This window comes from Arthrobacter sp. EPSL27 (genome assembly GCF_001512305.1).
In the GTDB taxonomy this organism is placed as follows: domain Bacteria; phylum Actinomycetota; class Actinomycetes; order Actinomycetales; family Micrococcaceae; genus Arthrobacter.
Genome location: NZ_LNUT01000004.1, coordinates 729,757 through 785,833, shown reverse-complemented (window position 1 = coordinate 785,833; position 56,077 = coordinate 729,757). Strand labels below are relative to the sequence as shown.

Below are 56,077 nucleotides of genomic sequence, written 5' to 3'. Positions count from 1 at the left end.
GCGCCAGCGGGATGTTACTCACCAGTAACTTACCGCACCCCGGACGGACACCGCAAGTGACGCACACCATAGGGAGTGTCAGAAACGAAAGGAGCCGCGGCCGACGTCGGACGTCAGCCACGGCTCCCGTGGGGGCGGATCCCTGAAAAGGGTCCGCAGGAATGTAGGGCTACTCGGACTTGAACCGAGGACCTTAGGATTATGAGTCCCGCGCTCTAACCAGCTGAGCTATAGCCCCGTGGGCCCGGAAACCGCCCTGCAGGGCCGGGTGTTTCCGGGCGGAAATCACTCTACCAATGGTAGTGGGCTGTTTCAGACCGCGAGGTCGTCGTAGCTGGCCCCGCGGTAAATGTCCTCGAAGGCCTGCAGGGTGCGCTCCAGGCTGTGGCTCTCCACGATCCCGCGACTCGCCTTGCCCATGGCCGCACGCTCATCCGCCGGCAGGGAGAGCACGCGGACCATTTTGGCTGCGAGGTCGTCGCTGTCGTTGGGTGTGAAGAGGTACCCGTTTTCGCCGTCGCGCACCAGGTGGGGCAGCGCCATGGCGTCCGCCAGCAGCACCGGTGTGGAGGCCGACATGGCCTCCAGCGTCACCAGCGACTGCAGTTCAGCCGTGCCGGGCATGCAGAACAGATCGGCGGCGATGTAGGCGCGGCGGAGTTCGGCGTCGCTCGCCAGGCCCAGGAACTTGACCCGGTCCTGCAAGCCCAGTCGCTGGACCTGGGCCTCGAGGGCCGGCCTGACCTCGCCGCCGCCGACAATTTCCAGGTGCACGTCGAGCTCTTTGGGAGTCTTGGCTACGGCGTCGATCAGCACGTCGACGTGCTTTTCCTCGGCGAGGCGGCCGGCGAACAGGACCGTGGGGCTGGCGTGGCGCTCCACTTCCTCCCCCGGCCCAAGTTCGTAGGCGGCGGAGTCGATGCCGTTGGAGAGCGGAAGCACCTGGCGGAGGAACGCGTGCTCGTGCATGGCCTTGGCCGCCAGCGGGGTGGGAGTGGTGACCACATCGGCCTGGCCCATGACCTTGCCCATGTCCTTCCAGGAGATGCGGCCAACGATGTCCTTGAACCACTGCGGGAAGGGCAGGAAGGGGTTGAGGTTCTCCGGCATGAAGTGGTTGGTCGCCACGATCCGGACGCCCCGCTTCACGGCTTCGTACAGGACGTGCTCGCCGATCATGTAGTGGCTCTGGATATGCACCACGTCCGGCTGGACGCGGTCGAACAGCAGGCTGATTTCCTTCTTGATTTCCCAGGGGAACGTGATCCGGAAGTATTCGTGCGTGGGAACTGAGTGCGACCGGATCCGGTGGACCGTGCCTTCTGCATTGAATTCGGTGAAGCTCTTGCCCTTGTCGGCACGGCAGGCCAGGACGTGGACATCGTGGCCGCGGGCCGTCATTCCCTTGGCCAGGCGGTAGCCGAACATGGCCGCACCGTTGACGTGGGGCGGGTAGGTGTCCGCGGCAATCAGGATGGTCAGGGGGCGCTGGTTGTCGGGCATGGTCACGTGGAGAACTCCTGGTGGTCACGGTGCGGGCCGCTGGGACTGGTGCGGCCTGCCGGCCGTCGGCGCAGGCCTGACGGGCCTGCTGCTGACGTCTGTTTGTCCTAGGACACCCGCCCCGCGGCCTTCCGCGCTTCCTTCTTGCGCTTGGTGACTTCTGGGTGGTGCCTGGACAAAGCGATCACTCCCACGATAGCAAGCGAACCGGCTGCGCCCATCGCAATCGCCGTCACGGCGTGGACATCGGGACGCAGTTCGCCAAGGATGGTGATCCCGATTGCGATGCCGACGATCGGGTCGATCACGGTCAGGCCGGCGATCACGAGGTCGGGCGGGCCGCCCGCGTAGGCGTTCTGGACAAACCACGAGCCGAGGGCCCCGGCGGCCGCGATCGCGACCACCGAATACCAGGGCACGTTCAGCACGCCCAGGCCGTTCGGGTCCAGCAGATGCTTGCCGATGATGCGGGTCAGGACGGCAACGAAGCCGAAGAGGATGCCCGCGCCGAGGATGTAGATGAACGCGCTCATCCGGTGCTTGAACACCAGGGCAAGGGTCCCGAAAAGCCCCACGGCCAAGGCCAGCAGCAGCACGACGGTCAGCTCGTCGGAGGAGCTGACCTGGTGGTTTTCCTGGGTGACATTGACCGCCAGGATGACGAACAGGGCAGAACCCGTGACGCACGCGGAAATGGCGACCACTGTGGCCCGGTTGATGCTGAGGCCCTGGTCCTTGGCATTGACGATGGTGGTGATGACGAGGGCGATGGCTCCGATTGGCTGCACCACGGTCAGCGGGGCCATAACCAGGGCGACGGCGTTCATCGCCATGCCCACGGTGAGAAGGAGCAGGCCAAATACCCAGCGGGGGTTGCGGAGCAGGCGCAGCAGGCCATGGGTGCTGAGGGCCAGTCCCCCGGTGTCCGCTTTGACGGCGCTGCCCTGGCGCTGGGCTCCGATCGCGAGGCAGAACGCGCCCAGCACAGCCAGCAGGACGGCGAACCACACCATCAGCGGGTGCCGCCTTCGACGTCGGGCCCGGCGCCTCTAAGGCTCCTGCCCTTGCGGATGATGGCCCAGAAGTAGTTGTAGCCGGCGATCCAGTGCCCCACGAGCCCGAGTCCCAGGCAGATCCAGGCGGCCACGAAGTACACCTCGGTGCCGGGCACCGGAAGCTTCGAGAGGACCAGCAGCGGCGTGCCGAGCAGCAGGAGGGCCGTCCGGATCTTGCCGATCCTGCTCACGGGCAGGTCGGGGTGGCCGTGGAAGTAGTGCAGAGACAGGGCCAGCAGGATGGCGTCCGGAATGAGGAGGGCCGCGAGGTACCACCATTCGAGGACGCCGGCGATCACGAGCGTGACGGCGACGGCGATGAGCGAGAGCCTGTCCGCGATGGGGTCCATGATCCGCCCCAGGTTGGACATCTGGTTGTACCGGCGGGCGACGTAACCGTCCACCCAGTCGGTGCTGCCCATGACCGCGAGGACCAGGGCGGCGTAGCCGTATTCCTGGACCCCCAGGACGAGCCAGATGAAGAGCGGGACACCGAGGAACCGCACCACGGTCAGGATATTGGGGACGGTGAAGATCCGGTCGTGATGGACCTGGGCCTGTCCGGGCCGGGCACCGGCGCCAATGAACTTCATCCTGTCCGCCTTTCCGTGGCCGGCAACGATCGGGGGCTGCAGTCCAGCGGGCTGCCTAGCCCTTGAGGAGTTTGCGCAGCAGGAAGACCAGCACCGCGGCGGAGGCGGTAAGGACGGCCAGGGGCTGCCAGCGCTGGCCCAGCTGTTCGGGCACGCCGCTCTTCGCGGCGGCGTCGCTTGCGGCGGACCGGAAGCCGGCGACCTTGCCGCCGAGCTGTTCCTTGCCGTCCTGCAGCTTCACCTGGGCCGCGGCCAGCAGCGCCTGGGCCTGGGTCTTGACGTCGAGTTCCTCGTTGAGCTCGTCGCGGACGCCCGTGAGGTGCGTCCGGCGCTCGTCCAGCCGGCGCCGCAGTTCCGCTTCGGTGGGCGGCGGGCCGAAGTCCGGCTCGGCGGCCCTCTGGGCTTCCTTCTCTGCCTTGGCCTTCGCAGCGGCCTCGTCCTTGGCGGCCTTGGCTGCCTTGTACGCGTCGGATTCGGGGTCCAGCAGGGCCGGATCGAAGGCGGAGCCCTCCTTGGCAATGCCGAGGTCGTACTTCAGGCCGCGGATGGTGTCCTCCGGAACCAGCGGCATGGCCTTCTTGAACCTGGCGACCCCCACCAGGGCCCCGATCGCGGCGATGACCAGGAAGGCGGCGGAGACCAGCAGGGCTGCGAGCCAGGCCGGCATCACGGTGGCGAGGCCCATGATCGCGGCGACAACCAGGCCAATGACCAGGAACAACACAAAGACCAGCGCCACGCCGAGGAAGGCGGCGGCAACCCCGACTTGAATGCCCTTGCGCTTGAGCTCGACCTTGGCGAGGGCGATCTCGTCGCTGAGCTGCCGCGGAGCAAGTTTGAAGATCAGCTTGAGGGTCTTGGGCAGCGCAGCGACGCGCAACCCCGTGCTTGTCCCGCCGGTGTGACGTCCGCTCATCGGTCCCGCCTAACTGATTCATCCGTGATTCCGCTTCCGCGGGCTTGCCGGTCTGCGCAGCTTCACGCACACCCCGGTGTCAAAACTACCATTCAGGCCGCGGCCCGGGCGCGGCGGCGGGCTGTGGCGCGCCTCCCGTTTCACGGCCGGCGGGCAGGGACGCGGGCCCTAGGATGGACCTCTGTGACTACACCCCCCAATCCGGGCGATTCCCTGAGCCGGCGCCGCAAGCTGCTCTACATCCTGATGCTCGGCGCCCTGACCGCCCTGGGACCCTTCACGGTGGACCTGTACCTTCCCGCTTTCCCGGCCCTGGAGGAAAGCCTGGGGGTGTCCGAGGCGGCCGTGCAGCTGACCCTGGCCGGCACCACACTCGGCTTCGCCCTGGGCCAGCTTGTGGTGGGACCGCTCAGCGACAAGTTCGGCCGGCGGATGCCGCTGATCCTGGCGACGGCGGTGCACATCATGGCGTCCCTGGGTGCGGCGCTGTCCACCGACATCACGACGCTGGGGTTCTTCCGCGTGCTCATGGGCATCGGCGCGGCGGGCGGCGGCGTGGTGGCGATGGCGATGGTGCGGGACCTGTTCAGCGGCTACGCGATGGTGCGGATGTTCTCCCGGATGGCGCTGGTCAACGGCCTGGCTCCGATCCTGGCGCCGGTAATCGGCTCACAGCTGCTGCTCTTTATGCCGTGGCCGGGGATTTTCCTCTTTCTGGCCGCCTACGGGATGACCGTCCTCATCGCCGCGGTGTTCGTGGTGCGCGAGACGCTGCCCAGGGAGCTCCGCGGCAAATCCGGCATGACCTCCCGCCAGCGCTACGGCGTGCTGTTCGCCGACCGCATCTTCGTCGGGCTGCTGCTGGTGGGCGGCATGAACTTCGCCGGCCTCTTCACCTACCTTTCGGCGTCGCCGTTCCTGTTCCAGGACGTGTATGGCTTCACCCCGCAGCAGTACGGCCTGCTCTTCGGCGTGAACTCGCTGGGCATCGTTGCCGGCGTGCAGACCAGCTCACGGCTCATCCGCAAGGTCCCGCCGCAGTGGATCCTGGCCTGCTCGACGGCATGGATGTTCCTGATGGCCGTGCTGATTGTGGTCTTCGACCAGCTGGGCTTCGGGCTGTGGGGGGTCATGGTGCCGCTGTGGTTCTACATCCTCGGTGCAGGCTTTACGTTCCCGTGCGTGCAGGTGCTGGCCCTGGCCAAGCACGGTGCCCAGGCCGGTACCGCGGCCTCCCTGCTTGGCGCCGCCACGTTCCTCATGGCAGGCCTCATCTCGCCCGTGGTGGGCTGGCTGGGCGTCACGTCCGCCACCCCGATGGGCGCCGTCCAGGCCGGGTGTATCTTCCTCGCTGCGGCCGCCCTGTGGCTGGTGGTCCGGCCCCGCACCGTCCCGCCCATCCAGTAGCCGGCACAGCGTTTTCACCCGGCGCCGGCCCTGTTCCCGTCCCACCGCTGGCGATAAAGTTGGAGATGTGCCCCACTGGCAGGAACATCCGCCCCTCCCGGCCACGTGGCAGCGGTGTGACACCGGAATCCTGCCTCTGTGGTGGGACCGCTTGTGCAGTCAGACCAGCCAGCAGTCGGCGGCGCTCTTCGCCGCCGGGCTCTTCACCGAGGACCGCCGGCGCCCGATCGCGCAGTGGTGCAACAAGGCCGACGATTCCGCCCTCCTGGTGGCCCCGGAGACCTCTCCCGAGTGGCCTGTGCAGCGCTTCGGCATCTTCTACGCCCCGCCGGGCGGCGGGTTCACCCAGATCCACTCCGCCCCGCACGAGTGGCATCCCCGCGAGCCCCGCCAGTCCCCCACCGAGTTCGAGGCATTCCAGGGTGCGGTGGCGGAAGCCGAGAGATTCCTCCAAGTGGAAATGTACTTCGTCTAAGGACGTGCCGGGCCGCCGTAAGAGGGCACAAAAAAGGTCCCGCAGCCGGTGGTTTCACCGGCCGCGGGACCTGTCCGCTCCTCCTGCTGGACTTGAACCAGCAACCCTTCGATTAACAGTCGAATGCTCTGCCAATTGAGCTAAGGAGGAATGAAGCAGGTATGACATTAGCAAAGGTTTTGCCGCTTAGGAAATCGGCGCCCGGCCCTCCCCCGCAGCTCCCGGCAATACCCCCTCCGGGTATAAAAAAGTCCCCGTTCCGGAAACCCGGAACGGGGACTGCGCGCTCCTCCTGCTGGACTTGAACCAGCAACCCTTCGATTAACAGTCGAATGCTCTGCCAATTGAGCTAAGGAGGAATGAAGCGGGTATAAGCCTAGCAAACACCCGGCCGGGAAGTGAAATTGGCCCCGCTAGCCCTCCGAGCGGAGCGACCTCCGCTGCATCTCCAGCTGCATCAGTTCGCGGTTCAGCCGCTGGAACGCCTCCGGGTCGGACGTGGCGTCCAGCCGCTGCAGCTGCCCCATTTTCTCGGCCTTGACCCGGGTGATCTGCAGCTCGAACAGCCGCGCCAGGATGTCCCGGCAGTAGCGCTGCACGCCGTCGGCGGTGCTGGCCGGCAGCGGCACCACGGCCAGCTCGGACACCAGCGGGCGCAGGGGCTCGGGAACCTCCTGCAGCAGCTGTTCCACCCACCGCACCGGGTCGCCGGTGAGCGCCAGGCCGTTGGCCCGGATGGCCTCCTGGATGGCGAGGTACGCCGGCGTAGAGAACCTGGCCTCGGAGAACCGCTGCCAGGTCTCCCCTTCGAGCATTCCCGGCTGCTGCAGGGCAACCTCAAGCGCCTGCCGCTCCATGGCGGCCACAGGGTCCCGCGGATCGGGCCGGTTGAAGGACGGCAGCACGGGCGACGGCGGCAGGGGCGCCACTCCCGGCGCGGACCCTTGGCCCGCCGGCTGCTGCGCCGACCGCTTGGCGGCGGCAGCGACGGCGCGGCTGACTTCCTCGACCGGCATACCCAGCCAGCCGGCGAGCTCGCGGGCGTAGGCCGGGCGGATGCCGGCGTCCCGGATCTGCGCCACCACGGGCGCGGATTCGCGCAAGGCGGCGATCCTGCCCTCGACGGTGTCCAGGTTGTGCCGTTTCAGGGCGGCGCGGATGGCGAACTCAAACAGCGGGCGGCGGGTGCCGATCAGGTCCCGGACGGCGGCGTCGCCCTTCGACTGGCGGAGCTCGCAGGGGTCGGCCCCGCCGGGCTCCACGGCCACGTAGGTCTGGGCGACGAAGCGCTGGTCCTCCTCGAAGGCCCGCAGGGCGGCCTTCTGGCCGGCCGCGTCGCCGTCGAAGGTGAAGATGACCTCCCCGCCGCTGCCGTCGTCCGAGAGCAGGCGCCGGGCGATCTTGATGTGCTCGGTGCCGAACGCGGTTCCGCAGGTGGCGACGGCCGTCGGAATCCCGGCGAGGTGGCAGGCCATCACGTCGGTGTAGCCCTCGACGACCACCAGCTGGCGGTCCTTGGCGATGTTCCGTTTGGCCAGGTCGATCCCGTAGAGGACCTGCGACTTCTTGTAGAGCGCAGTCTCGGGAGTGTTGAGGTACTTGGGGCCCTGGTCGTCCTCGTAGAGTTTGCGGGCGCCGAAGCCGATGGTGTCCCCGGCAATGTCGCGGATGGGCCAGATCAGCCGGCCGCGGAACCGGTCATAAATTCCCCGGCCACCCTCTGAAAACATGCCAGTGAGCTTCAGCTCAGCGTCGGTGTAGCCGCGGCCGCGGAGGTGCTTGAGCAGCGAGTCCCAGCCCTGCGGGGCGTAGCCGACGCCGAAGTGGTCCGCCGCGGCACGGTCGAAGCCGCGGGCGTGCAGGAAGTTCCGCCCCTCGGTGGCGCCGGGGGTCAGCAGCTGGGCGCGGAAAAACTCGTCCGCGATCTTGTGCGCATCCAGCAGCCGCTGCCGCCGCCCCACCTCTTCACGGTTCGGGCCGGAGCCGCCGTCCTCGTACCGGAGTTCGTAGCCGATCCGGGCGGCCAGTTTCTCCACGGCTTCATGGAACGTTGTGTGGTCCAGCTTCTGCACGAACGAGATGACGTCGCCGTCCTCGCCGCAGCCGAAGCAGTGGTACCTGCCCACCTGGGGGCGGACGGTGAAGGAGGGCGACCGCTCGTCGTGGAAGGGGCACAGGCCCTTGAAAGAGCCCAGCCCGGCACCCTTGAGGGTGACGTAGCCGTCGACGACTTCCTTGATGTCCGTGCGCTGGCGTACTTCGTCAATGTCTTCGCGTTTGATCAGGCCGGCCACAATGCCATCCTAGTCCCCGGGTACGACGCCGGCGGGCCGCCAATGGCGTCCGTCACCACAGCGACGGCAGGCTGCCGACGAGCCGCTCGTACATGGCCAGCGCGGATCCGTCCGTCAGCGACGCGACCTGGTCGATCACCACACGCAGCCGCGCGCCGTCGTCCGCGGCGTCCTGCCAGTCGGCAGCGAACATCGGCTCGAGGTGCCGGTCACCGGTGGCGTTCAGGGCGGTGACGAGGGCGTGCAGGACCTCCCGCTGGCGTTCGTAGATGGGCTGCCGGTGTTCTGTGGTCATCACGAAAGTGGTGGCCAGGCCCTTCATCACGGCGATTTCCAGCACGGTGTCCTCGGGAACGATCAGCTCCGCGTTGTAGCGGGTCAGGTTCTCGGGGCCGTAGACGGCGCGGGTGGACGCGAGCGCGCTCTGGCAGAACCGGCCGATCAGCTGGCTGGTCATGTCCTTGAGCGCCGCCATGGACTTGCGGCTGCCGTCGGTCTCGCGCACCCACACGCTGGTGGCCTCCAGCCGGGCGAGGGCGGCATCAATCGCGGCGGGGTCGTTGTGCGGCAGGTACCACTGCTTGGCGTAGCCCACCACGCGGGCACGGTGGTCCGGGTTGTCCATCCAGCGCAGCTGGAAGTGCCCGGCGACAATCGCGTCCTCGACGTCGTGCACGGAGTAGGAGATGTCGTCGGCCAGGTCCATGACCTGCGCCTCGAGGCAGGAGCGGTGCGCGGGGGCGTCCTCGCGGATCCAGTCAAAGATGGGCAGGTCGTCCTCGTAGGCGCCGAACTTGCTGGTCCGTTCGCCGTGGATCACGGGGGCGTTCTCGGCGGACCACGGGTACTTCGCGGCGGCGTCCAGGCTGGCACGGGTCAGGTTCAGCCCGGCGGGGCGCCCGTCCGCGGCGAGCACCTTGGGCTCCAGCCGGGTCAGCAGGCGAAGCGTCTGGGCGTTGCCCTCGAAGCCGCCGATCGCGTGGGCGACCTCGTTCAGCGCCGATTCGCCGTTGTGGCCGAAGGGCGGGTGGCCCAGGTCGTGGCTGAGGCAGGCGGTGTCCACCACATCCGGATCGCAGCCCAGGGCACGCCCCAGCTCGCGGCCCACCTGCGCCACCTCAAGGCTGTGGGTGAGGCGGGTGCGGACAAAGTCGTCGGTGTCAGGGGCCACGACCTGGGTCTTGGCCCCCAGCCTGCGCAGCGCCGAGGAGTGCAGCACCCTGGCGCGGTCGCGCTCGAAGTCGGAACGGTACGTGGACTTGGGCGGCTCCTCCACCCAGCGGGCGGCGTCGCGGGCCACGTAGCCGTCCAGCACGGGAGCGGAGGTTCTGGTTTCAGCCACCGGACACGTCCAGTTCCGCGTGGCAGATTTCGCGCGACTGCTCGGCGTCCAGGGTGCGGTCCAGAAGCCAGTCCTTGGGCAGGGCGGGTTTCTTGGGCGAGCCCGCACGGCCCCGGGGACCTTCCGCGTCCACTCCGGGGTAGGGCGATTCGAGGTCCAGCTGGTCCAGCGTTCCGCGGAGCACCTCAAGGCTGGTCACCATCGCCAGCTTGGTCCGCAGCTCGCTGCCGACCACGTATCCCTTGAAGTACCAGGCCATGTGCTTGCGGATTTCCCGCAGCGCCTTGCCTTCGTCGCCGCCGAACGTTTCCACCATCAGCTGGGCGTGGCGGTACACCCCTTCGGCCACCTGACCCAGGCTCGGCTTGTGGCGTTCGTCGCTGCCCTCGAAAGCAGCCATGAGGTCACCGAACAGCCAGGGCCGGCCCTGGCAGCCGCGGCCCACCACCACACCGTCGACGCCGGTCTCGCGGACCATGCGGACGGCGTCTTCGGCGGACCAGATGTCGCCGTTGCCGAGGACCGGGATGTCCGGCAGCGCCTCGCGCAGCCGGGCGATCGCGGACCAGTCGGCCTGGCCGGAGTAGAACTGCGCGGCGGTGCGTCCGTGGAGCGCGACGGCGGCGACTCCGGAGTCGCGGGCGATCCGGCCGGCGTCAAGGTAGGTGAGGTGGTCCTCGTCGATGCCCTTGCGCATCTTGATGGTCAGCGGGATGTCGCCCTTGGAGGCTTCCTTGACGGCGGTCTGCACGATCGCGGTGAAGAGGTCGGTCTTCCAGGGCAGGGCCGAACCCCCGCCCCGCCGGGTGACCTTGGGCACCGGGCAGCCGAAGTTCAGGTCGATGTGGTCGGCCCGGTCTTCCTCGACCAGCATGCGCACGGCCTGTCCCACCGTGATGGGGTCCACTCCGTAGAGCTGGACAGAGCGCACTTTCTCGTCGTCGTCGTGCGAGATGATGCGCAGCGACTCCGGCGTGCGTTCGACGAGGGCACGGGACGTGACCATCTCCGCGACGTACAGGCCGCCGCCGTATTCACGGCACAGCCTGCGGAACGCGGAGTTGGTGATGCCCGCCATGGGAGCCAGGATCACGGGGGTGTCCACCGTGAGGGGACCCAGCTTCAGGGGCGGGAGTTCCAGCTTGGGGGCGGGAGGGGTAGCTACAACAGTCACCCGTTTATTGTCTCAAAGCCGGGCAAATCGGCCGGATCCGCGCCGGATATGTGGAAAATCCGGCGTCAGTCCCGCGCCGCGGCACGGCGCCCGCGGCGCCCTGCCGGCGCGGGTCCGGGCTCAGGTTCGGAGGGATCGAACCCGGCGCCGCCGCCCTCCGGCTGCCGGCCGCCGTCGTCCGCTGCAGAACGGGCCGGGCCTGCAAAGGCGGGCTGGAGCACGGCGCTCCGGTCCCCGCCGGCCGCGCTGCCGCGGGCTTTGATTCCGGTCGCCTTTACCACGAGGACCGCGATCAGGGTGGTGACCGGAATGGCCAGGACCAGGCCCACCGAACCCACCAGGGTACGGATCACTTCCTCGGACAGCTCGGCGCTGGTGAGGGCATCCCCGAGCGGCCGTTCGTAGAGCATCACGAGGATCAGCACGGGCAGCGCCGCGCCGGCGTACGCGAATGCGATGGTGTAAACCGTGGAGGCGATGTGGTCCCGCCCGATCCGCATGGCGGAGGCAAACAGCTGGCGGGCGGATGTTTCCGGGGCCAGTTCCCAGAGTTCCCACACGGCCGAGGACTGGGTGATGGTGACGTCGTTGAGGACGCCCAGCCCGGAGATGATGAGCCCGCACAGGATGATGCCGGAGATGGAGATGTTGTCGGAGATGTTGGCGAGGGTCGCCGAGTCGTGGCTGCCGACGCCGGCGAGGTTGGCGGCGTCGGTGGCCCAGGCGGCCAGGAGCGCGGTGATCGCCAGGCCGAACATGGTGCCCAGCAGCGCCGTCGAGGTCCGGGCGGAGAAGCCGTGGGCGAAGTAGAGCACCCCGATCATGATCACCGTGGACCCCACCAGCGCCAGCAGCAGCGGCGGCTTGCCCTCCACCAGCCCCGGCAGCATAAACGAGACCAGCACGCCGTAGGCGCCGACCAGCCCGATCAGCGCCCGCAGTCCGCGCCAGCGGGCGACGGCGATCACCACCACGGCGTACAGGACGGCCAGGAAGATGATGGGCAGGGTCCGGACGAAGTCGACGAAGACGTAGGCGGGGGTGCCCTGGGCTTCGGCGCCCTGGACCTTGGAGAGGTTCAGGTAGCGGATGTTGTCGCCGGGCTTCACGCCGTGGGACTTGGCGACGTCGGGGTTGATCACCACTTTGACGGGGTTGCCGCCCTTGTCCGGGTCCGTGAACGCAAAGGTGCACTCGGAGCCCGGCTGCGGCGCGGCTCCCGCTTCTGCCCCGCCCTCCTGGAGGGCGTCCATGCAGGGGCCGGTGACCACACGCTGGATCTTGCCGGTATCGAACGTGACACCCGGCGCGGCCGCGTAGGGGCTGGCCAGGGTGATCCCCTCCTTGCTGCCTGAGGGCCACAACAGGGCCATCGCCACGAGTGTCAGCAGCGTCAGAGGGATCAGGATGGCGGCCAGGATGAGGTTGGCTTTCTTGCGCGCGGCGAGCGCCCGGGGCGTCAGATCCGCGTGCCCCGGAAGGGTGTGTGAATGTCCGGCGCCCATCAGCAGTTCAACCTCATGCCGAAGACTTTACTGGGTTCCGCGGGGCCGTCCGGACGCGTGGCGTGCCGGGGAGCCCCCTGCTGATGACGCGCCGGGACCCTGGCGGACTACGCCGGGGTGATGTTCTGGTTGACGTGGAAGAGGTTCTGCGGATCGTAGGCGGCTTTGATCTCCCGCAGGCGGTTGTAGTTGGGCCCGTAGTTTTCCGCGATCCGGGGCAGGTCGTCGTTGTCCATGAAGTTGATGTACCCGCCGGGAGCCGAATAGGGCCGCAGGGCGGCCGCGTAGTCCCGCACCCAGGCGATGTTGGCCTCGTTTTCCGCCGGGTCCATCCACTGGCCCGCGATCACCGGGGAGAACCTGACGTCCCTGTTGGCAAACGCCGTGTCCGTGGCGCCCACCCGCTGGACGGCGCCATCGATGGGATAGATGTGGACCGCGGTCTGCACGCTGGGGACCCTGCTGCCGTGCTCGATGTGCGCCGCGATGGCGCCGTCATTGAGCTCCGCCAGGTAATCCGCTTTCCAGTAGGCCTGCATGCCGGGGGGCTGGAGCGGGTCGAAGGCCGAGTTCAGCGCGGGGTACGGCATCGGCCCCACCATGGATCCGGCCGCCGGCGCGGCGTCCAGGAAGGGTTGCCAGCGGGCCGGACCTTCCGCCGGGTCGCCGGTCCACATCCCGACGACGACGCACACCGGCTTGCCATGCCACTCTTCCGGCAGGAACGGCACCGGCGGGCCCTGGTGGAAGCCCAGGAACGCGCCAAACTCTTCCGGTGCGGAGGCCATGTGGTCCCGGTAGAACGCAGCCACCGTCTGCGCGTGCTCGATGGGGTAGATGATGATGCCGGCATGGACCATGTCCACGGGGTGCAGCCGGTACTCGAACGAGGTCACGACGCCGAAGTTCCCGCCGCCGCCGCGCAGCGCCCAGAACAGGTCGGGGTGCTGGTTTTCGCTGGCGGTCAGGAACTTCCCGTCGGCCGTGACGACGTCGGCCGAGACGAGGTTGTCGCAGCTGAGCCCGTACTTGCGGCTCAGGTAGCCGATGCCGCCCCCGAGGGTCAGGCCGGCGATGCCGGTCGAGCCGACAATGCCGCCGGGAGTTGCGAGGCCAAAGGCGTGGGTGGCGTGGTTGAAGTCGGCCCAGGTGGCCCCGGCCTCGGCACGCGCCGTGGCCGCCGCGGGATCGATGCGCACCCCGGTGGTCTGGGAGAAGTCGATGACCAGCGCGTCGTCCCAGGTGCCAAAGCCCGGGGCGCTGTGCCCTCCCCCGCGGACCGCCAGATCGAGGGAGTTGTCCCGGGCGAAGTTGACGCACGCGATCACGTCAGCCACCTGGGATACCTGCACCACCGCGGCCGGGCGCTTGTCGATCATGCCGTTGAAGACCGCACGCGCCGCATCGTAGCCTGCGTCTGAAGGCGTGATGACCGGCCCGCGGACTTGCTCGCGCAGGCTGTCCAAAGATGTTCCGTTCATTTTCTTTACCGTCGATTTCGTCGTGAGTTCCGACCCGGACGGTGAACTGTGCTCCCAGCCGGCGAGACGTCCGGAGGTTTACGAGCACAGGCCTACTCCTGCGTCCCCGCACCGTCAAGAGCATCCCGCCCGCCGGGGCAGCACCCGCAGGGATCCCTGCCAATCTCCCGGAGGCACCGCTCCGAATGTTCTGAGGGCGCGCTGCGCGCCCTATGGTTGGAAATGACGGACGAGACGTGGAGGATACAGCGTGGCCATACGCAAGATCGACGACCGCGAACCTGCGCAGGGGGTCCCCGGGCCGGCGGCCAGGGCTGTCCTGAGCATTGCCGGAGCTGCCGGGGAAACCCGCGGCGTGGCGCTGGTGCTGCACGGCGGCCGCGCGAACAGTTACGACGCCGTCCGCGGGACGCACCTCAGCCCCGCCCGGATGATCCCCTTCGCCCGGGCCCTCCAGCGCGGGGGCGGCAGCGACGGGCTGGCCGTCTGGACCCTCCGGAACCGGTACCGGGGCTGGAACGGAAAGGACATGTCCCCTGTCGAGGATGCCCGCTGGGCACTGTCCCACATCAGCCGCGAACACCCCGGCGTCCCCGTTTACCTCCTCGGCCACTCCATGGGCGGCCTCACCGCGCTGTGCGTCGCTGACCACCCCCAGGTCGAAGCCGTCGCCGCCCTCGCCCCCTGGCTGGACAGCTCAACCCCCGCCGGACGCGTGGCCGGCCGCCGGATCCTGATCGTCCACGGCACCGAGGACCGCTGGACCAGCCCCGCGAATTCGCTCGCCTACGCACGCCGGGCCGACGGCGTCGCGGAGTCCGTGGACTACGTCGCCCTCAAGGGGGCCGGGCACTTTATGTTCCGGCGGGTGGGTCTGTGGAACTCCCTCGCGAACGGTTTCATCCTTGACGCCTTCGCCGCCAGTTCAGGCCGGAATGTCGACGGCGACGCCGACGCGTTCCGCAGCCTCCTGCCCGCGTCCGGAGTCCGCCTGCCGGTGGTGCTGTGATGCCGGTGGTGCTGTGATGCCGGCGGTGCTGTGATGCCGGGCCTCCCCCTCAGCGACTTCCCCCTGGGGCCGTTCCTGGCCAGCCTGCCCTGGGTTGCGGCCGGGATCGCGGCCCTGCTGGCCGTCACGTTCGTCGTCGGCGTCCGCCAGCGCCGCCACTCGGTGATGGACACCGTCTGGGGGCTCGGCTTCGTGGTGGCGGCTGCCATCTCCTGGTTCCTTTCGGCCGGGCACGGCGACGGCGGCCGCCGCCTGCTGCTGCTGGCACTCGTGGCCGTGTGGGGCGTGCGCCTCGCTGTGCACATCGGTCTGCGCGCCCGCGGCGCCCACGAGGACCCGCGGTACGCGGACATGCTCTCCTCCGCACCCGGCTCCCGGAACACCTACGCGCTGCGCAAGGTGTACCTGCCGCAGGGCGTGATCCTGTTCTTCGTCTCCCTGACCGTGCAGGTGGGGATGTTCAGCACCGGAACCCTGGGCTGGCTGGCCTGGCTGGGCGTGCTGCTGTGGGGCGTCGGTTTTGTCTTCGAAACGGTGGGCGACTGGCAGCTGGCACAGTTCAAGGCCGATCCGTCGCGGCGCGGGACGGTGCTCAACACCGGGCTCTGGCGGTATACGCGGCATCCGAACTACTTCGGCGACGCCGCCGTCTGGGCCGGGATTTTTCTGGTGGCTGCCGATTCCTGGCCGGGCGTGCTGACCATCCTCTCCCCCGCGCTGATGATCTGGCTGCTCGCCGGCAAGTCCGGCAAGCCGCTGACTGAGAAGGCGATGTCCTCCCGTCCCGGGTACAAGGAGTACGTGGAAGCCACCTCGGGTTTCCTGCCGCTGCCGCCTCGCCGGCGGGGCGGGCGCTGACATGCCCTGGCTCCCCCGGCCCAGCGACCGCTTCTACCGCGTCATTGTCCGCACCGGGTTGGCCTTGGTCCGGCTGTTCCGGATCCGGGTCATCGTGACCGGGCAGGAGCACCTCCCGCCACCGGAGCCGCCCGGAGCACCGGCCGGCACGGCCGCGCCCGGCCCGTCCCGCCACGTGGTGCCGGGCCGGGGCGCCCTGGTTGCGATCACACACTTCGGCTACCTCGACTTCGCCTTCGCCGAACTGCTGCTGTGGCGGCACTCCAGGGCCCAGCTGCGCTTCCTCGTCACCCAGGCCGCGGCCGACCACTGGCTTGCCGGGCCCGCCGTCAGTGCGGCCGGCCACGTGGTGGTGGGCTACGGGAGCGGTGCCGACGCCTACGCCGCCGCCGTCGACCGGCTCCGCGCGGGCGAGTACGTCGCGATCCTGCCCGAGGCCGGCGTCAGCCGCAGCTTCCGTGTGCGCGAGTGCAAGACCGGCGCCGTGCGGATGGCGGCGGAGGCCGGTGTGCCCGTCATTCCGGTGTCCGTCTGGGGCGCCCACCGGCTGATGACCCGCAGCCGCGGGTTCTCCCCCGCCCGGGCCTGGCGCGCCCCGGTGCGGATCCATGTGGGCGGGCCGGTGACCCTGGGACCGGGCATCACGGCCCCGTCCCAGGATGCCCAAGCGGCCACGGAGGCGCTGCGCGCAGCCCTCCAGGCCGGAATCGACACCTGCATCGCGGACTTCCCGCTGGAAGCGGCCCCGGGCGCATGGTGGATGCCAGCGGACCTGGGCGGCGGAGCACCCACCGACGAGGAGCGGCAGCGCCTGGACGAGGCCGAGGGCCCGCGGCGCGCAGGAGGCCGGCGCCGATAAACCCGGTTACCGCCATCGTCTTGACTAAGCTCCATGGGGTACAAAATCGCACTCAATGAAGAGGTACTCCTCTGTGGCAAACACAGTCCTGACGCAAAGCGGAATCGGCGAAGAACGCGGTCTCGCCCGAATAGCCCAACGGATGGCGGCGTGGACGGAGAAATGGTTCCCCGATGCCTACATCTTCGCCCTGGCCGGCGTCATTATCATCGCCCTCGCCGCGCTGGCCATTGGCGCCTCGCCCCAGTCGATCGCCGATTCCTTCGGCAACGGCTTCTGGGACCTGACCGCATTCACCCTGCAGATGGCCATGGTGGTGCTGACCGGCTACGTCGTAGCCACCTCCCCGCCCGTCGCCAGGCTGATCAACCGGCTGGCCCTGGTTCCGGCCACGGCACGCACCGCCGTCAGCTTCGTGGCGCTGATGTCGATGTCGGTGTCCTTCCTCAACTGGGGGCTCAGCCTCATCTTCGGCGGCCTCCTGGCCCGCGCCATCGCCCGCCGCAAGGACCTGACCGTGGACTACCGCGCGCTCGGCGCCGCGGCCTTCATGGGCCTCGGGGCCGTGTGGGCGCTCGGCTTGTCCTCCTCGGCAGCGCAGCTGCAGGCCACCGCGGCCTCGCTGCCGCCCGCCCTGCTGAAAATCACCGGCATCCTGGACTTCGGCGCCACCATCTTTACCTGGCAGTCGCTGCTCACCCTCGCCATCCTGGTGGTGCTCACCACCGTGATCGCGCACTTCTCAGCGCCCCAGGGCGGAGCCATCCGCACCGCTGCGGACCTCGGCGTCGACCTTGACGACGAACCCAGCGAACCGGAGCCGCGCTCGCGCCCGGGTGAATGGCTCGAGTACAGCAGGATCCTGCCCCTCCTGGCCGGCATCCTGACGCTCGGCTGGCTGGTCTCGCAGTTCCTCACCAAACCGTTCCTGACCGTGGTGAGCAGCCTCAACGGCTACCTGCTGGTGTTCCTGATCCTCGGCCTGGTGCTCCACGGCACCCCGCGGAACTTCCTGCAGGCCGTCACCAAAGCCGTGCCGGCAACCGCCGGCATCCTGGTCCAGTTCCCCCTCTACGCCGCGATGGCGGCCATCCTGACCAAGGCCACCGGCCACGGCGGAATGACGCTGTCCTCGCACATGGCCGAGTTCTTCTCGGAGATCGGCAGCGGCGGCGGGTTCGCCGTCGTGATTGCGCTGTACACGGCCCTCCTGGGCCTGTTTGTGCCGTCGGGCGGGGGCAAGTGGCTCGTCGAGGCGCCGTACGTGATGCAGTCCGCCACGGATGTGCAGATGAACCTCGGCTGGACGGTGCAGATCTACAACATCGCCGAGGCCCTGCCGAACCTCATCAACCCGTTCTTTATGCTGCCGCTGCTGGCGGTGCTGCGGCTCCGGGCGCGTGACCTGGTGGGCTTCACCTTCCTGCAGTTCGTGTTCCACCTTCCGGTGGTGCTGATGCTCGTCTGGCTGCTGGGCGAGACGTTCGACTTCGTTCCGCCGGTGATGCCGAAGTAAGGGCGAAACCGTAGCAGGGCCAACGAAAACCGGCCCGCACCCGGCAGTGCGAGGAATCCTCGCCGTGCAGGGTGCGGGCCAGCCGTTTAAGGGGCTATGCAGGGTCGGAGACCACCAGGGTTTCCGCTCCGGCCAGGCGTGCCTTGCCGCTTTCCAGCAACGGCTCGACGACGGCGCGCAGGGCAGTCATCGAATCGTCCAGTTCCAGCAGCACCGGGTACTGGTACGCAATCAGCGCCAGCAGGTCCCGGACCGCGGCCTGGGCGTCCTCCGCGGACAGTTCCGGCTCGTGGCCAAGGAACACATCGGAGGGTTCACCGGCCGTGTCCGCGTGGCCGTTGCCCGAGGCGGCGTCGGGGCCGCCCAGGCCAGGCCCGCCCTGGGCGTAGCTGACCGCGAACGCCTGCAGCCGGCCCTTTTTGCTGGCGGGAACCCCCGCCCCGAAGGCACTGGCCTTGGGGGCGCGCAGCACAATCGCGCCGTGGGCGCCGCTGAGATCATCCAGGAACAACCGCTGCACGGTGGCGATGCTGAGGTCGCCGGGGCTGTCCCAGCCGTGCACGGCCGTGTAGTACCGGCCCACGACGTCGCTGAGCTCCACCGACCCGGTGGCAAGGTCCTCCACCTGCTCGGAGGCGGCCGCCTCCGAGCCGTCGCCGAAGACCGGCAACTTGAGCGCGCCGGGCTCCACGACCACCAGCCGGGAACGCTGGATCGGGGCGAGGCCGGCGGCCTCGGCGAAGGCGGCGCCGGGCGTGCCCGGTTCGACCTTGGTCCGGAGCCGGGACACTCCCGACGGCGACTGCGCGGCCTCGTGCCGGAGCATGGCCAGCAGCGTGGAGCCGATGCCGGTGCGGCGGTGGTCGCGGGCCACCTCGACGTACACCCAGAGGCGTTCCGGATGCAGCGAGGCCTCGTGGACCACGCCGGCCGCGACGGGGATGGCGACGCCGTCGATGACGTCCTCAGCCACGATGCAGCGGCGCCAGGGCGCGTTGCCCGACGGTGCCAGGGTGCCGCGGAACTGCCGGGCCTGCTCGGTTTCCGGCCCGCCCCACACTTCCAGCAGCGCGAGGTCGTCGCCGTCGCGCCATTCGCGGTATGCGATGGCCATTCTCAGGCGCCGATCAGCCGTGCGGCCAGGTAGCCCTCCACCTTGTCCAGGGAGACGCGTTCCTGGCTCATGGTGTCGCGTTCGCGGATGGTGACGGCCTGGTCGTCCAGGGTTTCGAAGTCCACGGTGATGCAGAACGGGGTGCCGATCTCGTCCTGGCGGCGGTAGCGGCGGCCGATCGCGCCGGCGTCGTCGAATTCGATGTTCCAGCTCTTGCGCAGCTGGGCGGCGAGGTCCTTGGCCTTCGGGGACAGGTCCTCGTTGCGGCTCAGCGGCAGCACGGCGGCCTTGACCGGGGCGAGGCGCGGATCGAGCTTGAGGACCGTGCGGACGTCCACGCCGCCCTTGGCGTTGGGTGCCTCGTCCTCGGTGTAGGCGTCGATCATAAACGCCATGAAGGAGCGGGTGAGGCCGGCGGCGGGCTCGATCACGTACGGGGTGTAGCGCTCGTTGGTGGCCTGGTTGAAGTAGCTCAGGTCCTGGCCGGACGCCTTGGAGTGCGTGGAAAGGTCGAAGTCGGTCCGGTTGGCGATGCCCTCGAGCTCGCCCCATTCGGAGCCCTGGAAGCCGAAGCGGTATTCGATGTCCGTGGTGCCCTTGGAGTAGTGGCTGAGCTTCTCCAGCGGGTGTTCGAAGAAGCGCAGGTTCTCTTCCCGGATGCCGAGGCCCGTGTACCAGGCCATGCGTTCCTTCATCCAGTACTGGTGCCACTGCTCGTCGGTGCCGGGCTCGACGAAGAATTCCATTTCCATCTGTTCGAACTCGCGGGTGCGGAAAATGAAGTTGCCCGGCGTGATCTCGTTGCGGAAGGACTTGCCGATCTGGCCGATGCCGAACGGCGGCTTCCGGCGGGAGGTGGTGAGCACGTTGTTGAAGTTCACGAAGATGCCCTGGGCCGTTTCGGGGCGCAGGTAGTGCAGGCCCTCTTCGCTGGCCACCGGGCCGAGGTAGGTCTTGAGCAGGCCGGAGAACTCCTGGGGTTCGGTCCATTCGCCGCGGGTGCCGCAGTTGGCGCAGGCGATGTCCTTGAGCCCGTTCTCGGCGGGGCGGCCCTTCTTCTCCTCGTATTCTTCCTCGAGGTGGTCCGCGCGGTAGCGCTTGTGGCAGGACAGGCATTCCACCAGCGGGTCGGAGAAGACCTCGACGTGGCCGGACGCTTCCCAGACCTGGCGGGGCAGGATGACGGAGGAATCCAGGCCGACGACGTCTTCGCGGCCGCGGACCACGGACTGCCACCACTGGCGTTTGATGTTTTCCTTCAGCTCGGCACCGAGGGGCCCGTAGTCCCAGGCAGAGCGGGAGCCACCGTAGATTTCACCGGCCTGGAAGACGAATCCCCGTCGTTTGGCGAGGGAGATGATCTGGTCGAGTACGGATTTTGCTGCCATGGGAACTCCACTTTCTACAGGGCCGCTGGGTGCGGTCCGCGGTCTCAGCCCCGGAACCCCGGCTGGTTGCCGGACGGGGCACTACAAAAACGCACAACTTATCCCTAAAACAGCACACACTCAAACACGCGGCCCGAGGGGCGGACACAGTGATGGCGGCGCAGGAAGCTGCGCCTCCTAGCCTACCGGCCCGCCGGGTTCCGGCGGGCGGCAGCCGCCCGGGCCCGGCTGCCTGGTCTGGTTATACGGTTCCGGTCATCCGGGTCCGGTCACCGCTTCAGGGCACCCTTGGGCCAGGGCAGGCTGGCCAGCACGATCGCGGCGAGGGTCAGCAGGGTCCCCAGTACTGTGGGCAACGCCACCACGGTGCCGGGCGCCGGAAAGGCGAGGTCCAGTCCGAGGGAACCCAGCAGTTGCCCGGCGATCATGCCGAGTCCCGTCACCAGCACACCGAGGCTGCGCACCAGCAGGGCGCCCACGCCGATGAAGACGCACCCCATCGGGCCGCCAAGGTAGTACCACCATTCGCCCGGCAGCGGGTTGCCCGGTCCCGCGACAGCCACCTTGACGAGCCAGCCTGCCCACAGCAGGAGGGCCCCGGTGATGAAGTTCATCAAGGTGGCGGCAATGGGCGTGCCGTAGTGCACGGCGGCGGTGCCGTTCATGGCCTGCTGGAAACTCATCAGGAACCCGGCCAGCACGGGGAGGAGCACAGGAACCAACAGCTCCCCCGGGCCCGGGCCGGCGCCGGAGAAGCGCGGCGAGACAGCCCAGGCGACGGCGGCGACGGTCAGGACGCTGCCCAGCACCCGGATGCCGGTGATGGACCTCTTGCCGCCGGGGCCGATACCCATCCGGTCCACGAACAGGCCGCTCAGGGTCTGCCCGGTGACGGTCGCCACCGTAAAGAGGGCGACGCCCAGCAGGCCCACGGTGAAGGACTGCGTGAAGACGAAGAACCCGCCGATGCAGCCGGCCAGGAGGTAGTAGCGCGGGAACCTGCGCTCCCGGACCGCAGGCAGGATCCGGGCCAGCCCCGCCCGGCCCTTCGGCAGCGCGAGCGACACAGCGACCATCACCGCCAGGCCCGTGGTGAAACTCACCACGGCGGCGGCGATCCCGTCCGCGAGCGCCGCCCCGAGGGCACCGTTGATCCTGCCTTGGACAGGCATCAGCAGCCCCGCCGCGACCGCGAGGGGCAGCCCGGCGATGAACGGAAGCCGGGGTGTGTGCGTCATAGCTGTTCCCTTACGTCAGGCATTATTGCTTGTATGAGCAACCCGGAAATTGAAGACATCCCTATCCGCGACGACATGATCCGGCTCGGCCAGTTGCTGAAGCTCGCCAGCCTGGTGGAGGACGGCGTCGAAGCGGCTGAGCTGATCAAGGCCGGGCTGGTCAAGGTCAACGGCGAGATTGACGAGCGGCGCGGCCGCCAGCTCCGCCACGGCGACACTGTGACCGTGAACGGACAGACCGTGCGGATCAGCACCCCCGCCGGGGCTTAGAGCAGCGCCTAAATCCGGAGCGCGACGCCGGGCAGTTGGTGCCCGGCGTCGGGCCGTTATTTGGGCAGCACCACGTGGGTGAGGAACTCGGAGACGTGCCCGATCTCCTGCTGGTTAATCCCGTGCCACATGCCCGTGTAAAGCACCTTGGTGAGCTTCACGTGCTTGCGCACCCAGCCCATGGTGAACTCGATCTTGTCCGGTGTGATGACCGGGTCCTGCTGGTCGCGTCCCCAGAACAGCGGGACCGTCCCGTCCAGTTCGCTGTCGCGGAAAGTGGGGTCACCGCCGGCGTCGACGGCGAAACCCGAGAGCCCGACGACGGCGGCATAGTCCGCGGGCCGGCGCCGCAGCAGCGTGGTTGCCAGCGCCATCCCCATCGAAAAGCCCAGCAGCGTCACGGACGGGTGGTTCGGCCGGACCGTGTCCAGCCAGCCCTCCACGTACGCGGCGGCGTCCTTGACCGCGTCGAGGGAGTAGTCGATGGACGCGGTCAGGGGGAACCAGGTGAACCCGGCGCCGGACACCATCGGGGCGCGCAGCGAGGCCACCGCGAATTCCTGCGGCAGCAGCTCTGCCAGGCTGAGCAGGTCCTCTTCGTTGGCGCCGTAGCCGTGCAGGAATACCAGGAGCGGCTTGCCGGCACGCTCCTCCTCGGGCTTGGACCACAGAACAACGGGGGCGGGGAAGGCAGCGGCGGAAGTCATTGCACCATTCTTACAGTTACCCGGAGGTAACAACCTACGGTGGCGTAGCTTTGCGGGAACAGGGCACGATATGAAGGTGAGCGAAACCGAAGCCGTAGAGAATTTTCCGGAGAACACCGTCCCCCACCCCTGGACCCGCTATGTGGCCATGGGAGACTCCTTCACGGAAGGCATCGGCGACCCCGAGCCGGCAAGTCCCGGCGGACACCGGGGCTGGGCGGACCGGGTGGCCGAGGAACTCAGCCGCGGCCACGAGGGCTTTGCCTATGCCAACCTGGCCGTGCGGGGCCGGCTCCTGCAGCAGATCGTGGACCAGCAGCTGGCACACTGCCTCTCCCTCCGTCCGGACCTTGTGACGCTGTCCGCCGGCGGGAACGACCTGATCCGTCCCGGCGGGGACCCGGATGCCCTGGCGGAGAAGCTGGACTCGGTGGTGCAGATCCTCAGCCTGGCCGGCGCCACGGTGGTCCTGTTCAACGGCCCGGACACCGGGTCCTCGGTGCTGGGCCGAGTGCGCAGCAAAGTGGCCATCTACAACGAGAACCTCCGTACCGTCGCGGCCCGGCACGACGCCATCATCGCGGACATGTGGTCCCTGCGGCAGCTCAACGATCCCCAGATGTGGGACGCCGACCGCCTGCACTTCTCGCCCCTGGGCCACCACACCATTGCGGCCATGGTGCTGGATTCGCTGAACGTCGAGCACACCCTGGAGCCCCTCTCCCCCAAGCCCCTGCCGCAGCAAAGCTGGCGGCAGGCGCGCTCCGGCGATCTGGTCTGGGCCCGCGAGCACTTTGTGCCGTGGGTGGTCCGCCGGATCCGGCACCGGTCCTCCGGCGACGGCGTGACGGCCAAGCGGCCCCTTCCCGGGCCGGTCTTTGGCCCGGGCATGCCACTCGGCTCGGGCGAGGGACCGCCGGCCTCCGAGGAACCGGTGCGTTCCTGAGCGCTGCCCCGTGCCCGCACCGGGCCCGCGGCACCGGGCACGCAGCGCAGGAGGTGGGCGTTAAGCTGGAAAGACACTTCCTGAGAGGCGCGGTACCGTGAACAGTTTGTTCTTTTGGATCATCATCCTGTCATTCCTGATCCCGATGGCGATGCGCTACTACAAGAGGTCGGTGCGCGGGCGGGACCAGAACCAGGGCATGCCGGGCGGCTTCCCGGGCCAGGGCGGCCAGTTCCCCGGCGACCAGCCCGGCTACGGCGCCGGCCCCTACCCGGGCCCGCAGAACAAGCAGCCGCGCGACGGCATGACCCAGCGGGACTACTTCGGGGCCTTCGGCCAGCTCGGCGCTCCGCGGCCTCCCGCCCCGCCGGCGGGCCAGCAGTATCCGAACCAGCCTTTCCCCAACCAGCAGTACCCGGGACAGCAGTACCCGGGCCAGCCGTACCAGTCCCCTGTCCCCTATGAGGACAGCCCGGGCTACCCCGGCAACCAGCCCCAGCCGTTCCAGCAGCAGGCGCCGCAGCAGTTCGGCGGCCAGCAGTTCAACAGCCAGCAGTCCGGCGGCCAGGCGTCGTCGGGCCCCGCGGTGCCCCCGCCGCCGTCGCCGTCGGCCCCGCAGGGCTACCGGGCACGCAAGCTCGCCGAACTGGACCAGAAGTACAGCGGGGGCGAGATCACCATGGAGGACTACTTGGCCCAGCGCGACGAGATCATGAAGGGCTGACCTCCCACACACAACAACGCGGGGTCACTCCCGGCCCATCCAGCAGGTGCTGATGGACCGGGAGTGACCCCGCGTTGCGTTTGGCGTGCGGGTCCTCAGTCGACCTGGGGGAAGCCGAGGTCGATCACCGAGGTGGACGGGTCCGGCCAGCGGGTGGTGACCACCTTGCCGCGGGTGTAGAAGCGGATGCTTTCCGGGCCGTACATGTGGGTGTCGCCGAAGAGCGAGTTCTTCCAGCCGCCGAAGGAGAAGGTCCCCACCGGTACGGGGATGGGCACGTTGACGCCCACCATGCCGGCCTCGACGTCGAACTCGAACTGCCGCGCGGCGCCGCCGTCGCGGGTGAAGATGGCCACGCCGTTGCCGAACTCGTTGTCGTTGACCAGCTGGACGGCGTCGGCGTAGGTCTCGACGCGGACCACCGACAGGACGGGGCCGAAGATCTCGTCGTCGTAGACCTTCATTCCGGGCTTGACGTGGTCCACCAGGCTGACGCCGATGAAGAAGCCGTTCGAGTCGAAGGCCTGGTCCCGGCCGTCCACCACCACGGTGGCGCCTTCCTGGGCTGCGCCGGCGACGTAGGAGGCCACCTTGTCGCGGTGTTCGGCCGTGATGAGCGGGCCCATCTGCGAGGCGGGGTCGGTGCCGGGTCCGATTTTCAGCGTGGCCATCCGGGTGGTGATGGCCTCGACCAGGTCGTCGGCGATGTTGCCCACGGCCACCAGCACGCTGACAGCCATGCAGCGTTCCCCGGCGGAGCCGTAGGCTGCCGAGACGGCGGCGTCGGCGGCCATGTTCAGGTCGGCGTCCGGCAGGACCACCATGTGGTTCTTGGCCCCGCCGAGGGCCTGCACGCGCTTGCCGTGGTCGGCGGCACGCTTGTAGATGGACTGCGCGATCGGCGTCGAACCGACGAAGCTGATGGCCTTGACGTGCGGGTGCTCCAGCAGGACGTCCACGGCTTCCTTGTCGCCGTGCACCACGTTGAGCACACCGGCGGGCAGGCCGGCCTCGGCGAACACCTGCGCGATGAAGTTGGCGGAGGACGGGTCCTTCTCGCTGGGCTTGAGCAGCACGGTGTTGCCGCAGGCCAGGGCGCTGCCGATCATCCACAGCGGCACCATGGCCGGGAAGTTGAACGGCGTGATGCAGGCAACCACGCCCACGGGCTGGCGGACGGAGTGGACGTCGATGCCGCCGGCCACCTGCTCGGAGCGCTCGCCTTTGAGCATGTGGGACAGGCCGGTGGCGAATTCGATGTTCTCCAGGCCGCGGGTGATCTCGCCCTCGGCGTCGGAGAGGACCTTGCCATGTTCGCTGGTCAGCAGGGCTGCCAGTTCGGGCCGGCGCTGCAGCAGCAGCTCGCGGACCTTGAAGAAGATGTTGGTGCGCTTGGCGAGGCTGGTGGCGCGCCAGCCGGGGAGGGCGGCGCGGGCGGCGGCGATGGCCTCCTCGACGCGGGCGGCGGAGGCAAGGGCCACCTCTTTCTCCTGTTCGCCGGTGGCCGGGTTGAACACCGGGCCGTAACGGTCGGCGTCGGAGACCAGGGCGCCGTTGATGAAGTGCGGAATGCGTTCCATGGGAGTTCTCTTTCTCAGGAAGGGGGCTACTTGGCCGCGTCGAGGGAGCCGTCGACCAGCTTGACGATCGCGGAGCAGTCGGTGCCGGACTGGCCGGAGTCGATCAGGCGCTGGAAGAGCTGCTGGACGTGCTCGCCGATTTCCAGCGGGGTGCCGGTGTCCTTGGCCGCGCTGATGGCCAGTCCGATGTCCTTGTTGGCCAGCTCGGTGGTGAAGGTCGGGGCGAAGTCGTTGTTCGAGGCCGCGGTGGGGACCACGCCGGCCACCGGGTACCAAGTGCGTAGGGCCCAGCTGTCCCCGGAGGAGACGGACGCGATGTCCCAGAAGACCTGCTTGTCCAGCCCCAGCCGGTCGGCCAGGACGGCGCCTTCCGCGGTGGAGGCCAGGTTGATGAAGAGCATGAGGTTGTTGCAGATCTTCGCGGCCTGGCCGGTGGTGGCACCGCCGGTGGGGATGATGTTGGCGGCCATCGGCTTGATGTATTCGGTGGCCTCGGCCACGGCGCCGGCTTCCCCGCCGATCATGAAGGTCAGGGTGGCGGCTTTGGCGCCGCTCATGCCGCCGGAGACCGGGGCGTCGACGAAGCGGAAGCCGGCGGCAGCGGCGGCGTCGTGCAGTGCCTGGGCGGAGGCGATGTCGATCGTGGAGGAATCCACCAGCAGCGTGCGCTTGTCCGCGTGGGCCAGGACTCCGTCCTCGCCGAGGTACACGGCGCGGGCGTGCTCACCCTTGGGGAGCATAGTGAAGACGACGTCGGCGCCGTCAACGGCGTCGGCGATGCTCGCGGCGGGCTTCACGCCGCCCGCCTCCGCAGCGGCCACGGCCTCGGCGTTGAGGTCGAAGCCGCGGACGTCGTGGCCGGCCTTGGCGAGATTGACCGACATGGACCCGCCCATGTTCCCCAGTCCGATCCAAGCGATTACTGCCATGGCATAAGCTCCTTTGCTTTGCGTCGTACTCCAGCGTCTTTGCAGTGTCCAGCATCACACCCTGTTACAGTGCAATCAAGGCAAAAAACCACAGATGGTATGTGCATGGATGCACACGCCCGATTGCAGAGGAGTGCCGGTGGACCTGAGGCGACTTCCGAGTCCGGACGATCTGCTGATCCTGCTGACGGTGGCCCGGCTGGGCAGGTTCAACGCCGTGGCGGAAACCCTCGGCACCACCCACACCACCATCTCCCGCCGGATCCTGGCCCTCGACCGGCAGCTGGGCGGGCGGACGCTCGAACGGAGCCCGCACGGCTGGGAACTGACCGACCTCGGCAATGAGGCGGTGGCGGCCGCGGAGGCCATCGAGGGAACCCTCGGCGCCCTCACCCGCAGCATCGCGCAGTCCGGCGACGCGCTCTCGGGCCTGGTCCGGATCAGCACCCCGGACGGCTTCGGCGCGGGCTTCGTCGCGCCAGCCCTCGTGCGGCTGCAGCGGGAGCACCCGCTGCTCAATGTCGAAATGCTCAGCGCCACCCGCAAGGTCAGCCAGAACCGCTCCGGTGTGGACCTGGAGGTGGTGGTGGGCAACCTGGACGTCAGCAACGCGCAGACCATCTTCCTGTCCAACTACTTCCTCCGGCTCTATGCGAGCCCGCAGTACGCGCAGGACCACGGGCTGCCGGAAACGCTCGACGACGTCCGGCAGCACGGCTTTGTCTCGTACGTCGAGTCGGCGCTGCAGGTCGCCGAACTGGGCCACCGCTCCACCCAGCTTCCCGTTCCGCGGTCCAGCTTCCAGGCCACCAGCATCTTCGCCCAGCTGGAGGCCGTTCGGCGCGGGGCCGGTATCGGCCTGCTGCCCAACTTCCTGGTGGTGGGCGATCCCGCATTCCTGCCGGTGCTGCCCGACGACTTCCAGCGGCAGCTGCCCATCTGGGCGGTGGCCCGCGCGGAGTCGCTGCGCTCGGCTCCCGTCCAGGCCGTGCTCGCCGCGGTCCGCACCGAGATCGCCGCCCGCCAGGACGTCCTGGCAGGCTGAGCCGTCCTGGCGGGCTGAGCGCTTTACCGGCCGGACCGGCCGGAGCAAAGGCAACAGCCCGGGCCCCGCAGTGCGCGCCCGGGCTGTTGCCGTTGCTGGTGGTGCTGTTTGTTTCTTCTTGTCTACTTCTTGGAGGCGGCGAGCAGGTCCGCGGTGCCCTGGGCATCGGCGGCATCAATGTCGCGCAGGGAGACGCCGCGGGTTTCCTTGAGGAAGTACACCGCCACCATCGTCACCAGGCAGGCGCCGAGCAGGTAGATGGCCACCGGCGTCGAGGACTTGAACTGGCCCAGCAGGGCCGTGGCGATGATCGGAGCCATGGAGCCTGCCACGATCGAGGTGACCTGGTAGCCCAGGGACACACCGGAGTAGCGCATCCGGGTGGGGAACATCTCGGCCATGATGGCCGGCTGGCCGGCGTACATCAGGGCGTGGAACAGCAGGCCGATGGTGATGGCGGCGAGGATGATGAAGTCGTTCTTGGTGTCCATCATCGGGAAGGCGAAGAAGCCCCAGGTGCCGCCCAGGATGGCGCCGGCCATGTAGACCGGCTTGCGGCCGAAGTGGTCCGACATGCGGCCGACCATCGGAACCACTGCGAAGTGGATGGCATGTGCCACGAGCAGCAGCAGGAGGATCCGGGAAGTGTCCGTCTGGACGATCACCTTCAGGTAGGTGATGGAGAACGTGACCACGAGGTAGTAGAGGATGTTCTCCGCGAAGCGCAGGCCCATGGCGGTGAAGACGCCACGCGGGTAGCGGCGGAACACTTCGGCGACGCCGTAGCCCTTCTTCTCTTCGGTGACTTCCTTCTGGGCCTCCAGGAAGATGGGGGCGTCGGTGACCTTGGTGCGGATGTAGTAGCCCACCAGGACGATTACGGCGGAGAGCCAGAAGGCCACACGCCAGCCCCAGCTGAGGAAGTCAGCGGAGGACAGGGTGGCGGAGAGGGTGAAGAGCACGGCGGTGGCGAGCAGGTTGCCGAGCGGAACGGCGGACTGCGGCCAGCTGGCCCAGAAGCCGCGGGACTTGCTGGGGCTGTGCTCGGCGACGAGGAGCACAGCGCCGCCCCATTCGCCGCCGACGGCGAAGCCCTGGGCGAAGCGCAGGAAGACCAGGAGGGCCGGAGCCCAGTAGCCGATCTGCTGGAAGGTGGGGAGGCAGCCCATCAGGAAGGTGGAGACGCCCACCAGGATGATGCTGAGCTGGAGCAGCTGCTTGCGGCCGAACTTGTCGCCGAAGTGGCCGAAGACAATGCCGCCGATGGGGCGGGCAACGAAGCCGACGGCGTAGGTCAGGAACGCGGCGATGATGCCGTCCAGTTCGGTGCCGGAGTTCGGGAAGAAGGTCTTGCCGAAGACCAGGGTGGCTGCGGAGGCGTAGAGGAAGAACTCATACCACTCGACCACGGTGCCGGCCATAGAGGCCGTTACTACTTTTTTGAGGCCGGACGCTTTGACGTCTTCCTCTTCCGGACGCCTGGCGGCGGCGTTTTGCGTACTCATTTCGACTCCTTTGGCGTCTCCGTCGACACCCTATGGAACTCTGGGCAATGGGATACCTGTGATTTGGAACACTGGGCATCATTCCCAACGAGTATGGACGCTCCCGCCGTGGGCCTCAACGGCCATTAGTGCAGAGCGCATCTGCAAAATTGCACACTCGAACCCGTTCGCCGTGCGGCTGCCACATAGGGTGTACTCCACGCTAGGTGGTGACACCAGGCATTCACCGAGCTCCGAACAACCCGACAGGTACAACCATGAGTTACGAACGGGACCTTGCTTTCAACCTGCGCATCCGCGGGCTCTCCGAGGATGCGATCGCGGAGGCCCTGGATGAGGTTCGCGCCCACGCAATCACCGCCGGGTCGCCTGCTAACGAGGAGTTCGGCAGTTCACAGGAGTATGCCAGGCAGTTTCCCAGGCAGAAAGCGCGGTCGCGGGGTTACGCCGTCGCGACGGTCGGAGCGGTACTGGCAATCACCTACGCCGCCGCCATGTTTTTGCTGCCGTTCCTGGGCATGGATGTCCGTGGCTTTGTGGGCCCCATCATGCTGTGGCCCGCGCTGGTGCTGATTCTGGGCGGTGTGGTGTCCGGTTTTTTGACCGACTACTTCCGGCCACTCCCGACTTCCAGGGTCCACTGAGGAAAGCTGCCGCTCCGCACCGGCCGCGGCAACTACACATCTAGCCGAAGAAGTGTTGCCTGAGCTGGCTGCTGAGCTGGCCGATCTCGGTCAGGAAGCCGTCGTGCCCGATCGGCGCCTCGATGGTGTGCACGGGGACCTCGCCGGGCAGCGCGTCGGCGAGCGCGCGGGTCTGCGCGGGAAAGTACAGCCGGTCCGAGTCGACGGCGGCCAGCAGGAAGTCCGCCGTCGCCGGTGCCAGTGCCTCCGTGAGGGGGCCGCGGCCGCGGCTGACGTCGTGGCTCATCAAGGCTTCGGTGATGGCGATGTAGCTGTTCGCATCGAAGCGGCGGACCAGCTTGTTGCCCTGGTGGTCAAGGTAGCTCTCCACCTGGTAGCGCCCGCGCCCGGCGAGGGAGCCGGCTTCCAGCGGGGCCTCCGCGTCCTGGGCCTTCCGGCCGAACCGGCCGTCCAGCTCCGCGGCGGAGCGGTAGGTGATGTGCGCTATCCGCCGGGCCAGGGCCAGGCCTGCTTCCGGTTGCTGCCCGCCGTAGTAGTCCCCGCCGTTGAAGTTGGGGTCCTGGCGGATGGCCAGGGTCTGGGCCTGGGCGAAGGCGATCTGTTCGGCGGTGCTGCTGGCGCCGACCGAAAAAACGCCGCAGCGCCGGACCCGGTCCGGGTAGCTGACGGCCCATTCGAGGGCCCGTGCCCCGCCCAATGAGCCGCCCAGCACGGCATGCCAGGCGCGGATTCCGAGGGCGTCCGCAAGCCTGGCCTCGGCCGCGGTGGTGTCCCGCAGGGTGACCAGCGGGAACCGGGAGCCCCAGGGCCGGCCGTCCGGCGCCGCCGTCGACGGTCCGGTGGAGCCATAGCAGCCGCCCAGGATGTTGACCGAGACGACGAAGTACTTGTCGGTGTCAACGGGGGCGCCGGGGCCGGCCAGCTGCTCCCACCAGCCCGGCTCCTCGCTGGCGCCGCGCGTGACGTGGGTATCCCCCGTCAGGGCGTGTTCGATCAGGACCGCGTTGGAGGCGTCCGGGTTGAGGGTCCCCCACGTCTCAAAGGCCAGCGTGACATCCGGCAGCCGGGCGCCGGATTCAAGCTCCAGGTCGCCGATCCGGACGTACTGGACTGTGCCGTCCAGCGCCGTCGAGGCGGGGAGGGATGTGGCGGTGCTGGCAGGAGCACCCTGGCGGGTGGCGGCAATCGTCATGTGTAGACCTCACTTCGCGCTTGCCCACCGTCAGCTGACCGGCAGGCCAGGTCTTCACCCGGGGCACCCCGCCGCAAATGGAGGGTTGCCGGCCAGCAAGCCGGGGCTGTCGCTGGCACTCATGACCTGCACTGAGTTTACGAAAGAGGGCGGCGCTGTGGCGAAGATTGTGACTTCCATGTGACGGCCGCCCTCCGCCGCGGCCTAGGCCTCCTTGGCTGCCCGGAAGCCGGCCTCGAGGTCGGCCAGGATGTCATCGATGTGTTCCAGGCCGACGGAGAGCCGCACCAGGCCTGGGGTCACCCCGGCCACCGCCTGCTGTTCCGCCGTGAGCTGGCTGTGGGTGGTCGACGCCGGGTGGATGACCAGCGAGCGCACGTCGCCGATGTTCGCCACGTGGGAGTGCAGTTCCAGGGCGTCGACGAACCGTTTGCCCGCCTCCGCTCCCCCGGCGAGGTTGAAGGCCACGACGGCGCCGGTGCCCCGGGGGCCGTACTTGCGGCCGCGCTCGTACCAGGGGCTCGAGGGCAGCCCCGCATAGGCCACAGAGTCGACGTCGTCCCTGGCCTCGAGCCATTCGGCCACCCGGGTGGCGTTGGCGACGTGCCGCTCCATGCGCAGGCTGAGGGTCTCGATGCCCTGGGCGATCAGGAAGGCGTTGAACGGGGAAACCGCCGAGCCGAGGTCGCGTAGCAGCTGGACGCGGGCCTTGAGGATGAAGGAGAGGTTGGCGCCAAGGGCCCCGCCTGCGCCGAGGTCCCGGGCGTAGACCAGTCCGTTGTAGGTGGGGTCCGGGGTGTTGAATCCGGGGAACCGCTCCGGGTCCTTGCTGAAGTCGAAGTTGCCGGAGTCCACGATCACGCCCGCAATGGCGGCGCCGTGGCCGCCGAGGTACTTGGTGGCGGAGTGCACCACGATGTCCGCGCCCCACTCCAGGGGCCGGATGAGGTACGGCGTGGAGAGGGTGTTGTCCACGATCAGTGGAACGCCGGCCGCGTGCGCCACGGCGGAGATGCCCCCGATGTCCAGCACGTCCTGGCGGGGGTTGGAGACCACCTCGCCGTAGAAGAGCTTGGTGTTGGGCCGCACGGCCTCGCGCCACTGCGCCAGGTTGTCCGGGTCCTCGACGAAGGTCACGGAGATGCCGAACTTCTTCAGCGTGTGGGCCAGCAGGTTGTAGGTGCCGCCGTAGAGGCTGGGGCTGGCCACGATGTGGTCGCCGGCCTCGGCGATGTTCAGGATCGCGAAGGTCTCCGCGGCCTGTCCCGAGCTCAGCAGCAGCGCGGCGAGCCCGCCTTCCAGGCTGGCCACGCGCTGTTCCACGGCGTCCTGGGTGGGGTTGCCGATCCGTGTGTAGATGGGAGCCAGCTCGGCGAGGGCGAAGCGGTTGGCGGCGCTTTCGGCGCTGGGGAAGACGAACGACGTCGTCTGGTAGATAGGCAGCGACCGGGCGCCGGTGGCACTGTCCGGCTCCTGGCCGGCGTGAATCTGGCGGGTTTCGAAGGACCAGGCATTGGACATCGGGAAACTCCTTGGGGACTGGGCCCAGACCGGCCCGGGCCCAAAGGCCGGGGTCAGTGCTGGCGCCGCGCTTGCCGTCCGGCGGGCGCCGGAGGGCCAGGTCTTCACCCGGGGCACCCCACCGCGATACGAGGGTTGCCGGCCAGCAAGCCGGGGCTGTGTGCTGGCACTCATGACCTGAACCCAGTCTAGGAACCGGTTCCGGGCCCTGAATAGCTTTGTGACGAACATGAAGCGGGGCGGCGCTCGGGCCTGGGCAGGCACCCGGGTTCCCTGCAATGGCGCGGAATAGATCCATCCGGGAGGCGTCCGGAAATGACATCCCATCTCGGTAAGGCTCCCCTAAGCTGAGAGCCGCATCACAAAGTGCCAAGATGAGGGCATGCGCATGGATCACGTCTCTTACGCCTGTGAACAAGATGGCCTCGCGGCCACCACTGAAAGAATTGCGTCCGCCCTCGGTGTTGAAGCCGTGAAGGGCGGAGTACACCCCCGTTTCGGGACCCGCAACATGATCATCCCGCTCGCGGGACACAAATACCTGGAGGTCGTGGAGGTCCTGAACCACCCGGCATCCGACAAGGCCCCCTTCGGCCAGGCCGTCCGCGCCCGGTCCGAGGCAGGCGGCGGCTGGATGGGCTGGTGCGTCGAGGTGGACGACCTGGCCCCGTTCGAGGAGCGCCTGGGCCGTGCCGCCGTCAACGGCAACCGCAAGTTCCCGGACGGCCGGGAGCTGGTCTGGAAGCAGATCGGTATCCTGGGGCTCATCGCCGATCCCCAGGTGCCGTACATGCTCAAGTGGGAGGGCGACCCGGAGCTCCACCCGTCCAAGGCCTACGAGAGCCAGGTCAAGATGTCCGCCCTCACGATCGCCGGTTCCGCCGAGCGCGTCACCGAATGGCTGGGTGTTCCGGTGGAAAAGCCGCTGGAAGATGTGGCCGTGAACTGGCTGGCTCCCCGCGGGACGCCCGGCATCCTCTCCGTCACGTTTGAGACGGCCACCGGAGCCGTCACCATCTGACGCTCCACCGCCCCACGCTTCGGCCGCCATCAGCGGGTGCCAACGTCGTCACCCACCGATGGCGGCCGAATTCTTTTAAGCCTGGCCCCCTGCAAACGCCAGACGATAGTGGAACGCGGGGTCACTTCGGGCCCGTCCGGAGGCTCCGGACGGGCTCGAAGTGACCCCGCGTTGCTTTTGTAGCGCAACGGGCTCAGCCGAGGCCGATGGCTTTGCCGAAGAGGCTGAAGCCGACGAACGCCACGATGTCCAGCACCGCATGGGCAATCACCAGCGGCATGAGCCGCCGGGTCCGGGTGTACACGACGGCGAAAATCACGCCCATGATGGCGTTCCCGATGAACGGGCCAAAGCCCTGGTAGAGGTGGTAGCTGCCCCGCAGCATGGCGCTGGCGAAGATCGCCGCGGGCATGGCCCAGCCGAGTTTGCCCAGCCGGTCCAGGAGGTAGCCCACCACGATCACTTCCTCCACGATCCCGTGCCGGATCGCGGACAGGACCAGCACCGGCACCGTCCACCAGTAGGCGTCCAGCGCACTGGGGATGATTGCCGTGGTGATGCCGAGCGCACGGCCTGCCGCGTAGAGGCCCAGGGACGGGATGCCGATCAGCGCCGCCAGTCCGAAGCCCTGCAGCAGGTCCCTGCCGGGCCGTTCAAAGTTCAGCCCGAGCCGCTGGAACGCCGTGCCGCCCCCGGCCGCGCCGGACGGGCGGTGTTCGGTCAGGAAGTAGATCACCAGGACCACGGGCACCAGGGCGAAGACAATGTCCAGCAGCTGGTACGTGAGGTCGAAGTATTCGCGGCTGCTTTGCGAGCGGTTCAGCGTGGACGTGCCCTCGGCGAGCGGCGCCCGCGTCATCTTGTCCAGCAGCTGCACCACCGAATACACGGCGGACTGGCCCAGGGACAGGCCCAGGACAATCCACATTTCAATCCGCAGGCGGCGGCGGGAGGGAACCAGCATGTTCCCATCTTGCCTGCAGTTGCCGGTAGTTTCCTGAATCCGCGGCTGCCGCGCGGCCGGGCCCTATGCTGGGGCTTATGAGTGCGCCCGGGAAAATCATCATGATCCGGCACGGCCAGTCCGCCGCCAACGCCGACACCTCGATCTACAACCGCGTGCCCGATTACCGGATTCCCCTGACCCCGCTTGGGGTGGAACAGGCCCGGGCGGCCGGGGAACAGGTGCGGCGGCTGCTGGACGGCCGCCAGGTCTGCGTGTACGTCTCCCCCTACCTCCGCGCCTACCAGACCCTGGAGGCGCTGGACCTCGGACCGCTGGTGGAGCGGGTCATCGAGGAGCCGCGGCTGCGGGAGCAGGACTGGGCCAACTTCCAGATTGCCGGCGAGATCGAGGACCAGAAGGAACTCCGGAACGCTTACGGCCACTTCTTCTACCGCTTCCGGGAAGGCGAGTCCGGCTCCGATGTCTACGACCGGATCTCCTCCTTTATGGAAACCCTGTACCGGCACTGGTCCAAGCCCGGCTACGCCCCGAACGCGCTGTTCGTCACGCACGGGCTCACCATGCGGCTGTTCTGCATGCGCTGGTTCCACTGGTCGGTGGAGTACTTTGAGTCGCTGAACAACCCGGACAACGCCGAGGTGCGGACCCTGCTGCGGACCGGTCGCGGCAAGTACGAGCTGGACAAGCCGTTCAGCCAGTGGGTGGACCGCAGGGTCGACGAGACCGTGCTGGACGCCCCGCCGATGTTCTTCTAGCAGCTCCCGTTCACCCACGGCCGGTCAGTCAGGCGCCAGGGCGATGACCTGGCGGAACTTCCCGCTCAGGCCGCCCTGTTCCGGCGGCTCTTCCGCCCGGACGACGTCGACGTTCCCCAGTTCCAGCCCGGCGAGGTACCCCGCCAGCTTCCCGGACGCCGCACGCCACACCTCCCCGGCGTCGGCGCCGGGTTCCGGTTCCAGCCGGAGGCGCAGGGTGGCCGGGCCCGTCTGGACCAGCTGACCGCGGTGCAGCCCGGGGGTGGAGTCGATGACCGACGCGACGGCGAGCGGCAGGACCCGGACTGTGGTCCCGCCGGCGGCATGAAGCCGGAGCACATCGTCGCGGCGGCCCGCGACCCTGATGGCAGGCAGGGGGCTGCCGCACCCGCACGGGCCGGCCTTGGCCAGCACGGAGTCGCCGAGGTCGTAGCGGATGATGGGCTGCAACCGGTTGGCGAAGTTGGTCAGCAGCACCGTGTAGGACGGCTCCCCCGGCGGCGTCGGCGTGTAGTCGGCCCCGACCGGTTCCAGAATGGCCCAGTCGCTGTTCACATGCAGCCACCCGCGGGCACAGTCGAACGCCAGCGGCGTGAACTCGGAGGCAGCGTAGGCATCGTGGACGGCTACCCCGAACGCCTCCGCGATGCGGGCCCGCACTTCCGGTCCGGAAGGATTCGCCGGCCAGCTCCACCACCACCGGCTGCAGGTGGAGGCGGCCGGCGAGCTGTTCCTCGGCGAGCAGTGCGAGGGCACTCGGGTACGCGGTGACAGCGGCAGGGTCGCACTCATTCAGGGCGGCGACGAGCGACGCGAGCGGCTGCTGCGCCGGGAACACCCGGATCATGCGGCGCTTCCACCGGCTGCGCCGCCGCTGCCACTGCGCCCAGCCTGCCCCCGCGTAGTGTCCGCCGGTGCCCACCACAGCCGCCCAGCGCAGTCCGCGGCGGGCCATGGCCAGCAGCCCGGCGGGCGACAGCCATGCGAGGTCAATGCGGAGGACAAAGGCCTGCGAGACCGCCAGGGAACGGGGATCGTGCACAAAGATGCCCGGGTGGCCGGTGGTGCCTGAGGTGGTGCAGACGAAGTACCGGCCCAGGAACGGTGTTCCCACCCTGGACGGATCGGCGATAAAGGCCTCCACCCCGGCTCGGGTGACCGCGGGGTCCGTGACCCAGTCATCGAAGTTGGCCATGAGCTGCTGTTTGGTGACCGGCGGCAGCTCCGCCAAGACGACGCTGGCCGGAACCTGGCCGGCGTCCGGGACCCGCCCCGGATCCCGGTTCAGGTGCCGGTACAGGTGCCGGTAGAACGGCGAGCTGGTCCTGGCATGGGCAACCATGGCCGCCAGCCGTTCCTCGCGGCGCCGGGCCAGGCCCGCCGGCCCCTGCCACTGGGCGCGCAGCTGGTCGAGGGCGGTGCCGAGTGTTTCCAGCAGCCTGGCCATGGTGACCTCCCGGGGTGAGTCAGCGGGCGCGGACCCCTGCGCGCCAGACGGCGTGGGTCAGCGGAATGCCCGGCCGGTAGGCCAGGTGGGTGGCGGACGGTGCGTTGAGCAGGTGCAGGTCCGCGCGGTGCCCGACGGCGATCGAACCCACGGCGCGTTCGCCGTCGACGTCGTTCCCGGACTCCCGGCCAAGGGCCAGCGCACCGCCGTACGTCGCCGCGCGCACGGCCTCATGGACGCTCAACCGCATCTGGAGCACGGCGGTGGTGACGCAAAAGGCCATCGAGCTGGTGTACGAGGTGCCGGGGTTGCAGTTGGAGGCCAGCGCCACCTGCACGCCGGCGTCGAGCAGTTCCCGGCCGGGGGCCAGCGGCTGCCGGGTGGACAGGTCGCAGGCCGGCAGGCACGTCGCCACTGTCCCTCGGTGTCCTGTCCCGCGCCCTTCACCGGTTTCTGCGTCCCAGCCCGACCAGCTGCCCGCCAGCGCGTCGACATCCGCGGGCGCGAGGTAGTTCACGTGGTCCACGCTCGCGGCCCCGAACTCGACGGCGAGCCGCACGCCGGGGCCCTCGCCGAGCTGGTTGCCGTGCACGCGCAGCCCCAGCCCGGCATCCCGGCAGGCTTGGAGCACACGGCGGGACTGCTCTTCGGTGAAGGCGCCCCGTTCGCAGAAGACGTCGGCCCAGCGCACGTACGGCCGGACGGCGGCGAGCATGGGGCCGCAGACCAGGTCCGTGTACTCCTCGGGCTCCATCCCGGCCGGGACCAGGTGGGCGCCGAGGTAGGTGGCCTCGTCCGCCACGGTGGAGGCGATGCGGGCGCTGCGCGCCTCGTTCTCGACGTCCAGGCCGTAGCCGGTCTTGGTCTCCAGGTACGTGGTGCCCTGCGAGACGGCCTCCGCCACCCGGCCCAGGGCGAGCCGGGTGAGGTCGAAGTCGCCGGTGTTCCGGGTGGCGCCGGTGGTCACCGCGATGCCGCCGGCCTGGTAGCTCTCCCCCGCCATCCGCGCCTCGAACTCGGCGGTGCGGTCCCCGGCGAAGATGAGGTGGGTGTGGGAATCCACCCAGCCGGGCAGCAGGGCGCGGCCACCGGCGTCGACGGCCTCATCCGCGGCCGGAGCGTCCGCCGTCGGCCCCAGCCAGGAGATCCGCTCGCCCTCGACCACCACCGCCGCGTTTTTCAGGACGCGGTGCTCCGCGTCCTGGGTCATCAGTTCGGCAATGTTGGTGATGAGGGTGCTCATGCGTCCATTCTTCAGCGCCGGATGGACCAGCGCGTCGCCGCGAGGGCCTCCGCTGTCCGGGATGCCGGACCGTCAGCGGCGGCGCCTGCGGCCGCGCCCTGCCCGGCGAGGATCAGCCCGGCGGCCAGCTCCGCGATCCCGGAGGAGGTCTGGAAACCGTACCCGCCCTGGCCGGCGAGCCAGAAGAATCCGGGAGCCTCGGCGTCGAACCCCACCACCGGAAGGCCGTCGGCGGCCTCGGTTCGCAGCCCGGTCCAGGCGCGGCGGACACTGCCGATCCCCATCGTGGTCAGGGCGTTCAGCCGGGCGATCAGGGCCTCGATGTCGCCGGGGTGCGGCCGCGCGTCCTCGGGCCCGCTCGGAACGTGCTCCGAGGGCGAGATCAGGACCTGGGCGCCGTCGGGCCGGAAGTAGAAGCTTTCATCGGCGGCGGCCACCATGGGGCAGCCGTGCGGGAGCGGATGCTCGACGTCGACAATCGCCGCGGTGCGGCGGTAGGGCTGGAGCCCGAGCTTCTCGACGCCGCTGAGCACCGCGAATTCGTCCGCCCAGGCGCCGGCGGCGTTGACCACGACGGAGGTCTGGAGGCCTTCCTGCCCGGCGCCGAGTTCCCAGCCGGAGCCGAGCCTTTGCGCCGAGTGGACGCGGGCCCCGGTGATGATGTCCACGCCGCCCTCCACCGCCCACTCCCGGTGGTCTTCCAGGAGCAGGGACGCGTTGCAGGCGAAGGAGCCGGAGTCGAGGCCGGCGGCGGAGAAGGACTCCGGTGTCAGCGCCGGGCAGATTTTCAGGGCTTCGGCATGGCTGATGGGCTGCATAAAGCCGCTCGCCTGCTGCCGGACGCTTTCCTCGTCGCCGATCAGCATAAACCGCCGCGGCGAGAGCACGGGTTCGGGCCGCGTGCCCTCCCGGATGCCGATGAGCTCCAGTGTGCGCATGGTCAGTTCCTGGACCACCGGCGGCCCGTAGCTCGGGATGAGCTGCCGGGCCGAGCGGGCCGAGGTGTGGTACCCCAGCGACTGCTCGGCCTCGACCAGGGCCACGCTGCATTTGCCGGCGAGGGCTGAGGCGAGGGACAGGCCGGCAATCCCGCCGCCCACGATCACGACATCGTAATTAGCTGACATGCCTCCATCCTTGCACCCGACCGGAGGTCACGTCAGCACTTTCCGCACCGCGGACCGTCGAGTCCTAGAGGGCGGCGGCAACCGCCGCGCGGCTGCTCACGAAGGCCTGCACGCAGGCCTCCACGTCCTCGGCGCTGTGCGCGGCGGACAGCTGGACGCGGATCCGGGCGGCACCCTTGGGCACCACCGGGTAGCTGAACGCCGTCACGAAGACGCCGTGGTGCAGCATGGCATCCGCCACCTTGGCGGCCATCACGGCGTCGCCGAACATCACCGGGACGATCGCGTGCTCGCCGGGGAGCAGCGTGAAGCCCTCCTCCGTCATGCGGGACCGGAAGAGCTCCGCGTTGGCAAAGAGCTTGGCGCGCAGTTCACCGGAGTTCTCCACGAGGTCCAGTGCCGTGAGGGTGGCCGCGACGATGGCCGGGGCGAGCGAGTTGGAGAACAGGTACGGGCGGGCTTTCTGCCGGAGCATGGCGATGACTTCGCGGCGGCCGGAAACGTAGCCGCCGGAGGCGCCGCCCAGGGCCTTGCCGAACGTGCCGGTGTAGATGTCCACCCGGTCCGAGACGCCGGCATGTTCCGGGGTGCCGGCACCGGAGGCCCCCATAAAGCCGACGGCGTGGGAGTCGTCCACCATCACCATGGCGTCGTACTTTTCAGCGAGGTCGCAGATGGCCTCCAGCGGGGCCAGGAAGCCGTCCATGGAGAACACGCCGTCAGTGACGATGATCTTGCGGCGGGCCGGGTTCTCCTGCGTGGTGGCCTCGATCAGCTTGGACTCGAGGTCCGCCATGTCCTGGTTGGCGTAGCGGAAGCGCTGGGCCTTGCACAGCCGGATGCCGTCGATGATCGAGGCGTGGTTCAGCGCGTCGGAGATGACGGCGTCCTCCGGGCCGAAGAGCGATTCGAACACGCCGCCGTTGGCATCGAAGCAGCTGGAGAACAGGATGGTGTCCTCGGTGCCGAGGAACTTCGAGACGCGTTCCTCGAGGGCCAGGTGCAGGTCCTGGGTGCCGCAGATGAAGCGGACGCTGGCCATGCCGAAGCCCCGGTCGTCCATGGCGGCTTTGGCGGCGGCGATGATCTCCGGGTGGTCCGCCAGGCCCAGGTAGTTGTTGGCGCAGAAGTTCAGCACGTCCGCGCTGGACTCACCGATCTGGCCGGCCTTGATGTGGTTGGCCTGCGGGGAGTCGATGTGCCGCTCGGTCTTGTAGAGTCCGGCGCTGCGGATCTCGTCCAGTTCGCTCTGCAGCTGGTCCTTGATGGCTGAATACATGTCGGTGTGCTCCTGGGCTGGGTGGGTCGGTGGTCCGGTGGCGGGGTTAGAAGCAGGTCCAGTCGAGGACCACCTTGCCGCCCACACCGGCGCGGGCGATCTCGAAGCCCTTGTCCCAGTCGGTGGCGGGCAGGGTGTCGGTCACGACGGCGGAGATGCTGGCGTGCAGGGCGGGGTTGGAGGACAGCATGGCGCTCATGGCGTACCAGGTCTCGAACATTTCGCGGCCGTAGATGCCCTTCATGGTGAGCATGTGGGTGACCACCTTGCCCCAGTCGATGTCGATGGACTGGCTGGGCAGTCCCAGCATCGCGATACGGCCGCCGTGGTTCATGTTGTCGATCATCTCAGGCAGGGCGGTGGGGTGTCCCGACATTTCCATGCCGATGTCGAAGCCCTCGCGCATGCCCAGTTCACGCTGGGCGTCCTTGACGCGCATTTTGGAGACGTCGATGGCGAGGTCGACGCCGAGCGTGCGGGCCAGTTCCAGCCGCGGGGCGGAGACGTCGGTGATGGCTATCTTGCGGGCACCGGCGTGGCGGGCGACGGCGATCGCCATCAGGCCGATGGGTCCGGCGCCGGTGATCAGCACGTCCTCGCCGACGAGGGGGAAGCTGAGCGCGGTGTGGACAGCGTTGCCGAAGGGGTCGAAGATGGCGCCGAGTTCCGGCGTCACCGACGGGTCTGTGTGGACCCAGACGTTGGTCTCGGGGATCACCACGTACTCGGCGAAGGCGCCGTCGCGCTGGACGCCGACGCTGACGGTGTTGATGCACATCTGCCGGCGGCCGGCGCGGCAGTTGCGGCAGATGCCGCAGACAATGTGGCCCTCGCCGGACACCCGGTCGCCGACCTTGACGTCCAGGACGTCCTCGCCCACCTCCACCACTTCGCCGTAGAACTCGTGGCCTGCGATCAGCGGGGCGTTGATGATGCCCTGCGCCCAGGCGTCCCAGGACTGGATGTGCAGGTCGGTGCCGCAGATGCCCGTCGTCATGACGCGGATCTTCACGTCGCCGGCGCCGGTCTCAGGCTCCGGGCGGTCAACGAGTTCGAATCCTGCGTGGGCGCCGGCCTTGTAGAGAGCCTTCATGGGCGTTCCTAACTGTGCTCTGTGGGACAACTCACCCCATTGAAGCCGCTGAAAAGCATTAGCACAACCGGATTTTTCTCAATCGACGATTTAGCTTTTCCTTGAGCATAGACTGGGCTGCATGGAAATCCACCAGCTGGAGATGCTCCGCGAACTTGGGGCCCTCGGCAGCGTCAAAGCGGTCGCCGAAACCCTGGCGGTCACGCCGTCGGCCGTGTCACAGCAGCTCGCCGCCCTGCAGAAGTCCGTCGAGGTCCCGCTGACCCGCAAGGAGGGCCGCAACCTGGTCCTGACCGAGGCCGGCCAGGTGCTCGCGGACGCCGGGGCCGCCGTCGTGTCCGCCATGGCGGACGCCCGGACGGCGATCGGCGCCTACCACGGTTCCGCGGTGGCGCCGGTGACGCTGAGCGGCTTCCACAGCGCGGGCCAGGCCCTGTTCGCGCCGCTGGCCCGGCTGCTGGCCGGTCCCGGGCAGCCGCGGATCCTGCTCTCCGACGAGGACGTCGCCCAGCAGGATTTCCCGGCCCTGACGGCCCGGTACGACCTGGTGCTGGCGCACCGGATGGACCACAGCCCGCGCTGGCCGGAGGAACGGGTTGCGGTGATCCCACTCGCGCACGAGCCGCTGGACGTCGCGCTGCCCGCCGGCCACCGGCTGGCCGGCCAGCGGGCGGTGACGGCGGACGACGTCGTCGGCGAACCCTGGGTGACCAGCCGCGCCGGGTACTCCCCCGCGGACGTGCTCTCCGCCGTCGCCGCGGTGTCCAGCCGGGAGCTGAACATTGTGCACCGGATCAACGACTACTCCACGGTGGCTGCGCTGGTGGCGACCGGCAGCGTGATCGGGCTGCTGCCGCGGCACACCGCGCAGCCGGTGCTGAATCCGGACATTGTGCTGCGGCCGCTCGAGGGCATCAGCACCCGGCGCCGGATCGACATCCTGGCCCGGCCGGAGAACCTTAAACGCAGATCGGTCATGATGGTCTGCGAGGCGCTGCAGACCATCATGACCGATTTGGTGGACGGCTAGGGTCAGCCTTCGACGCCGAGGCGCTCCAGGATCAGTTCCTTGACGCGGCCGGCGTCGGCCTGCCCGCGGGTGGCCTTCATGACGCCGCCGACGATCGCGCCGATCGCCTGGACCTTGCCGGCGCGGATCTTGTCCGCGACGCCGGGCTGCGCGGCGAGGACCGCGTCGATGGCTTCGAGCAGCGGGCCGTCGTCGGAGACCACGGCGAGGCCGCGCTTCTCCACGATCTCCGCCGGGGTGCCCTCGCCGGCGAGCACGCCGTCCAGGACCTCGGAGGCCATCTTGTTGTTGATTTTGCCGTCCTCCACCATCTTGTTCAGTTCCACAATGGTGGCCGGTGCGACGCCCAGCTGCCCGGGATCAACATCGGCGTTCTTGGCACGCCCCACGATCTCGCCCATCCACCATTTGCGGGCCACGGTGGCGGTGGCGCCGGCGGCGATGGTTTCCTCGATCTCGTCCATGACGCCGGCATTGACGACGTCGCGGAACTCCAGGTCGGAGTAGCCCCAGTCGGCCTGGAGGCGCTTGCGGCGCGCGGCCGGCGGTTCGGGCAGGGTGGCCCGCAGCTCCTCGACCCATTCGCGGGAGGCGACGACCGGCACCAGGTCCGGTTCCGGGAAGTAGCGGTAGTCGTCGGCGTCGGACTTAGGCCGGCCCGACGTCGTGGAGCGGGTGTCCTCGTGCCAGTGGCGGGTTTCCTGGATGACCGGCTCGCCGGAGTCCAGCACGGCGGCGTGCCGCTGGATCTCGTAGCGGACGGCGTGCTCGACGGCGCGCAGCGAGTTGACGTTCTTCGTCTCGGAGCGGATGCCGAAGCGTTCGCGGCCGTGCGGGCGGAGCGAGACGTTGGCGTCGCAGCGGACGTTGCCGCGTTCCATCCGCGCGTCCGAGACGCCGAGGTTCTTCACGATTTCGCGGACCGCGGCCACGTAGGCCTTGGCCAGCTCGGGCGCGCGGCTGCCGGCGCCCTCGATCGGCTTGGTGACGATCTCGACCAGCGGCACGCCGGAGCGGTTGTAGTCCACCAGGGAGTAGTCCGCGCCCTGGATGCGGCCGGCGGCGCCGCCCATGTGGGTCAGCTTGCCGGCGTCCTCCTCCATGTGGGCCCGTTCGATCTCGACGCGGAACACGGTGCCGTCGGCGAGCTCGATGTCGAGGTACCCGTCGTACGCGATGGGCTCGTCGTACTGGGAGGTCTGGAAGTTCTTCGGGGTGTCCGGGTAGAAGTAGTTCTTCCGGGCGAAGCGGCAGGTCTCGGCGATCTTGCAGTTGAGCGCCAGGCCGATCTTGATCGAGGACTCGATCGCGGTCTTGTTCACCACGGGCAGCACGCCGGGCATGCCGAGGTCCACCTCGTTGACGTTGGTGTTGGGCTCGTCGCCGAAGACGTTGGGCGCCGAGGAGAACATCTTGGTCTTGGTGTTGAGCTCCACGTGGACCTCGAAGCCCAGGACGGGGTCGTACTTCTCCATCGCTTCTTCGAAGCTGAGGGTTGCGTCAGACATTAGTGGGAACCTCCGTGGCTCAGTGCGGCGCCGGCCGCTGAAGAAGCGTCGGTCAGGGATGGGGCCTTCGCGAGCAGCGGGCCGCCCCACTGCGCCTCGAGCAGCGATTCGAGCACCGCGCCCACCCGGTACAGCCGCGCGTCCTGGCGGGCCGGGGCCAGCAGCTGGACGCCGACCGGCAGCCCGTCCTCGTCGGCCAGGCCGCCGGGCAGGGACAGCCCCGGAACGCCGGCCATGTTGGCCGGGATGGTGGCGACGTCGTTCAGGTACATCGCCAGCGGGTCGTTGAGCTTCTCACCGAGCTTGAACGCCGTGGTCGGCGCCGTCGGGGAGATCAGCACGTCGGCCTTGGCGAATGCGGCGTCGAAGTCGCGCTGGATCAGCGTGCGCACCTTCTGGGCCGAGCCGTAGTAGGCGTCGTAGTAGCCGGCGCTGAGCGCGTAGGTGCCCAGGATGATGCGGCGCTTGACCTCGTCGCCGAAGCCGGCGGCGCGGGTGGCGCCCATGACGCGTTCAATCGTCATCGGGCCTTCTTCCGGCAGGACCCGCAGGCCGAACCGGACGCCGTCGAACTTGGCGAGGTTGGAGGAGGCCTCCGACGGCATGATCAGGTAGTAGGCGCCCAGGGCGTACTTGAAGTTGGGGCAGGAAACCTCGACGATTTCGGCGCCGGCGCCCTTGAGCAGCTCCAGCGCCTCGTTGAAGCGGTTCTCGACGCCGGCCTGATAGCCCTCGCCGTGGAGTTCCTTGATGATGCCGATCCTCATGCCCTCGACGTTGCCGGTCCTGGCCGCGGCCACGAGGTCCTCCAGCGGGTCCGGCAGCGAGGTGGAGTCGCGCGGGTCGTGCCCGCCGATCACCTGGTGCAGCAGGGCGGAGTCCAGCACGGTCCGGGACACCGGGCCGATCTGGTCCAGCGAGGACGCCATGGCGATCGCGCCGTAGCGGGACACGCCGCCGTAGGTGGGCTTCACGCCGACGGTGCCGGTGACGGCGCCGGGCTGGCGGATGGACCCACCGGTGTCCGTGCCGAGGGCCAGCGGCGCTTCGAACGCGGCCACAGCGGCAGCCGACCCGCCGCCGGAGCCGCCGGGGATCCGGTCCAGGTCCCAGGGGTTGCGGGTGGGGCCGTAAGCGGAGTGCTCGGTGGAGGAGCCCATCGCGAACTCGTCCAGGTTGGTCTTGCCCAGGATCGGCATCTTGGCGGCGCGGAGGCGTTCGACGACGGTGGCGTCGTAGGGGCTGTGCCAGCCTTCGAGGATCTTGGAGCCGGCCGTGGTGGGCTGGCCAATCGTGACGATCAGGTCCTTGACCGCGATAGGCACGCCGGCGAGTTCGTGCAGCGCCTCGGCCTCGGCGCCGCCGGCGGCGCGGATCGCGTCCACCTCGGCGGCGACGGCGAGGGCTTCCTCGGCGTTGACGTGCAGGAAGGCGTGGACCTGGCCGTCGACGGCGGCGATCCGGTCCAGGTGCGCCTGGACGACCTCGACGGCGGTGATTTCGCGGGCGGCGAGCTTCTCGGCGAGCGCGGCGGCGGAGGAACGGATCAGTTCGTTGTTCTCAGTCATGGTCTTAGTCCTCATCCAGGATTGCCGGGACCTTGAAGCGGCCTTCATAGGCGTCGGGGGCGCCGGAGAGGGACTGCTCGGCGGTGAAGGTGTGGCCCACCACGTCCTCGCGGAACACGTTGGTCAGCGGAATCGGGTGCGAGGTGGCCGGGACGTCGTCACCGGCCGCTTCACTGACGGATTTGACCGAATCGACGATGACGGCGAGTTCGCCGGCCATCCTGTCCAGCTCTTCAGCACTCATCTCGATGTGCGCGAGACGCGCGAGATGCGCGACGTCGTCGCGGTTGATCGCAGCCATGGATCTCCCCTGCAAGGTACGGATTATTTTCCGTCCCAGTCTACGTGGGTTGGCGTGCTCCCACCGTCAGACGCCGAGACAGCAGTTCGCGGCAGTGTTTTTGCAAACACTGCCGCGAACTGCGTACTCGCGGGGTGGTTAGCCGATGCCGATGGCTCCGGTGAGGACGCCTACTCCGAGCATGACCAGGGAGATGACGGCGGTGCGCCAGAGGACCTTCTTGTGGTGGTCGCCCAGGTCAACCTTGGCGAGGGAAACCAGCAGCAGGATGGCGGGGACCAGCGGGCTCTGCAGGTGGAACGGCTGGCCGGTGATGGAGGCGCGGGCCATGTCCGCGGCGTTGATGCCGTAGTGGGCGGCGGTTTCGCTGAGCACCGGCAGGACGCCGAAGTAGAACGCGTCGTTGCTCATGAAGAACGTCATCGGGATGCTGAGGACGCCGGTGATGACGGCCATGAACGGGCCCATGTCGGCGGGGATGATGGCGACCAGCCATTCGGACATGGCCTTGACCATGCCGGTGCCGTTGAGGACGCCGGTGAGGACGGCCGCGGCCATGACCATGCTGACGACGGCGACGATCGACGGGGCGTGGGCGATCAGCTGGGCGGCCTGGTCCTTGACCTTCGGGAAGTTGACCAGCAGCGCGATGGCGGAGCCGACCATAAAGACGAAGGGCAGCGGGATGATATTGGCGACCAGCGTGACCATGACCGCCACGGTCAGGCCGAGGTTGAACCAGAACAGCTTCGGCCGCAGGGTGGCGCGGTTGGGGTCCAGTGCGGTGTCTGCCATGGCGGAATCGCGGTCGTCAACGAGGGTTTCGGTGCGTTCCAGGACCGCGACGCCGGCGCCTCCGCCGGTGCCGGGCTTGCCGGCGGTGCGGGCTGCGCCGCCGTTGCCGGAGCCGCCGGCCGTGCCGCCGTCGCCGTCAACCAGCGATTCTGCCGAATCCGGGATGCTCCAGATTTCGGGGGCGACGGCGCGGAGGCGGTTGCGCTCCTGCAGGCCGAGCAGCCAGGAGAAGACGAACACCACAACGAGGCCGGCAATCAGGGACGGGATCATGGGGACGAAGACGTCGTTGACGTCGAGCTTCAGCGCGGTGGCGGCGCGGGCCGTGGGTCCGCCCCAGGGCAGTATGTTCATGGTGCCGTTGGCCAGGCCGGCCACGCAGGTCAGGACCACGGGGCTCATCTTGAGGCGCAGGTACACGGGGAGCATGGCCGCGGTGGTGAGGATGAAGGTGGTGGAGCCGTCGCCGTCGAGGGATACGGCCGCGGCGAGGATGGCCGTGCCGAGGACCACCTTGGCGGGGTCGTTGCCGAGCTTGCGCAGGATGAACTTCACCAGCGGGTCGAAGAGCCCGACGTCGATCATCAGGCCGAAGTAGATGATGGCGAACATCAGCAGCGCCGCGGTGGACGTCATCGACTTCATGGAGTCCATCACCATGGGGCCGATGCCGAGGCCTGCGCCGGCGAACAGCCCAAAGACGGTGGGGACGATGATGAGCGCCAGCACGGGCGTCAGCTTCTTCGTCATGATCAGCACCATGAACACCGCGATCATGGCGAATCCTAGTAATACCAGCACGGCCGGCTCCTTCTTCATTGAAAGGCACCACCCCGGTGTGATGCGCACTACAGACGTTAGAGTGGCGCACGTCACGGCTGGGTCTTTGCCTCATTTGATTGGCATACTGCTTGTTGGACGCATTTTGCGCATTCTGCTCACATCCAAAGGAGGGCCGCCGTGGCCAGCGTGACCGGCAGGGGTTTGACCGGCCGCCCTCCCCTGCGCTTTTCCACCCAGACCCTGCTGCTGCAGCTGGGGGTGGTGGCGCTGGTGGTCCTCCTGACAAGCGCCGTCCACGGCTGGCTCACCTACGACCGGCTGGGCCGCGAGGCGGAGAACCAGGCCCTGACGTTGGCCCGGACCGTGGCGTCGGACCCCGACGTGCGGGCGCAGGTCCAGCAGATCAGCGCCCTGCCCGGCACACCCCCGGCCGCCGAACTTCTGGCCGGGCCGCTGATGGCCGCCGCCGAGGGCGCCCGCACCCGCACCGGGGCCCTCTTTGTGGTCATCACCGACGAGACCGGGCTGCGCCTGGCCCACCCCGACGCGGAACGGCTTGGCGAGCGGGTCAGCACGGACCCGTCCGAGGCCCTGGCCGGCAAGGAGGTCACCACCCGGAACACCGGAACGCTCGGCCCCTCCGCCGGCGCTAAGGTCCCGGTGTTCGCCCCGGGCTCGGAGACCGTGGTGGGTGAGGTCAGCGTGGGCTACTCCACCGAGACCATCGGCCAAAGCCTGGCCCGGGACGTTGTCCCGATTGTCCTGACCGCCGCCGGGGCCCTGCTTGTGGGGCTCCTGGCCTCGTTCCTGCTCCGGCGCCGGCTCCAGCGGCTCACCCTGGGCCTGGAGCCGGAGGAGATCAGCACCCTGGTCCACGACCAGGTGGCGGTCCTCCAGGGCGTCGACGACGGCGTGATCGGCGTGGCCGCGGACGGCCGGATCAGTGTCTTCAACGCCGCCGCGCAACGGCTCCTGGACCAGCCTGACCTCACCGGAACGCCGTGGGCCGGCGCGCCGGTGCCGGACCGGCTGCACGCCCTGACCAGGGCGGACGCCGCCGAGGGCGACGCGGTGGAGCTGGTGGCCGGCGGCCGCGTGCTGGTTGCCAGCGCGCGCAAGGCCCTGCACGGCCGCGAGGACCTGGGCTGGGTGGTGATGCTGCGGGACCGGACCGAGCTCCAGCAGCTGACCCGCCAGCTCGACGCCGTGGGCACCATGTCCACCGCGCTCCGGGCGCAGCGGCACGAGTTCGCCAACCAGCTTCACACCATCGCCGGGTTTATGAGCATCGGCCAGCACCAGCAGGCCCGCGACTACTTGGCACGCCTGGCGGCCACAGGGCCGCTGAAGTTCCCCGTGGACCAGGCCGAGCTGCTACAGGACCCCTACCTGCAGGCCTTCCTCGGCGCGAAGGGTGTGGAAGCGGACGAACGCGGGGTGACGCTGCGGCTCGGCCCGGAAACTCTGGTCCGCGGCCAGGTCACCGAACCGCAGGAGGTCACCACGGTCCTGGGCAACCTGATCGACAACGCCGTAAACGCCGCCGTCGCGGGTTCGGCGCCGGAGCGCTGGGTGGAGGTGGAGGTGCTCGACGCGCCCGGCACCGGTGCCGACGGCGGCACGCTCCACATCGTCGTCGGGGATTCCGGGGACGGGCTTCCGGCTGCCGGACCGGACGGGATTGGAGCGGACGGGGCCGAAGCGGTGTTCACGGAAGGATTCACCACCTCGGAACGGCCTGCCCGGGCGGGCGCCGGCCACGGCCTGGGGCTGGCGCTGGCGCGGCAGCTGGCGCGCCGCCGCGGCGGGGACGTGCGGGTGCTGGACCCGGGCTCCCCCGGCGGTCCCGGCGCGGTGTTTATGGCCACGCTTCCGGGGACAACGGCGCCGCACCAGGGCCGGCCCGCGGAGACCGCGGCCAACGGAACTATACCCAGCGAGAGGGACAACGATGCCTGAGGACTTCAGGGTGCTGATTGTGGACGACGATTTCCACGTCGCCAAGCTGCATGCGGCCTATGTGGATTCGGTGGCGGGGTTCCTGGCGCTGCCGCCGGCCGGATCGGCGTCGCAGGCGCTCCAGGCCATCCACAGCCTGCGGCCGGACCTGGTGCTGCTTGATGTGTACCTGCCGGATGCGTCGGGCCTGGATCTGCTGCACCAGCTGGATGTGGACGCCATCATGCTCAGCGCTGCCTCGGACACCGCCTCGCTCCGGCTGGCGTTCCGGCGCGGAGCCCTGGGGTACCTGCTCAAGCCGTTCACGGCCGAATCGCTCTCCCAGCAGCTGCGCTCCTACGCCCGGTACCGGCGGATCCTGTCCCAGCCGGGCAACGTCGCCCAAGAGACGGTGGAACGGGCCAAGCGAGCGCTCATCCCGGGGGACGTCGTCGCCTCGGCCAAGCCCCGGTCCGCCACGGAGGCCGCCGTGCTGGAATCGCTGGAACCGGGCGAGCAGTACTCCGCGGCGGAGGTGGCCACCCGGGTGGGCGTTTCCCGGGCCACCGCCCAGCGTTACCTTTCGGCGCTGGCCGACGACGGCGCCGTCGACATCCAGCTGCGCTACGGCACCACCGGGCGGCCCGAGCACCGCTACGGGCTGCCCCCGGCAGCCGGCGTCTGACTCCGCAGACAAAAGCAACGCGGGGTCATGTGCGGTCCATCCGGAGGCCCCGGATGGGCGTTAAATGACCCCGCGTTGGGGTTAGCTGGCGCTCTTCTGGGCGACCAGTTCGATCTCGACCAGCATCTTGGGGTCAAGGAACGGGAGAACGTGGACCAGCGCCAGGGTGGGGCGGATCTCGCCGAACGTTTCGCCGTGGGCGCGTCCGGCTTCCTCCCACTGGCTGATGTCCGTCAGGTACAGCTTGGACTGGACCACGTCCGCGTAGTCGAACCCGGCGTCGGCCAGGACCTTGCCCAGTTTGTCGAGGATGTAGCGGGTCTGGGTGTAGAAGTCCTCACCCACCACACCGTCCTCGCCGCTGGCGGCGGTGGCGGAAATGTAGAGGGTGTTGTCCACCTGGACCGCCCGTGAGTAACCGACCTTCTGTTCCCAGACGGAACCGGTGCCGAATGTCTTGCGCATGGAAGTGCCTTTCGCAGTGTGGCGTGAAGTCGGCACCACTTTAGGGTGGCCGGGGCCCCGGCCGGTAAACCGGCGGAAATGTGTCAGCCCCGGGTGTCCCTGGCCCGCCGCCGGGGTCGCGGGCTCACTCGTGGCGCCGGCGTTCCGGGGGCACATTGGCGCGGACACGCCGTGAACTAAAGCGCCGTCGTCGAACAATGCTCGCAAAGTGCCCCCGGACGGCCGCTCACCGGCGCACCATAAGCCGGAACCGGTCAGCTGCCGATGTCCCGGTTCTGGCGGAATGCGTTGCGGCGGGCGTGCTCGTGGACGCGGCTAAGCGCCTCGATCTGGGCCCGGGCGTCGTTGCCGAGGGCGACGAACGTGGCAGGGTCGAGGCCGAGATCGGGGGCCAGCTCTTCCAGGGTCTGCCAGCCGCCGAGCTTGCCGAGGATCGCGGCGCGCATCAGCTCGGCTTCCAGCACCATGGTCATCGGAGACCTGCGGACGACGCGGCCGTTCAGCTTGAGCCGCCCGGCGTGCTCGGCCAGCCAGGCCGCGGCCTGGCGGTGCGGGCGCTGCCGGACGCCGAGATCCCGGATGAGGCCAAGAAGCACGTCCCGCTCCCGCGTGATCTCGGCGCTGACCCGGGAGAGCTCAGCGGACACCGGGGTGTCGGCGAAGGCCTCGGCCATGCGCTGGATCCGGGAGACGCCGGCGGTGGCGCCGGTCAGGTGGTCGGACAGGTACAGGCCGAGGAGCTTCCCGTCGATTGAGCCGGGGATGTGCGGTGCCATGGATCCTCCAGGGTGCTTTTTGCCAACGTGTGCGATTGGGCAAAACCCTACACGGTGACGCACCCGCTGCGCCGGGTCTGGCCGGCATCGGGATCCCGAATGTCGGGGACCTACAGCTCCTGGCGGTACACCAGCAGTTTGATGTCCGTGTCCGGCACCAGCCAGTCGCGTTCCGGCGTCCGCTGGAAGCCGGTCTTCGCATAAAGCCCGTGGGCGCTCTCCCAGGTCTGGCCCGTGGTCAGGGCCACGGCGTTGATCCCGGGCAGGGACCGGGCGTGGTCCAGGATGGCCTCCACCATGGCTTTGCCGGCACCGCTGCGCTGCACGGCCGGGTCCACCACCAGCATCCGGAACTCCAGCTCATCGCCGAGGGCAATGTCCGCATAGGGCTCCCCGGCCACGGCCAGGGTCACGGAGCCGACGACGCTGCCGCCGCGTTCAGCCACCCAGATGGTGGCCGACGCCGCGCGCCGGGCCACGTCCTGGATCTGCCGCATATAGGGGTGGTCGGCGCTCTCGAAGTAGCCCGCCGCCAGGTAGGCGTCCCGCGTAATGCGCGCGATGGCGTCGTAGTCGGCCGGAACTGCGGGTCGGATGAGGATCTGGGAATGCACCTGTCAATGTTACGGGCGGCGACGGCGGTCCGGCACCGGAACGGCCGTTTCCGTGACTGAACTATCAGAACAGCGCCGTACGGGGCAGGGCCGGGTCAGAGCGGAAACTTGCCGGAGAGCTCCAGGGTCGCGGCACAGGTCCACGCCGCGAGGCGTTCGTCGTCGGAGGGACCGCCGGCCAGCGGGCTGGTCAGCCGCGGGCGGCGCACCCAGCAGCCTGCCTCCTCGGCGATCAGGGCCCCCGCGGCGAAGTCGTGCTCGTTCAGGCCCCGCTCACCGTAAGCGTCGTGGGTGCCGTCGGCCACGAGGCAGAGGTCCAGGGCGGCAGAGCCCAGCCGGCGGACATCCGCGAAGCCGTCCATCAGGGCGCCCATGGTGCCTGCCTGTTCCGCCCGTACGTCGGGGTCGTAACTGAAGCCGGTGGCCAGGATCTGCCCGGTGCGCCCGGCGACCGGTCCGGCCAGCTCCGTGCGCCGCCCCTTTTCCTCGAGCCAGGCTCCGTGGCCGCGCAGCGCGTAGTACTCCCGGCCCAGCGCCGGGGCATTGACGACGCCGGCCAGCCAGACGCCGTCGGGGTCCGCCACCGCCACGGACGTGCCGTAGTAGACGATGTTGCGGATGAAGTTGGTGGTGCCGTCGAGCGGGTCGATAGACCAGCGGTAGCCGCTGGGCTCCGCGGGCAGGACGGTGCCGCCTTCCTCGCCGGTGATGGTGTCGGACGGCCTGGCCGCGGTGATCACGCCCCGGACGGCTGATTCCGCGGCGAGGTCGAAGGCTGTCACCCAGTCCCCCGAGTCGCCCTTGTTGCTGACGTCCAGCTCGGCGGCGTTCCGCCCGGCAAGGACCGCGGCCCCCGCCGCGGCAGCCTGACGGGCAAGTTCCAGCAGCGCTTGGGCGCCGCGGTCCTGGGAACCGTTGCTCATTCGGCTGCGGCTTCCTGCTGGTCCTCTTCCGTGTCCTCCGGATCCGCGGCACCGTCCGTCAAATCAGCGTCCGCCGGGCCGTTGGCCAGCAGCTCGCGGAAGCCGTCCTCGTCCAGGACCGGGATGCCGAGCTGTTCGGCCTTGTCCAGTTTGGTGCCCGCGTTCTCGCCGGCCACTACGTAGCTGGTGTTCTTCGACACCGAGCCGGCCGCCTTGCCGCCGCGGACCAGGATGGCTTCCTTCGCCTCGTCCCGGCTGAAGCCCTCCAGGCTGCCGGTCACCACGATCGTCAGCCCTTCCAGGGTGCGCGGCACGGACTCGTCGCGCTCGTCCTCCATCCGGACGCCGTCGGCCGCCCAAGTGTCCACGATCTCGCGGTGCCAGTCCTCGGCGAACCATTCGGTGAGGGCCGCCGCGATCACGGGCCCGACGCCGTCGACGTGGGCGAGTTCCTCTTCCGAGGCCTGCCGGATGGCGGCCATGCTCCCGAACGCCGTGGCCAGGGCGCGGGAGGCCCGCGGACCGACGTGCCGGATGGACAGTGCCACCAGGACACGCCACAGCGGCTGGGTCTTGGCCTTCTCCAGTTCGCGGAACAGCTTCTCGGTGGTGGCGGTGGGCTTGGACGGCGTCTTGGCCGTGCCCTTGCTGAAGAAGTACGGCACCAGCTCGAACTCGCCGGTGGCCACGCCCTTGGACCGCTTTTCCCGCCGGATCCGCACGCCGGCGAGGTCAGCGGGCGTCAGGCGGAACAGGTTGGCCTCGGTGGTCAGCGGCGGGGTGTCCGGTTCGGCCGGCTGGGTCAGGGCGATGGCCGCCTCCCAGCCGAGGGCCTCGATGTCGAAGGCGCCGCGGCCGGCCAGGTGGAACACGCGTTCGCGCAGCTGGGCCGGGCAGGAGCGGGAATTGGGGCAGCGGATGTCCACGTCCCCTTCCTTCGCCGGCGCCAGCGGGGTGCCGCAGGCAGGGCACTCCGTGGGCATCACGAACTCCCGGACCGGCGGATCCTGCTCGTCCCGGAGCGCCAGGACAGGCCCGACGATTTCCGGGATGACGTCCCCGGCCTTGCGGAGCACCACGATGTCGCCGATCATGACGCCCTTGGCCTTGACCACTTCCTGGTTGTGCAGGGTGGCCATTTCCACGGTGGACCCGGCCACCTTGACCGGTTCCATCACGCCGTAGGGGGTGACGCGGCCGGTGCGGCCCACGTTGACGGCGATGTCCAGCAGTTTGGTGTGGACTTCCTCGGGCGGGTACTTGTAGGCGACGGCCCAGCGCGGAACCCGGGAGGTGTAGCCGAGGGCCCGCTGGGTGGCGAAGTCGTCGACCTTGACCACAATGCCGTCGATCTCGTGGGTGAGGCTGTGCCGTTTGTCGCCGTAACGGGTGATGAACGCCAGCACGTCCTTGAGCCCGGGCAGAACCTCGAAGTACGGGCTGGTGGGCAGACCCCACTCCGCGAGCCGCCGGTAGGTGTCCGACTGGCTGACGGTGTCCAGGCCCTCACGGGCGCCGATGCCGTGCACGTACATCCGCAGGGGCCGCTTGGCGGTTTCCGCCGGGTCCTTCTGCCGCAGCGAGCCGGCGGCGGCGTTCCGCGGGTTGGCCAGCGGCGCCTTACCGGCCTCGATCAGCGCCTCATTGAATTCGGCGAACGCCTTGGACGGGATGAACACCTCGCCCCGGACCTCCATCTCGGCCGGGAAACCCTCCCCGCTGAGCTGCTGCGGGATCTCCTTGATGGTAAGGACGTTGTGGGTGATGTCCTCCCCCGTGGTGCCGTCGCCGCGGGTGGCGGCCCGGATCAGCACCCCGTCGCGGTAGAGCAAGTTCACGGCGAGCCCGTCGATTTTGAGTTCGGTAAGCCAGGCAGGGGTCCCGTTGCCGAGCTTGCTGATGTTGGCCTCCGCCTTGGCGATCCACGCCTCCAGCTCGTCGAGGGAAAAGACGTCCTCCAGGCTGTACATCCGCTGGAGATGCTCGACGGCGGCAAAGGCGGCGGACACCTCGCCGCCCACCTCCTGGGTGGGGGAATCGTTGGCCACCAGCTCCGGGTGCATGGCCTCGATGGTCTCCAGCCGCCGGTACAGCTCATCAAACTCGGCGTCCGAGATGATGGGCGCGTCCTCCTGGTAGTACGCAAACCGGTGTTTGCGGACCTCCTCGACCAGGACCTCGTATTCCTCGCGCACTGCCTCGGAGGGCGTGGCGGTCTCGGCTTCAGCTGCTGCGTTCCCTGTGCTCACAGACCTATCCTGCCTTAGATCGCCGACATTGTCCGGTCAGGATTCCCGGGGCGCTGCGCGGGCCGGGCCGGGGCTTAACCGGGCAGGGCCCGGACGCGGGTGCGTCCGGGCCCTGCGGCGGAAAGCCGGCTGGTTGGCGCGGCTTAGCGGGAAGCGTTCTCCTGCTCGGTGGCGTTGCGGCTGGCCTGCTTGCCGGCCTCCTGCAGCGCCTGGGAGACCTTCGCGAGGGCCGCCACGTGCTGGCCGTTCCACTCGCTGCGGAACTTGTCGGCGTCCGGGCCCTTCCAGTCGGTGCCCTCGAGCACCTTGGTCAGCAGCGACTTCTGCTTGTCGATCTCGGACGAACCGGACTGCAGCTTGGTGCCCAGCGTCTTCAGCTGAGCAATGTCAGCACCCCAAATAGCCATGTGTTATCTCCTTCTATCGTCAGTGAAACGGACCCGAACCAGGTCGGCGTCCCCCAAAGGCCCCCGGTCGTTCCGGAAGATCCAGTGCCCCCAAACTATCCTGCCCGGTCAAACAGTGTCGATGGGGACCCCTCCCCATCGCCGTTGCCCTATCAGTTGTGGTCCTTATCCGGGCCCGGAAGCAACTGTTGAGTCTCATGACTTAATGGACATTTCTGTCTCAAGACATCGTGGACAGTGTGTCTCAGGACATCGTGGACACTCTTGCCGGTTTTGCTCGGATCATGAGCAAAATGCACCCCGATATCAAGAT

At 68.8% G+C, this 56,077-nt stretch carries 50 protein-coding genes, 3 tRNA genes and 2 riboswitches; of the genes, 16 read left to right on the top strand and 37 right to left on the bottom strand.

Annotation, left to right across the window (positions count from 1 at the left end; genetic code table 11):
• Window positions 1-164: 164 nt before the first annotated feature.
• The 5 genes from AR539_RS08165 to AR539_RS08145 all read right to left on the bottom strand — a co-directional run bounded on the left by AR539_RS08165 (window position 165) and on the right by AR539_RS08145 (window position 4,067).
• Window positions 165-238 (bottom strand) — tRNA-Ile (locus AR539_RS08165).
• Between the two features lie 74 nt (window positions 239-312).
• Complete coding sequence (locus tag AR539_RS08160; RefSeq protein ID WP_066434633.1) at window positions 313-1,509, bottom strand: glycosyltransferase; 1,197 nt, start codon at window positions 1,507-1,509, stop codon at window positions 313-315.
• Between the two features lie 101 nt (window positions 1,510-1,610).
• Window positions 1,611-2,516, bottom strand: a complete 906-nt coding sequence (locus AR539_RS08155) for a DMT family transporter (protein ID WP_066434630.1) — start codon at window positions 2,514-2,516, stop codon at window positions 1,611-1,613.
• Window positions 2,516-3,151 (bottom strand): CDP-alcohol phosphatidyltransferase family protein, encoded by a 636-nt coding sequence (locus AR539_RS08150; RefSeq protein ID WP_066434628.1) that lies wholly within the window; start codon window positions 3,149-3,151, stop codon window positions 2,516-2,518. Before AR539_RS08150 ends, AR539_RS08155 begins: the two co-directional genes overlap by 1 nt.
• A 55-nt stretch (window positions 3,152-3,206) precedes the next feature.
• On the bottom strand, window positions 3,207-4,067 hold the full coding sequence (locus AR539_RS08145; RefSeq protein ID WP_066434626.1) for a phage holin family protein: 861 nt from the start codon (window positions 4,065-4,067) through the stop codon (window positions 3,207-3,209).
• A 183-nt stretch (window positions 4,068-4,250) separates the two neighbouring features.
• On the opposite strand from AR539_RS08145, the gene AR539_RS08140 reads away from it, so the two are divergent.
• Both AR539_RS08140 and AR539_RS08135 read left to right on the top strand, forming a co-directional pair.
• Complete coding sequence (locus AR539_RS08140) at window positions 4,251-5,474, top strand: multidrug effflux MFS transporter (RefSeq protein WP_066434624.1); 1,224 nt, start codon at window positions 4,251-4,253, stop codon at window positions 5,472-5,474.
• Window positions 5,475-5,541: 67 nt separating this feature from the next.
• On the top strand, window positions 5,542-5,949 hold the full coding sequence (locus AR539_RS08135) for a hypothetical protein (protein ID WP_066434619.1): 408 nt from the start codon (window positions 5,542-5,544) through the stop codon (window positions 5,947-5,949).
• A gap of 77 nt (window positions 5,950-6,026) precedes the next feature.
• On the opposite strand, the gene AR539_RS08130 is transcribed toward AR539_RS08135, so the two are convergent.
• From AR539_RS08130 to AR539_RS08100, 7 genes are all read right to left on the bottom strand, one after another.
• Window positions 6,027-6,099 (bottom strand) — tRNA-Asn (locus AR539_RS08130).
• Between the two features lie 136 nt (window positions 6,100-6,235).
• A tRNA-Asn gene (locus AR539_RS08125) sits at window positions 6,236-6,308 on the bottom strand.
• A 54-nt stretch (window positions 6,309-6,362) separates the two neighbouring features.
• On the bottom strand, window positions 6,363-8,243 hold the full coding sequence (dnaG, locus tag AR539_RS08120) for a DNA primase (protein WP_066434617.1): 1,881 nt from the start codon (window positions 8,241-8,243) through the stop codon (window positions 6,363-6,365).
• 52 nt (window positions 8,244-8,295) lie between these two features.
• A complete protein-coding gene (locus tag AR539_RS08115; protein ID WP_066434615.1) occupies window positions 8,296-9,585 on the bottom strand; it encodes a deoxyguanosinetriphosphate triphosphohydrolase in 1,290 nt (429 codons plus the stop codon).
• Window positions 9,578-10,759 carry a tRNA dihydrouridine synthase DusB gene (dusB, locus tag AR539_RS08110; RefSeq protein WP_066434612.1) on the bottom strand — a complete coding sequence of 394 codons (1,182 nt, stop codon included), beginning with the start codon at window positions 10,757-10,759 and terminating at the stop codon, window positions 9,578-9,580. The genes AR539_RS08115 and dusB overlap by 8 nt, the downstream gene beginning before the upstream one ends.
• Window positions 10,760-10,824: 65 nt before the next feature.
• Window positions 10,825-12,264, bottom strand: coding sequence for a YibE/F family protein (locus AR539_RS08105; protein ID WP_066434610.1), 1,440 nt, complete (start codon window positions 12,262-12,264; stop codon window positions 10,825-10,827).
• 107 nt (window positions 12,265-12,371) lie between these two features.
• On the bottom strand, window positions 12,372-13,745 hold the full coding sequence (locus tag AR539_RS08100; protein WP_066434607.1) for an FAD-binding oxidoreductase: 1,374 nt from the start codon (window positions 13,743-13,745) through the stop codon (window positions 12,372-12,374).
• A 256-nt stretch (window positions 13,746-14,001) separates the two neighbouring features.
• Between AR539_RS08100 and AR539_RS08095 the strand changes: the two genes are divergently transcribed.
• From AR539_RS08095 to AR539_RS08080, 4 genes are all read left to right on the top strand, one after another.
• The gene (locus AR539_RS08095) at window positions 14,002-14,754 is read left to right on the top strand and encodes an alpha/beta hydrolase (protein WP_066436321.1); all 753 of its coding nucleotides are present in this window, start codon (window positions 14,002-14,004) and stop codon (window positions 14,752-14,754) included.
• A gap of 33 nt (window positions 14,755-14,787) precedes the next feature.
• Entirely contained in the window at window positions 14,788-15,612 is an 825-nt protein-coding gene (locus AR539_RS08090) for a DUF1295 domain-containing protein (protein ID WP_066434605.1), read from the top strand.
• Window position 15,613: 1 nt separating this feature from the next.
• Entirely contained in the window at window positions 15,614-16,471 is an 858-nt protein-coding gene (locus AR539_RS08085; protein WP_066434603.1) for a lysophospholipid acyltransferase family protein, read from the top strand.
• Window positions 16,472-16,544: 73 nt separating this feature from the next.
• Window positions 16,545-17,987, top strand: coding sequence for a short-chain fatty acid transporter (locus AR539_RS08080; RefSeq protein ID WP_231728540.1), 1,443 nt, complete (start codon window positions 16,545-16,547; stop codon window positions 17,985-17,987).
• A 94-nt stretch (window positions 17,988-18,081) separates the two neighbouring features.
• Here AR539_RS08080 and AR539_RS08075 read toward each other — a convergent pair whose 3' ends face one another.
• The 3 genes from AR539_RS08075 to AR539_RS08065 form a co-directional block, all read right to left on the bottom strand.
• On the bottom strand, window positions 18,082-19,101 hold the full coding sequence (locus AR539_RS08075; RefSeq protein WP_066434599.1) for a GNAT family N-acetyltransferase: 1,020 nt from the start codon (window positions 19,099-19,101) through the stop codon (window positions 18,082-18,084).
• 2 nt (window positions 19,102-19,103) lie between these two features.
• The gene (locus tag AR539_RS08070) at window positions 19,104-20,489 is read right to left on the bottom strand and encodes a glycine--tRNA ligase (protein ID WP_066434597.1); all 1,386 of its coding nucleotides are present in this window, start codon (window positions 20,487-20,489) and stop codon (window positions 19,104-19,106) included.
• Window positions 20,490-20,758: 269 nt separating this feature from the next.
• Window positions 20,759-21,727 carry a DMT family transporter gene (locus tag AR539_RS08065; RefSeq protein WP_066434595.1) on the bottom strand — a complete coding sequence of 323 codons (969 nt, stop codon included), beginning with the start codon at window positions 21,725-21,727 and terminating at the stop codon, window positions 20,759-20,761.
• A gap of 33 nt (window positions 21,728-21,760) precedes the next feature.
• Here AR539_RS08065 and AR539_RS08060 point away from each other — a divergent pair, with 33 nt between their 5' ends.
• On the top strand, window positions 21,761-21,997 hold the full coding sequence (locus AR539_RS08060) for an RNA-binding S4 domain-containing protein (RefSeq protein ID WP_066434591.1): 237 nt from the start codon (window positions 21,761-21,763) through the stop codon (window positions 21,995-21,997).
• A gap of 56 nt (window positions 21,998-22,053) precedes the next feature.
• Here the strand turns inward: AR539_RS08060 and AR539_RS08055 are convergent, their stop codons facing one another.
• Entirely contained in the window at window positions 22,054-22,704 is a 651-nt protein-coding gene (locus tag AR539_RS08055) for an alpha/beta hydrolase (RefSeq protein WP_066434587.1), read from the bottom strand.
• Between the two features lie 70 nt (window positions 22,705-22,774).
• Here AR539_RS08055 and AR539_RS08050 point away from each other — a divergent pair, with 70 nt between their 5' ends.
• Complete coding sequence (locus tag AR539_RS08050; RefSeq protein ID WP_066434582.1) at window positions 22,775-23,650, top strand: SGNH/GDSL hydrolase family protein; 876 nt, start codon at window positions 22,775-22,777, stop codon at window positions 23,648-23,650.
• A 97-nt stretch (window positions 23,651-23,747) separates the two neighbouring features.
• On the top strand, window positions 23,748-24,374 hold the full coding sequence (locus tag AR539_RS08045; protein WP_066434579.1) for a hypothetical protein: 627 nt from the start codon (window positions 23,748-23,750) through the stop codon (window positions 24,372-24,374).
• A gap of 95 nt (window positions 24,375-24,469) precedes the next feature.
• Here AR539_RS08045 and AR539_RS08040 read toward each other — a convergent pair whose 3' ends face one another.
• Together AR539_RS08040 and mmsB are read right to left on the bottom strand one after the other, a co-directional pair.
• Window positions 24,470-25,954 carry a CoA-acylating methylmalonate-semialdehyde dehydrogenase gene (locus AR539_RS08040; RefSeq protein ID WP_066434577.1) on the bottom strand — a complete coding sequence of 495 codons (1,485 nt, stop codon included), beginning with the start codon at window positions 25,952-25,954 and terminating at the stop codon, window positions 24,470-24,472.
• A 26-nt stretch (window positions 25,955-25,980) separates the two neighbouring features.
• Window positions 25,981-26,883: a 3-hydroxyisobutyrate dehydrogenase gene (gene mmsB, locus AR539_RS08035; RefSeq protein ID WP_066434575.1), complete on the bottom strand. Its 903-nt coding sequence runs from the start codon at window positions 26,881-26,883 to the stop codon at window positions 25,981-25,983.
• A 145-nt stretch (window positions 26,884-27,028) separates the two neighbouring features.
• Here mmsB and AR539_RS08030 point away from each other — a divergent pair, with 145 nt between their 5' ends.
• Window positions 27,029-27,928 carry a LysR family transcriptional regulator gene (locus tag AR539_RS08030; RefSeq protein ID WP_082699324.1) on the top strand — a complete coding sequence of 300 codons (900 nt, stop codon included), beginning with the start codon at window positions 27,029-27,031 and terminating at the stop codon, window positions 27,926-27,928.
• 122 nt (window positions 27,929-28,050) lie between these two features.
• Here the strand turns inward: AR539_RS08030 and AR539_RS08025 are convergent, their stop codons facing one another.
• The gene (locus AR539_RS08025; protein ID WP_066434564.1) at window positions 28,051-29,433 is read right to left on the bottom strand and encodes an MFS transporter; all 1,383 of its coding nucleotides are present in this window, start codon (window positions 29,431-29,433) and stop codon (window positions 28,051-28,053) included.
• 257 nt (window positions 29,434-29,690) lie between these two features.
• On the opposite strand from AR539_RS08025, the gene AR539_RS08020 reads away from it, so the two are divergent.
• Window positions 29,691-30,077: a hypothetical protein gene (locus AR539_RS08020; RefSeq protein WP_066434561.1), complete on the top strand. Its 387-nt coding sequence runs from the start codon at window positions 29,691-29,693 to the stop codon at window positions 30,075-30,077.
• A gap of 40 nt (window positions 30,078-30,117) precedes the next feature.
• On the opposite strand, the gene metX is transcribed toward AR539_RS08020, so the two are convergent.
• Together metX and AR539_RS08010 are read right to left on the bottom strand one after the other, a co-directional pair.
• Window positions 30,118-31,269, bottom strand: a complete 1,152-nt coding sequence (gene metX / locus AR539_RS08015) for a homoserine O-acetyltransferase MetX (RefSeq protein ID WP_066434559.1) — start codon at window positions 31,267-31,269, stop codon at window positions 30,118-30,120.
• Window positions 31,270-31,280: 11 nt separating this feature from the next.
• A riboswitch (SAM riboswitch) is annotated at window positions 31,281-31,396 on the bottom strand.
• 77 nt (window positions 31,397-31,473) lie between these two features.
• Window positions 31,474-32,790, bottom strand: a complete 1,317-nt coding sequence (locus AR539_RS08010; protein WP_066434557.1) for a bifunctional o-acetylhomoserine/o-acetylserine sulfhydrylase — start codon at window positions 32,788-32,790, stop codon at window positions 31,474-31,476.
• Window positions 32,791-32,852: 62 nt separating this feature from the next.
• A riboswitch (SAM riboswitch) is annotated at window positions 32,853-32,968 on the bottom strand.
• Between the two features lie 204 nt (window positions 32,969-33,172).
• On the opposite strand from AR539_RS08010, the gene AR539_RS08005 reads away from it, so the two are divergent.
• Window positions 33,173-33,811: a VOC family protein gene (locus AR539_RS08005; RefSeq protein WP_066434550.1), complete on the top strand. Its 639-nt coding sequence runs from the start codon at window positions 33,173-33,175 to the stop codon at window positions 33,809-33,811.
• Window positions 33,812-34,004: 193 nt separating this feature from the next.
• Here the strand turns inward: AR539_RS08005 and AR539_RS08000 are convergent, their stop codons facing one another.
• Complete coding sequence (locus tag AR539_RS08000; protein ID WP_066434547.1) at window positions 34,005-34,775, bottom strand: CPBP family intramembrane glutamic endopeptidase; 771 nt, start codon at window positions 34,773-34,775, stop codon at window positions 34,005-34,007.
• A 77-nt stretch (window positions 34,776-34,852) separates the two neighbouring features.
• Here AR539_RS08000 and AR539_RS07995 point away from each other — a divergent pair, with 77 nt between their 5' ends.
• A complete protein-coding gene (locus AR539_RS07995; RefSeq protein ID WP_231728538.1) occupies window positions 34,853-35,533 on the top strand; it encodes a histidine phosphatase family protein in 681 nt (226 codons plus the stop codon).
• A 24-nt stretch (window positions 35,534-35,557) separates the two neighbouring features.
• Here AR539_RS07995 and AR539_RS19690 read toward each other — a convergent pair whose 3' ends face one another.
• The 5 genes from AR539_RS19690 to tdh form a co-directional block, all read right to left on the bottom strand.
• On the bottom strand, window positions 35,558-36,193 hold the full coding sequence (locus AR539_RS19690) for a hypothetical protein (RefSeq protein WP_066434545.1): 636 nt from the start codon (window positions 36,191-36,193) through the stop codon (window positions 35,558-35,560).
• 806 nt (window positions 36,194-36,999) lie between these two features.
• Window positions 37,000-38,223, bottom strand: a complete 1,224-nt coding sequence (gene hutI, locus AR539_RS07985) for an imidazolonepropionase (protein ID WP_066434542.1) — start codon at window positions 38,221-38,223, stop codon at window positions 37,000-37,002.
• A gap of 11 nt (window positions 38,224-38,234) precedes the next feature.
• Window positions 38,235-39,350: an NAD(P)/FAD-dependent oxidoreductase gene (locus AR539_RS07980; RefSeq protein ID WP_066434536.1), complete on the bottom strand. Its 1,116-nt coding sequence runs from the start codon at window positions 39,348-39,350 to the stop codon at window positions 38,235-38,237.
• A gap of 64 nt (window positions 39,351-39,414) precedes the next feature.
• The gene (locus AR539_RS07975) at window positions 39,415-40,629 is read right to left on the bottom strand and encodes a glycine C-acetyltransferase (protein ID WP_066434533.1); all 1,215 of its coding nucleotides are present in this window, start codon (window positions 40,627-40,629) and stop codon (window positions 39,415-39,417) included.
• A gap of 46 nt (window positions 40,630-40,675) precedes the next feature.
• Window positions 40,676-41,722, bottom strand: coding sequence for an L-threonine 3-dehydrogenase (gene tdh / locus AR539_RS07970; protein ID WP_066434530.1), 1,047 nt, complete (start codon window positions 41,720-41,722; stop codon window positions 40,676-40,678).
• A 121-nt stretch (window positions 41,723-41,843) separates the two neighbouring features.
• On the opposite strand from tdh, the gene AR539_RS07965 reads away from it, so the two are divergent.
• Window positions 41,844-42,752, top strand: coding sequence for a LysR family transcriptional regulator (locus AR539_RS07965; protein ID WP_066434528.1), 909 nt, complete (start codon window positions 41,844-41,846; stop codon window positions 42,750-42,752).
• A 2-nt stretch (window positions 42,753-42,754) separates the two neighbouring features.
• Here AR539_RS07965 and gatB read toward each other — a convergent pair whose 3' ends face one another.
• The 4 genes from gatB to AR539_RS07945 all read right to left on the bottom strand — a co-directional run bounded on the left by gatB (window position 42,755) and on the right by AR539_RS07945 (window position 47,725).
• Window positions 42,755-44,260: an Asp-tRNA(Asn)/Glu-tRNA(Gln) amidotransferase subunit GatB gene (gene gatB / locus AR539_RS07960; RefSeq protein ID WP_066434524.1), complete on the bottom strand. Its 1,506-nt coding sequence runs from the start codon at window positions 44,258-44,260 to the stop codon at window positions 42,755-42,757.
• Window positions 44,260-45,828, bottom strand: coding sequence for an Asp-tRNA(Asn)/Glu-tRNA(Gln) amidotransferase subunit GatA (gatA, locus tag AR539_RS07955; protein ID WP_066434514.1), 1,569 nt, complete (start codon window positions 45,826-45,828; stop codon window positions 44,260-44,262). Before gatA ends, gatB begins: the two co-directional genes overlap by 1 nt.
• Window positions 45,829-45,832: 4 nt before the next feature.
• Entirely contained in the window at window positions 45,833-46,129 is a 297-nt protein-coding gene (gatC, locus tag AR539_RS07950) for an Asp-tRNA(Asn)/Glu-tRNA(Gln) amidotransferase subunit GatC (RefSeq protein ID WP_028272567.1), read from the bottom strand.
• A gap of 138 nt (window positions 46,130-46,267) precedes the next feature.
• Window positions 46,268-47,725: a CitMHS family transporter gene (locus tag AR539_RS07945; RefSeq protein WP_066436316.1), complete on the bottom strand. Its 1,458-nt coding sequence runs from the start codon at window positions 47,723-47,725 to the stop codon at window positions 46,268-46,270.
• Window positions 47,726-47,884: 159 nt separating this feature from the next.
• On the opposite strand from AR539_RS07945, the gene AR539_RS07940 reads away from it, so the two are divergent.
• Window positions 47,885-49,666 (top strand): sensor histidine kinase, encoded by a 1,782-nt coding sequence (locus tag AR539_RS07940; RefSeq protein WP_231728537.1) that lies wholly within the window; start codon window positions 47,885-47,887, stop codon window positions 49,664-49,666.
• Window positions 49,659-50,330 carry a response regulator gene (locus tag AR539_RS07935; RefSeq protein WP_066434511.1) on the top strand — a complete coding sequence of 224 codons (672 nt, stop codon included), beginning with the start codon at window positions 49,659-49,661 and terminating at the stop codon, window positions 50,328-50,330. Before AR539_RS07940 ends, AR539_RS07935 begins: the two co-directional genes overlap by 8 nt.
• A gap of 81 nt (window positions 50,331-50,411) precedes the next feature.
• On the opposite strand, the gene AR539_RS07930 is transcribed toward AR539_RS07935, so the two are convergent.
• From AR539_RS07930 to AR539_RS07905, 6 genes are all read right to left on the bottom strand, one after another.
• Complete coding sequence (locus tag AR539_RS07930) at window positions 50,412-50,795, bottom strand: RidA family protein (protein ID WP_066434509.1); 384 nt, start codon at window positions 50,793-50,795, stop codon at window positions 50,412-50,414.
• A 254-nt stretch (window positions 50,796-51,049) separates the two neighbouring features.
• Complete coding sequence (locus tag AR539_RS07925) at window positions 51,050-51,571, bottom strand: hypothetical protein (RefSeq protein WP_066434507.1); 522 nt, start codon at window positions 51,569-51,571, stop codon at window positions 51,050-51,052.
• A 110-nt stretch (window positions 51,572-51,681) separates the two neighbouring features.
• Window positions 51,682-52,185, bottom strand: a complete 504-nt coding sequence (locus AR539_RS07920; protein ID WP_066434504.1) for a GNAT family N-acetyltransferase — start codon at window positions 52,183-52,185, stop codon at window positions 51,682-51,684.
• A 95-nt stretch (window positions 52,186-52,280) separates the two neighbouring features.
• Window positions 52,281-53,108 (bottom strand): inositol monophosphatase family protein, encoded by an 828-nt coding sequence (locus AR539_RS07915; RefSeq protein ID WP_066434500.1) that lies wholly within the window; start codon window positions 53,106-53,108, stop codon window positions 52,281-52,283.
• On the bottom strand, window positions 53,105-55,357 hold the full coding sequence (gene ligA, locus AR539_RS07910) for an NAD-dependent DNA ligase LigA (RefSeq protein WP_066434498.1): 2,253 nt from the start codon (window positions 55,355-55,357) through the stop codon (window positions 53,105-53,107). Before ligA ends, AR539_RS07915 begins: the two co-directional genes overlap by 4 nt.
• 143 nt (window positions 55,358-55,500) lie before the next feature.
• Entirely contained in the window at window positions 55,501-55,764 is a 264-nt protein-coding gene (locus AR539_RS07905) for a hypothetical protein (protein ID WP_066434496.1), read from the bottom strand.
• Between the last annotated feature and the right edge of the window lie 313 nt (window positions 55,765-56,077).

What these genes read in the sequence shown, in the direction of transcription:
- AR539_RS07930 (WP_066434509.1), bottom strand. Translation starts at nt 50,795, where the DNA reads ATGCGCAAGACATTCGGCACCGGTTCCGTCTGGGAACAGAAGGTCGGT.
- AR539_RS07915 (WP_066434500.1), bottom strand. Translation starts at nt 53,108, where the DNA reads ATGAGCAACGGTTCCCAGGACCGCGGCGCCCAAGCGCTGCTGGAACTT.
- AR539_RS08005 (WP_066434550.1), top strand. Translation starts at nt 33,173, where the DNA reads ATGCGCATGGATCACGTCTCTTACGCCTGTGAACAAGATGGCCTCGCG.
- AR539_RS08065 (WP_066434595.1), bottom strand. Translation starts at nt 21,727, where the DNA reads ATGACGCACACACCCCGGCTTCCGTTCATCGCCGGGCTGCCCCTCGCG.
- AR539_RS08105 (WP_066434610.1), bottom strand. Translation starts at nt 12,264, where the DNA reads ATGGGCGCCGGACATTCACACACCCTTCCGGGGCACGCGGATCTGACG.
- AR539_RS08020 (WP_066434561.1), top strand. Translation starts at nt 29,691, where the DNA reads ATGAGTTACGAACGGGACCTTGCTTTCAACCTGCGCATCCGCGGGCTC.
- AR539_RS07975 (WP_066434533.1), bottom strand. Translation starts at nt 40,629, where the DNA reads ATGTATTCAGCCATCAAGGACCAGCTGCAGAGCGAACTGGACGAGATC.
- AR539_RS08070 (WP_066434597.1), bottom strand. Translation starts at nt 20,489, where the DNA reads ATGGCAGCAAAATCCGTACTCGACCAGATCATCTCCCTCGCCAAACGA.
- AR539_RS08040 (WP_066434577.1), bottom strand. Translation starts at nt 25,954, where the DNA reads ATGGAACGCATTCCGCACTTCATCAACGGCGCCCTGGTCTCCGACGCC.
- gatA (WP_066434514.1), bottom strand. Translation starts at nt 45,828, where the DNA reads ATGACTGAGAACAACGAACTGATCCGTTCCTCCGCCGCCGCGCTCGCC.
- AR539_RS08150 (WP_066434628.1), bottom strand. Translation starts at nt 3,151, where the DNA reads ATGAAGTTCATTGGCGCCGGTGCCCGGCCCGGACAGGCCCAGGTCCAT.
- AR539_RS07925 (WP_066434507.1), bottom strand. Translation starts at nt 51,571, where the DNA reads ATGGCACCGCACATCCCCGGCTCAATCGACGGGAAGCTCCTCGGCCTG.
- AR539_RS08000 (WP_066434547.1), bottom strand. Translation starts at nt 34,775, where the DNA reads ATGCTGGTTCCCTCCCGCCGCCGCCTGCGGATTGAAATGTGGATTGTC.
- hutI (WP_066434542.1), bottom strand. Translation starts at nt 38,223, where the DNA reads ATGAGCACCCTCATCACCAACATTGCCGAACTGATGACCCAGGACGCG.
- AR539_RS07935 (WP_066434511.1), top strand. Translation starts at nt 49,659, where the DNA reads ATGCCTGAGGACTTCAGGGTGCTGATTGTGGACGACGATTTCCACGTC.
- AR539_RS08145 (WP_066434626.1), bottom strand. Translation starts at nt 4,067, where the DNA reads ATGAGCGGACGTCACACCGGCGGGACAAGCACGGGGTTGCGCGTCGCT.
- gatC (WP_028272567.1), bottom strand. Translation starts at nt 46,129, where the DNA reads ATGGCTGCGATCAACCGCGACGACGTCGCGCATCTCGCGCGTCTCGCG.
- AR539_RS08075 (WP_066434599.1), bottom strand. Translation starts at nt 19,101, where the DNA reads ATGGCCATCGCATACCGCGAATGGCGCGACGGCGACGACCTCGCGCTG.
- AR539_RS07980 (WP_066434536.1), bottom strand. Translation starts at nt 39,350, where the DNA reads ATGTCAGCTAATTACGATGTCGTGATCGTGGGCGGCGGGATTGCCGGC.
- AR539_RS07905 (WP_066434496.1), bottom strand. Translation starts at nt 55,764, where the DNA reads ATGGCTATTTGGGGTGCTGACATTGCTCAGCTGAAGACGCTGGGCACC.
- AR539_RS08060 (WP_066434591.1), top strand. Translation starts at nt 21,761, where the DNA reads ATGAGCAACCCGGAAATTGAAGACATCCCTATCCGCGACGACATGATC.
- AR539_RS08050 (WP_066434582.1), top strand. Translation starts at nt 22,775, where the DNA reads ATGAAGGTGAGCGAAACCGAAGCCGTAGAGAATTTTCCGGAGAACACC.
- AR539_RS08025 (WP_066434564.1), bottom strand. Translation starts at nt 29,433, where the DNA reads ATGAGTACGCAAAACGCCGCCGCCAGGCGTCCGGAAGAGGAAGACGTC.
- AR539_RS08085 (WP_066434603.1), top strand. Translation starts at nt 15,614, where the DNA reads ATGCCCTGGCTCCCCCGGCCCAGCGACCGCTTCTACCGCGTCATTGTC.
- AR539_RS08155 (WP_066434630.1), bottom strand. Translation starts at nt 2,516, where the DNA reads ATGGTGTGGTTCGCCGTCCTGCTGGCTGTGCTGGGCGCGTTCTGCCTC.
- AR539_RS07995 (WP_231728538.1), top strand. Translation starts at nt 34,853, where the DNA reads ATGAGTGCGCCCGGGAAAATCATCATGATCCGGCACGGCCAGTCCGCC.
- AR539_RS08090 (WP_066434605.1), top strand. Translation starts at nt 14,788, where the DNA reads ATGCCGGGCCTCCCCCTCAGCGACTTCCCCCTGGGGCCGTTCCTGGCC.
- AR539_RS07965 (WP_066434528.1), top strand. Translation starts at nt 41,844, where the DNA reads ATGGAAATCCACCAGCTGGAGATGCTCCGCGAACTTGGGGCCCTCGGC.
- metX (WP_066434559.1), bottom strand. Translation starts at nt 31,269, where the DNA reads ATGACGATTGCCGCCACCCGCCAGGGTGCTCCTGCCAGCACCGCCACA.
- mmsB (WP_066434575.1), bottom strand. Translation starts at nt 26,883, where the DNA reads ATGGCAGTAATCGCTTGGATCGGACTGGGGAACATGGGCGGGTCCATG.
- AR539_RS08100 (WP_066434607.1), bottom strand. Translation starts at nt 13,745, where the DNA reads ATGAACGGAACATCTTTGGACAGCCTGCGCGAGCAAGTCCGCGGGCCG.
- tdh (WP_066434530.1), bottom strand. Translation starts at nt 41,722, where the DNA reads ATGAAGGCTCTCTACAAGGCCGGCGCCCACGCAGGATTCGAACTCGTT.
- gatB (WP_066434524.1), bottom strand. Translation starts at nt 44,260, where the DNA reads ATGTCTGACGCAACCCTCAGCTTCGAAGAAGCGATGGAGAAGTACGAC.
- AR539_RS08055 (WP_066434587.1), bottom strand. Translation starts at nt 22,704, where the DNA reads ATGACTTCCGCCGCTGCCTTCCCCGCCCCCGTTGTTCTGTGGTCCAAG.
- AR539_RS08010 (WP_066434557.1), bottom strand. Translation starts at nt 32,790, where the DNA reads ATGTCCAATGCCTGGTCCTTCGAAACCCGCCAGATTCACGCCGGCCAG.